This is a genomic window from Herminiimonas glaciei (genome assembly GCF_042664955.1).
Lineage (GTDB): Bacteria > Pseudomonadota > Gammaproteobacteria > Burkholderiales > Burkholderiaceae_D > Oxalicibacterium > Oxalicibacterium glaciei.
Map to the genome: position 1 here is coordinate 887,528 of NZ_JBHTBU010000001.1, position 57,671 is coordinate 945,198.

Genomic DNA, 57,671 nt, shown 5'->3' on the forward strand with positions numbered 1-57,671 from the left:
GTGATAAACATGGCCGCTGAAGAATTTTTTGCGCGTTGGGCAAAGAAAAACGCTGACGCCTCTAAGTCGCCAGAGCCTGTACCCAACGAAAGCACAGGCGCGGTGGTTGGTGATGCTGCGCCAACAACAGACGCGCTGCCGGAAGCGCAAGCTTTGCCGACCATGGACGATGTGGCCAGGCTCACACATGATTCGGATTACTCAGGCTTCATGGCACAAGGTGTGGATGAGTCGGTCAAGCGTTCTGCGATGAAGAAATTATTCACCGACCCGCATTTCAACATCATGGATGGCCTTGATGTTTATATCGAGGACTTCAATAAATTTGAACCGATGACGCCTGCTTTCATTGCGGGTCTCAGCCATGCCAAGGGTTTGATGGATCCATTGTCGCAATTGAAATCGCCGCTCATGAAGTTGCTGGATATGCAGCCGCAGACTACAAAAGAGTTGCCGGAGGCTTCCGCGACAGAAACTGCGGAAGATATTGCAGCCCCGGTCGCTGCAGCAACCGACGCAGCTAATACAGAAACGCCGCCGGAGGACGCGGCAGGAAAAACAGAGCACGATACAAATTCATCAGAGGAGCCCAACGCAGCATCCCGCGTTGCAGATAATTAAAACATTTTGTCCTAGCCAGCATAGAAGCCAGCCAATGAGCACAGAATTCAAAGTATGTAATTGCAACCGCACCATGCCGCTCGATGCACAGGCCGGTGTACAAATCGGCTCCGCACTGGGTGGCGGCGCACTACCTATCCATAGCGAACTTTGTCGCCGTGAAGTGACCTCGTATATGAAGGCGCTTGATGGTGTTGATGATGTCGTCGTCGCCTGCACTCAGGAGCGCAGCCTGTTCGCAGAAATCGCGCAACAAAAGAATTCGGTGGCACCACTGCGTTTCGTCAACATCCGCGAAACCGGCGGCTGGGGACGCGAGGCAAAAAACTCCATTCCGAAGATGGCTGCATTGCTGGCTGCCGCCGCCTTGCCCGAGCCCGAACCGGTACCTACCGTTGCTTATCAATCCAGCGGTCATGCACTGATCATCGGCCCGGCGGAGCGTGCATTAGCCTGGGCGCAGCGTCTCGGTACGCAACTGGATATCAGTGTATTGCTGACGAAGGGGGCAGCCGGTGAAATGCTGCAAGAGCGTAGCTTCCCGGTTTTTTCCGGCGAGCGCATTGCGGTATCGGGCTGGCTTGGCGCTTTTGCCGTGCAGTGGCAACAAGCCAATCCCATCGACCTGGAAGCCTGCACACGCTGCAATGCCTGTGTCGATGTCTGCCCGGAAAATGCGATCGACCTTACTTACCAGATCGACCTGAGCAAATGCAAATCGCATCGCGATTGTGTCAAGGCTTGCGGCACCATAGGTGCGATTGATTTTGCGCGCAGCATGACGCAACGCAGTGGCGATTTTGATTTGATTTTTGATTTGTCGGATGCACCGATACTGACACTGCACCAGCCGCCGCAAGGTTATTTTGCACCGGGTAGCAATGTGCAACAGCAGATGGATGATGCCTTGCGCCTGACGCAAATGGTCGGTGAGTTCAGCAAACCGAAATTCTTCCTCTACAAGGAAAAGCTGTGTGCGCACGGTCGCAACGGCAAGGTCGGCTGTACCTCTTGTATCGATGTATGTTCGGCCGAAGCCGTCAGCCATCACGGTGATCAGATCAAGGTCAATCCCAACCTGTGTGTAGGCTGCGGCGCGTGTACCACGGTGTGTCCGTCCGGTGCGCTGGCCTACGCTTATCCGCGCGTCAGCGATACCGGCAGCCGGATAAAAACCATATTATCCACCTATGCGAAGGCCGGCGGTACACAAGCCGCCTTGCTGCTGCACAACCAGGAACGTGGTGCAGAACTGGTGAATCAACTGGGACGCCTGGCGCGGGCCGAAGGCAGGCTCAAGGGTTTCCCTGCACATGTGATGCCACTGGAGTTGCATCACATCGCCTCCACCGGCATCGATTTATGGCTGACCGCCATCGCCTACGGTGCCACGCATATTTCCATCCTGGTGACGTCGCAGGATGCGCCGCAATACGTAGCCGCCTTGCATGCGCAGATGGAAGTCGCACAAACCATATTGAGTGGCCTCGGCTATACCGGTGTGCACCTGTCGCTGATACAGGCGCAAACTGCGGCGCAGCTGGATACCGGTTTATCCACCATCCAGCCGGCGCAAGTTCCGCAACAGCGCGCGCTGTTCAATATCGCGGCAGACAAGCGCAGCGCGCTGGAGCTGGCGATCGATCATCTCAGGACGCATGCACCACAGCCGGTGGATGAAATCGCTTTGCCGGCCGGCGCGCCTTACGGCATGGTCATGGTCAACAAGGATAGCTGTACTTTGTGCATGTCCTGCGTCGGTGCCTGTCCGGAGTCGGCGCTGACCGATAACGCCAATATGCCGCAATTGCGCTTCATAGAAAAAAATTGCGTGCAGTGCGGGCTATGCGAAAAGACTTGTCCGGAAAACGCAATTTCGCTGGTGCCACGCCTTTTGCTGACCGATGCTGCGAAACAGGCGGTGGTGTTGAACGAAGCGCAGCCTTTCCACTGCATCAGTTGCCAGAAGCCATTCGGTACCGCGCAGATGATAGAAAACATGGTGAGCAAGCTGTCCTTGCACGGTGCGTTTGCCGGCAATATAGACCGCCTCAAGATGTGCCCGGATTGCCGCGTGGTCGACATGATGGCGAACAAGCAGGAAGCCGTCATCACGGATTTGAAAAGACACTGATGGCTTTGCTGCCGCTTCTTGAACCAAACATTTAACCAGGATCACCATGACGACTGCCCAAGCAATCAAGTTTGAAACCCCGGACCACGGTGAGGAAACCGGTCGTGCCGACGTGTATGGTTTGTTGGCGACGCTCTTGTATGCGCCACCGACGCAGACTTTGCTGGATACGATAGCAGCCGCACCGGCACAGGGTGACAGTGCGCTGGAGCTGGCGTGGGCGGAATTGGTCGATACATGTAAAACAGCGCAGCAGGAAGCGGTGCGGGAAGAGTACGAGCAACTCTTCGTTGGTGTCGGCAAGCCGGAAGTGATGTTGTACGGCTCTTATTATTTGTCAGGTTTTTTGATGGAAAAACCTTTGGCCGAATTACGTACCGACCTGATGCAACTCGGTTTGCAGCGATCAGACGATGTGGTTGAAAGCGAAGACCATCTGGCGACTTTGTGTGAAGTCATGCGTTACCTGATTGCATCCGATGATGTCATCAATGCAAACCTGCTAACGCAAAAGAAATTCTTCAGCGACCACATGCAAGCCTGGGTGGTCAATTGTTGCAACGCAATAGAAAACAGTGCCAACTCGCGTTTTTATAAACCGGTGGCGCGCCTGGCGCGGCAATTCTTTGAGGTGGAAATGCAGGCTTTTGATATGAGCCTGGATTGACATCCGCTTATTCGCCGGATTTCCGGTTTTAACGGAAATTTAATTTCCATTTCAGCGTCTTTAAGTGTGCAAGTTGCCAAAAGGTATGCTAACTTCTAGTCAAAGTTAATATAAGATTTAAAAAGCATATTACGTCCTGACCCAATTTACAGGAGACGATCATGTCTGAGCAGTCCAAAACCCCTCGTCGTAATTTCCTCGCAGGTTTAGGTGCAGTCGCCGCTGGCGGCGTCGCTGCCAAACTGGCTCCCGAGTCGGTCACCTCTGCAGTTTCCAATGCTCTTAGCACGCAAGAACCTGACGGCGATAGCTATCGCCTGACCGAGCACATCAAAAAATACTACCGCAGCACCACAATTTAACTACGAGGTGACAACATGCTGTTAACTCGCAAAAGCAACGCTGCTGAGCGTTCGCCTGCACGATTCTCTTCCAGCCTGGCCGATAGCCTGTCGCGTGCGCTACCCACCATGGACAGGCGCGGTTTCCTCAAGCGTTCCGGTATTGGTATCGGCGCGGGGATCGCTGCGGCACAACTAGGACTGATCCAGAAAGCCAAGGCGGCCGACGGTGCCAAAGGTGCGGACGGCAAGAAGATCGAAGTCAAACGCACGGTGTGTACCCATTGCTCGGTTGGCTGTGCTTCCGATGCAATCGTGGAAAACGGTGTGTGGGTACGGCAGGAACCGGTATTTGATTCGCCGATCAACCTTGGCGCGCATTGCGCCAAAGGTGCGGCGCTGCGTGAACACGGTCACGGTGAATACCGCCTGAAGTATCCGATGAAGCTGGTCAACGGCAAATACCAGCGCATGAGCTGGGACCAGGCGCTCAACGAAATCTCGGCCAAGATGCTGGAGATCCGTAAAGCGAGCGGCCCGGATTCGGTTTACTTCGTCGGTTCGTCCAAGCACAACAACGAACAGGCTGCGCTGCTGCGCAAATTCGTTTCCTTCTTCGGCACGAACAATACCGATCACCAGGCGCGTATCTGTCACTCAACCACGGTTGCCGGCGTTGCCAACACCTGGGGTTATGGCGCGATGACGAACAGCTATAACGATATGCAGAACTCTAAGGCAGCGTTATATATAGGTTCGAATGCCGCCGAGGCGCATCCGGTCTCCATGCTGCACATGCTGCATGCGAAGGAAACCGGGACCAAAATGATCGTGGTTGATCCGCGTTACACGCGTACCGCGGCCAAGGCCGATCAATACATACGCATCCGTTCCGGTTCCGATATTCCATTCCTGTGGGGTGTGCTGTACCACATCTTTAAAAACGGCTGGGAAGACAAGAAGTACATCAATGACCGCGTCTACGGGATGGATAAGGCGCGGGAAGAAGTCATGAAATGGACGCCGGAAAAAGTCGAAGAGGCTTGCGGCGTACCCGAAGCGGAAGTGTATAAAGCCGCTGAAACCATGGCGATGAACCGTCCTTCGACCATCGTCTGGTGTATGGGCCAGACCCAGCACAGCATCGGCAATGCGATGGTGCGTGCATCCTGCATCCTGCAACTGGCCTTGGGTAACGTCGGCAAATCCGGTGGCGGCACCAATATTTTCCGTGGCCACGATAACGTACAGGGTGCGACCGACGTTGGCCCTAATCCTGATTCCTTGCCTGGCTACTATGGCCTGGCCACCGGCTCATGGAAGCACTGGTGTGCGGTATGGGGCGTCGATTACGAATGGGTCAAGAAACAATACGTCTCGCAAGAGATGATGGAAAAATCCGGGACTACCGTATCGCGCTGGGTCGATGCAGTACTCGAAAAGAGCGAGAACCTCGACCAGGACAATAGCGTTAAAGCGATGCTGTTCTGGGGCCATGCTCCTAACTCGCAAACGCGCGGCCTGGACATGAAAAAGGCGTTCGACAAACTCGACCTGCTGGTCGTGATCGACCCTTATCCGTCTGCGACAGCAGCAATGGCTGCGATGAAAGTAGATGGCCAGGAACTGAATCCGAATCGTGCCGTGTACCTGTTGCCAGCGGCGACGCAGTTTGAAACATCGGGTTCGGTGACTGCATCCAACCGTTCTATCCAGTGGCGTGAAAAAGTGATCGAACCGCTGTTTGAATCGCGCACCGATCACATGATCATGTATCAGCTGGCGGAAAAACTCGGCTTCGGTAAAGAGCTGGTCGCCAAGATCAAGCTGGTACCGGGCAAGGGCGGCATGATGGAACCGGAACCGGAAGCGATGCTGGAAGAAATCAATCGTGGTACCTGGACTATTGGTTACACCGGTCAATCGCCGACGCGCCTGAAAGCGCATATGCGCAATATGCATCTGTTTGATGTGAAGACGCTGCGCTGCAAGGCCGGCAAGGATGCCGAAAGCGGTTACGACATGGCCGGCGATTATTTTGGTTTGCCATGGCCATGCTACGGCACACCGGAACTCAAACATCCGGGTTCGCCTAATCTGTACGACACCTCCAAGACCATGATGGATGGCGGCGGTAACTTCCGTGCCAACTTCGGCGTCGAGCGCGACGGTGTCAGCCTGCTGGCAGAAGACGGTTCGCATTCATTGGGTGCCGACATTACGACCGGCTATCCCGAGTTCGATCACATCCTGCTGAAGAAACTCGGCTGGTGGGATGACCTGACCGAAGCGGAGAAGAAAGCCGCGGAAGGCAAGAACTGGAAAACCGATCTCTCCGGTGGTATCCAGCGCGTCACGATGAAAGTGCACGGCGTGCATCCGTGGGGCAATGCCAAGGCACGGGCCGTGGTCTGGAACTTCCCTGATCCGGTACCGCTGCATCGCGAACCTATCTATGGCACACGTCCTGACCTGACGGCGAAATACCCGACCCATGACGACAAGAAAGCGTTCTGGCGCATGCCGACTTTGTACAAGTCGCTGCAGGATAAAAACATCGAGGCCAAGCTGTATGAAAAATTCCCGATCATCCTGACTTCGGGACGCCTGGTCGAATACGAGGGCGGCGGCGAGGAAACACGTTCCAATCCATGGCTGGCTGAATTGCAGCAAGAGAACTTCGTCGAAATCAATCCAAAAGCGGCAGAGGCGAGGGGCATACGCAATAACGAGTATGTGATCGTCTCCACTCCGACTGGCGCACGCATCAAGGTCAAGGCGCTGGTGACGGTACGCGTGGCGGAAGACACGGCCTTTATCCCGTTCCACTTCTCCGGTTGGTGGCAGGGCAAGGACATGCTGGATTCCTATCCTGAAGGCGCACATCCTATCGTGCGCGGCGAGGCGGTGAATACGGCGACCACTTACGGTTATGACTCGGTCACGATGATGCAGGAAACCAAGACCACCATTTGCAATATTGAAAAAGCGACTGCATAGCGAGGTATCTGGCAATAACGGTGAAGTAAAAACTGACAGATAACCAGGCTAAGGAGAAATCAAAATGGCACGAATGAAATTCATCTGTGATGCAGAGCGCTGTATCGAATGCAATGGCTGCGTGACAGCCTGCAAAAATGAAAACGAAGTCCCGTGGGGCGTCAATCGCCGCCGCGTGGTCACCATCAACGATGGCGTGATTGGGCAGGAAAAATCGATATCGGTCGCGTGTATGCATTGCTCGGACGCGCCGTGTATGGCGGTTTGTCCGGTAGATTGCTTTTACCGTACCGAAGAAGGCGTGGTCTTGCATGACAAGGATATTTGCATAGGTTGCGGTTACTGTTCCTACGCCTGCCCGTTTGGTGCGCCACAGTTCCCATCCAACGGCACCTTCGGCCTGCGCGGGAAAATGGATAAGTGCACTTTCTGCGCCGGCGGACCGGAAGAAAACGGTTCCAAAGCCGAGTTTGAAAAATATGGTCGTAATCGCCTCGCCGAAGGCAAGTTGCCGGCCTGCGCTGAAATGTGTTCGACCAAGGCCTTGCTGGGCGGTGATGGTGATGTGATTGCCGATATCCTGCGCACACGGGTACTGCGGCGCGGCAAGGGCAGCGAAGTCTGGGGCTGGGGTACCGCCTACGGCAAATCGCATAATCCGGACGCCAAAGCACCGAGCGGAGGCAAATCATGATGCGCACCTTATTGCTTTCCCTGATGGCGCTGGCCTTGTTCGGTTGCGGTGAAAAAGTCCAGTCGCAAGCCAATGCGCGCGACGCCGGTGACGCAGCGCCATGGACCGGCGCGAAGAACGATCCCTACGTCGTAAAAGGCTGGACTGCCGGGAATAAAACCGAGTGGGAAACGCAAATGCGCACACGTGCCCAAACGCAAAACGAGTACGTGAAAACCAATTAATGCATCCGCGAGGGGATTTATCATGAATACATGGTTTGCCAAACTCGCCGCCGGACTGACGCTGCTGGTAGCGACTTCCGGCCTGGCGCTGGCACAGGCGAATGATCCCGCCGCCGCCAAGGCTGCGGCGCCACCTGCTGCGCAGAGTATGTCGAATATTGAATCCGACGATGTCCTGTACATGAAACAAAACCAGGCTGAGCGTACCGAGGTGCAGCGGGGCAACCTGGCACCGGTGTACCGGCAGGTGAAGGAAGGCGGTGAACACTATTCCAGCTTGCCGGCGCTGGAAGCCGGTGTGCTGATACAGCCGAAGGCGCAATTCCCGGGGCAGGCACGTGCCACTACCGCGGGTGAAGCATGGCGCCTGTATCGCAATGGCCCGCTGACTACCTATGGCGGCTGGCTGATTATCGTTGCGGTGCTTGGCATTGCTGCTTTCTATTTTGCGGTAGGCACTATCAAACTGAAAAATGGCCGTACCGGTCGCCTGATCGAGCGCTTCACGTCGCTGGAACGCATGGCGCACTGGACAGTGGCGATCAGTTTCCTGACGCTGGCCTTGACCGGACTCATCATGCTGTTTGGCAAATACGTCGTGCTGCCGGTGTTCGGGCATACGGTATTCGGCTGGCTGGCGTACGCCTGCAAAAACGTGCACAACTTTGTCGGTCCGGTTTTCACGGTCTCGCTGATCGTGATGTTTGCGATCTTCGTCAAGGATAATTTCCCCGGCAAAGGTGACCTGGAGTGGCTGAAAAAACTCGGCGGCGCGCGTGGCCACGCCAGTGCAGGTCGTTTCAATGCGGGTGAAAAACTGTGGTTCTGGGGCGGTATGGTATTCCTCGGTCTGATTGTCAGCGCCTCGGGTTTCGTGCTCGATATGCTGGTACCGGGCATCCTGTACACCCGCGGCAATATGCAGGTCGCCCACATCATCCATCTGGTGGCGGCGGTGCTGGTATTCAGCGCATCGCTGGCGCATATCTACATTGGTACGCTGGGCATGGAAGGTGCGTACAAAGCGATGAAAACCGGTTACGTTGATGATGCCTGGGCCAAGGAGCATCACGATCTTTGGTATGCCGATATAGAAAGCGGCAAGATTCCGCGCGTACGCACTCCCGAAGCGACGGAAAAAGCAGGTACACCGATCAAGGCTGTTTAAGGAGATAGGCAGATGAAAAAAATACTGATCGCATTGCTCGGCACCATGGTCATGGCCAGTGCTACAGCCAAATTGCCGCCACCGAGCGATGAAGCCAAGGCAAAAGCGGCGGAAACCAAGAACAAGGCTGGCTGGTCGGATAAAGTTGCCGCTTATCAGTTGTGTGAATCGCAAAACAAGGTGGCCGCGCAATACCTGAAGCGTACCGGCAAGCCCAAGCCGGATATTGCAGTGCCGCCATGTACCAATCCCGGTCCTTACGTCGCACTGCAAGTAGCCACATCCACTGTCGGTGTGGCCGATGCCAAGCCGGTACCTGCGGCCGGCGCCAAGAAGTAAAGTAAGTCAGAGTCTTCCCGCCGCATACGCCTGTCCAGGCGTATGCCTGTTATCTGCTGAAAACAGCCCGATAGCGCGCATACCGTTATAATCCCACCTGCAGCACCGAATACCGGATAGTCGGGATGACTATTTGCCATTCCATACCTTAGCGCATCGTGTTTTGCATGATGCCGATAATGGAACAGCGGCGTTTTGCCCTGTCCAAGATGAGTTACCGCCATGTCGTATCGCCCTGAATTTTCCTCTACACCGGTTGCATTGACGTATGAAGTCAATGCGATAGACGAGACCGCGCAGACTTCGCCGCTGGCGATTCCCGCCGAACGTCCGTTGACGGTGTATGTGGACCAGCGCGAACTGGTGACGCTGATGACGCTGGGGGCGGCACCGGAAGCACTGACGCTGGGCTATTTGCGCAATCAAAGGCTGGTGCAGGCGATAGAGGAAATCGTAGCTATCCATGTCGACTGGACTCAACATGCGGTCTATGTGACTACCCGTGACGGCATTGCAAATATCGAAGAGCGTACGGCCAAGCGCGTCGTCACCACCGGTTGTGGCCAGGGCACCATGTTCGGTGGCCTGATGGATGAGGTCGACAGCATCGTGTTGCCCAGCGATGCGCGACTCAAGCAATCTACCTTATACAAAATCGTCAACACCATACGGACGCAGGACTCGGTCTATGCCAAAGCTGGTTCGGTACACGGCTGCGGTTTGTTTACGGCTGAAGGCGATCTGGAATACTTCATCGAAGATGTGGGTCGTCATAATGCGGTCGACTCGATCGCAGGTATCATGTGGCTGGAAAATATCAGCGGTGCCGACAAGGTGTTCTATACGACCGGCCGCCTGACGTCGGAGATGGTCATCAAGGGTGCACAGATGGGCATGCCGTTTTTGATTTCGCGTTCCGGTACGACACAGATGGGTCATCTGGTCGCAGAGAAAGTGAATATGACTTTGCTGGCGCGCTGCACCGGCAAACACTTCCTGCTGGTCACCGGCAAGGAACGCATGATCTACGAACCACAGCTGCTGGATAGCTCGCTGCGCGTGGCCTGAGTCAATTTGCCCGGGCTGCGGGTCGCATTATTTCGGTGCATACCTGTGGCTGGGTTAGAATTGCGGCTACAAAAATGAATTAGCGACGCTGCAGTCACATCTGCTCTTCTTATCTTCTTATGTCCCTTATAGACGCTACCCAGGCTGCCTTTGGCTTGCTCTTTTCGGGCGATGCTGTGCTGTGGCGCATCATCTGGATCTCGCTCAAGACTTCCATCATCGGCTTGCTGATTGCAACGCCGATCGCCGTGCTGATCGGTTACCTGATTGCGACCCGCGAATTCATCGGTCGTCGCATCGTGATCTGGATCGCACAGGCGGCCTTGTCCCTGCCTACCGTATTGATTGGTCTGTTGCTGTATTTGATGTTGTCGCGTCAGGGACCTATGGGTTCCTTGCAATGGTTGTTTACCCAGTCCAGCATTATCCTTGGCCAGGTTCTCATCGTCTTGCCGGTATTGATTGCTTTCACGTTGTCGGCGGTGCAGGCGGCTGATCCGCGCCTGGCAGAAACTGCGATCGTGCACGGTGCTTCCAAATGGCGTGTGATGCTGACGGTGCTGCATGAAGTCAGGTTCGGCGTGATGGCAGCTGTTATCAATGGTTTTGGTCGGGTAATTTCAGAAGTAGGTTGCGCGATGATGGTAGGCGGTAATATCGCCGGTGAGACGCGCACGATTACGACGGCGATTGCGCTGGAAACCAGCAAGGGCGAATTCGCGCAGGGGATTGCCCTGGGCATCGTGCTGATTGCATTTGCCTTGCTGATCAATGCCGCGATGATGTTATTGCAGGGCGATACCCGGCCGGCGAGGAATATGTGATGGATGCGCTTTTATCAATCCAGCGTTTGCAAAAAAGCTTTCACCAGCGTCGCCTGCTGGATATCGAGAATCTGTCGATCGCACAGGCACAAGCTTATGTACTGACCGGTTCCAATGGTTCCGGCAAAAGTACCTTGATGCGCATATTGGCCGGACTGGAATCGGCGGATACCGCTGATGTGAAATTCCAGGGCGAGACGGTACAGCTGTCACCTTATCCCCGCACCATGCGCGATGCCATTGTGTATGTACACCAGCATCCGGTGATGTTTTCGACCAGCGTGGAAGAGAATATCGCCTACGGTTTGTCAGTACGCGGCGTGCCGAAAAATATCATCGCTGAAAAAGTCGAAGAAGCTATCACCTGGGCCGGTATTGCGCACCTGCGTGCGAGCGTGCCGGGCTTCCTGTCGGGTGGGGAAAAGCAGCGCGTGGCATTGGCGCGTGCACGTGTGCTGTCGCCGAAACTGCTATTGCTGGACGAGCCGACTGCCAACCTCGATGGTGCGGCACGTGAACAGGTGATTGCGCTGATACCGACCCTGGTGAACGAGGGCGGCAGTGTCATCATGGCTTGCCATGACCGGGATTTGATTGCGATGCCGGGTGTGCAACGCCTGAAGATACGCGACGGCAAACTGGAAATGCGGGCAGTGAACCTGGCGCCACAAGCAGTGCCTGGCGCTTAAGGCAGGTAGAGGCAAAACAGCGCACCACCATTTGGCAGGCTGTGCAGCCTGACACGTCCTTCCCTGGATTCATTGTGATGGGCGGCCGCGATGGCGGCCGACAGGGCCATGCCCATGCCGGTCGATGGTTTCTCTTCCGGTGTACCCAATCCCGGTCCGTCATCCTGGATCGTAAACACGGTTTCATCGGCGATGGTTTTACATGCAAGCACGATAGACGACTTGGCAAAACGCAGTGCATTCTGCAATGCGGCATCCAGTGCCAGTCCCAACAGGTGTTCGTCGAAGAAGGCAATCGGCGGCATGTCGTCGGTATCCAGCGTGATGGTGATCCCGGCCTTGTTGTGCGCGCGTATCAGGCCTTTCAGGAAGTCTTCCGGATTGACCGCTTCCATGCGTGGCTGCAAGCCCTGTGTCGAAGCCTTATACAAGGTCAGGAAGCCGACCATCTTGTCACGTAATGCGAGGCAATGATGATGCGCTTCCGAGGCTTTGCCGTGGTCCAGGTCTTCCGTGAGTGCGGCCAGTTCACCTTCGAGTTCACCCAATGCATTTTTCAGGTCATGCACGATGATGGCGGCGAGTTGCGGATCCATGCTTATGCCTCCACGCTGGCTTTGACCAGGGTCTCGCGCAGGAAACGATACATCTTGGCGACGCGTTCGCTATTCGGCATCAAGACATCCAGTTGCGCCAGGTAAGCGTTGACGCGTTCGACGTAATTGCGATCCAGGCCTTTCTGGCTCATCCACAATAAATGCAATTGCGCTGCGGCGAGCAGCACGCCGGTGTTTTCAGGTGTCGCGGTCAATGCTTCCTCCAGCTTGGCCAGCGATTCATCGAACTGGCCGGCGCGCATCAATTGTGTGGCTTGCTCGACGATCAACGCGCCTTCGCTAATCGATTCATCGACGACTTTTTCTATCAGTGCTTCATTGCCGGTATCTTGCAAGACGCGCCGGGCAAAGGCGACCAGGCGGGTATTTTCATGGTCGGCCTTGATCGCCTTGGCAACGATGCGTGCACCTTCTTCATCCAGTCCTACGCAAAATGCCGCTTTCGCCAATGTCAGTGTATGGATATCAGCGCGCACACCGTCCGCCAATTCCTTCGCCGAAGCGAAGGCGGCCTGGGCCGAGTTCATATCGCCGAGACGGGCAAATGCTTGCGCCGCAATGGTGGCCTGGCGTGCTGCGAAGCAGGGATCATCCTGATGGTCCTGGGCGGCGGCGCTCAAGACGGACAGCGCATCCGCCGCATCGCCGATATCGACCTGTACCTGCGCCAGAGACAGCGCATCGGAAGCCTGTGCGGTGAGTGAGCCGCGGGTATGCGTGAGGGCCTTGTTGAAAGCCTGGCGTGCCTGTTCCAGGTTACCGACGCGGTAGGCTGCATCGCCCATCAGGCGACTGCGACGGGCCGAAGGAATGACGTTATAGGATTTATTGAAGGCATCGAGTACGGCTTCTTCATTACCTTGTGCTTCGGCGATCTGCGCCAGCAAGTCGTAGGCATCGATGAATTGCGTATTCGCTTCCAATACCTCGGTTACCGCTTTTTTCGCTTCATCGAGCTGGCCGGCTGCCTGGTCGCAACGCGCGAGGCCGAGCCGGGCCCATACCAGGTCGCTGCGCAGGCTGAGTGCTTTCTTGTAGGTCACGCGCGCATCATTGAGATTGCCCAGTTCCAGCGCCGAACTTCCCTTGATCTTGAGGATATCGACTATCCATTTCGGCTCGGCCGCCAGTACGGTATCGCATTCGGCGATGGCACCGCTCAGGTCCTTCATTTGCAGGCGGTCGGTAATCGGTTTGAGCGCTTGTTGCCGATCCAGCAAACGCTCGAGGCGATCAGCGATCTTGCCACCGGTCAGTGGCTTCACCATATATGCGTCAGGCTGGAATTCGGCGGCGCTGGCCACGCTGTCATAGCTGCTTTCAGCTGTCACCATGAAGAACATTGCGGTAGGCGACAGCAGTTTTTGCGAGCGCAGGTATTCCAGCACTTGCTGGCCGTTGGTTTCCTTGTTGAGGTTGTAATCGCAGACGATTACATCGTAGTTGGTGTTGCGGATACGTTTGATCGCATCATTCGGCGTGGCGGATTGATCGACTTGCTCGATTCCCAGTTGACCCAACTGGGTCCGTATGTTTTGTCGCATCGTCGGCATGTCGTCGACGACCAGTGCGCGCAGCTTGGCAAGACGGCTATTGAGGATAGTGGCCATTATGATGCAAGGGGTTGGGATGCCCCATCATACGGCTATGTGCCTGTGCTTGCCATTAAAAAATGCTTTTTAAGAAAGTACCGGCAGCCTCCAAGCTCAAACTGGCAGCGCGGCACGATGGCGGGCGGCGGTCGCGGCCAGTGCGGAATGGGCTACGGTATAGGCCGCTGATGGCATCTCGAATACCGGCGAACTCAGCGAGCGGCAAACACGCGGCGCGCGGATGATGGCCGGAATTGCCAGTGGCAGCACGACAGGTTTGCAATGTACCGGTCCACGTCGTTTGATAATTTCGACCGACATACGACCCTCCGTAGCCGCTTGGCACAGCATGCGCAATGGTGCCGGCGAAGACTGGTTTTGTGCCGCCAGCGGGCGGAATACGAAAGTCAGGCCATCGTTTGCAGCCGCCATCAATTGCAGGCGGCGCAAGTGATCAGGACGGGCTTCCGGCAACCAGCACAGCAAGGCACCGAAATGCACATTCTTGACTGCTTGCTCTACTGCCCAGATCCGGTCCATGGGTTTGTCGGCTTCGATCAGGATGAGGTGATCGCGATCCAGGCCGAGGTCGCTCAAGGCTGCCGAGATATGCGCCGGTGCCAGCAAAATCACGGTTTTACCTTCTTGCGTCAGGCGCGTCAGGGTAGGGGCCAGCAAGCGCAGTTCACCGATATCCGGTTGCGCCAACAGCAATTCGATCAGTACCGAAGCAGGCCAGCCGCCATTCGGCAATTCCAGGTCCAGCGCGCGATAAGCGGAAGGCTGCGGGTGGGGGCGAACAGCGTGTGCCGATTCGCCAGGCCATATGGATTCTGGAAAGGAAGCTGCGGAAAAGTTGAAATTGCTTGCGACTGCGGCCATAAAACCTCCAAATGCTGTTTTGGGATAACGCGCCTGATGAACAGGTGAGTTAGCAATATACTGTATATGCATACAGTATAAAAGGTTTTTTTTAAATTTTATTGTGGCTGATGCAATTGTGCCGTGGGCAGTACTCTAGATGTGGTCACTTGCAAAATAAACAATTCAAGCCTTGCAGTTTAAGTCTCTCTTGAACTTGTTGACGCCATTTTCAAAACTTGAGTATTCCTTAGGGACAGAAATCTTTGTTTGGGGATTTTGCGCAGCCATTATCTTATGCGCTGCAAGGCTCTTATCAAAAGCACGGCAAGCATCGTCAGTTTTCTTCAGGTTTTGGTAACTAAAACCCATGAGCAGATAGAGATTCGCAGGCATGTCGATATTTTGATTTTTTACGGCTAAAGAAAGCGATTTTTCCAAATACTCCAGAGCTTTCTGGTAACGCGTTTCGTAGGACGCCGACTTGTCCATAAAACCATTTTCTTGATAATACTTTTGCCAATTTTTGATAGCTTGAGCATTAAAAAATATGCCGTAAATACGATATGCCTGAGCTAATCCGATTTCATTTCTCTGTTCGGCGTAGATATCTATTGCTTCCCTGATTAGGCGCTCTGCAGGAATGGGTCGGTCTTGCTGCTCCACTAAATTCTGCGCTGACGCGAGCTTCCGGGCTGGATCGTCGGTAGAGGGTACCAACATCGCTGCGCACCCTGTAATCAATTGAAGAGAAAGAAGAGTTGCGCAGATCAGGAGGATTTTTTTCATCTAACTATTATGGAAGTATTTGTCGGTTAAGTAGCGTAACGCACCGCTACTTTCGTGGTTGATCAAAATGGTTTTTCTACCAGTGTCATTTTTCGGCGTAAACGCTGGGCTTCAGCCATATCCCCCGCTTGTTCTGCACGCATTGCCTGCACCCCCAGCCAGGCAAGTAAAGGCCGTCGCCAGCCTTGTGCTGAAGCTGTTTCTACCGCAGCACCGATGACTGCGGGAGAGGCGCGTTTGCCCTGTAGTAGTACACCAGCGGCAACCAGACGGGATAGTGGATCTTCGATGCTAAGCATGGCGCTGGCAGCGGCGCTGTCGGAGCTGGCACCGGCTATGGCGCGCTGCTGTGCTGGTAGTTGCGCGATTTCCGAAGACTGGATTTTGCCTGCCAGGTAATTGGCATAGGCGACTTCGGCGGCCGGTGCATCCAGGCGCAATTTTTCAAATTCGGTGCAGCCATCCAGTACCAAGCTCGCAACCTGGGCCGCGCAGCGTGTGAGTTCTACGCGAGCCAGCAAATCGATACGGCCGGTGCGCGCCACTTCGTTACGGGCAAACTGGAACTCCTGGTCCGCTACGCGGGTATTGCCTGCCAGATAGGCATTGCCGGCGCGCTCGGTCGCGTCCTTGGCATTGATTTGCCAGTCCGGGGCCGGTTTGCCGGCACAGGCGGTGAGTAGCAGGCTGAATGTTAACAGCGCGGGCAAGAGGCGGGTCGGGGTCATGGCAGGTTTAGCTCCGTGTCGCGTGCAAACGGCCATTTGCGGTTGATTTCATTGACCAGTTGTTCCACTTTGCGCAGACTGCGGTCTACATCGGCACGCAGGCTGCCGAGGTCGCCGCTGGCGGCTTTCGCATTGCCGCTGATGACCTGGGCATCGGCCAGCACTGCATCCATTTTCTTCAGGCTGCTACGGGCTTCGCCCAGCATTGCATTCAGTTGCACGATGGTGGCCTGGCTATTGCCATCCTTGCCGAATACCTGGTTGTCGGTTTTCACCAGCAAACCATCGACTTTGGCTAATACCTCATTGGCGCGGTCCAGCGTCTGGATGATTTTTTGTGCATCCTTGTCATTGCCGACCAATGCTCCCAAAGCACCGTGTCTGCCATTGAGCTTGTCAGTCAGGCTTTGCAGGTTCGTCAGGCTGGCATTAAGCGCTGATTCTGCGGAGGTCAGGTTATTGACGTTATCGATCAATTGTTTCGCAGCAGCAACCAGCAAGGGGATTTCTGCCGCGACGTCGCCGACCAGCAAGGTGCGCTCGGCCCCGGCTTCCAGCGGCGGGTCAGTGGGTACGCCGGTAAAGGCGCGGATACGCGGGCTGCCGACTATGCCGCGCTCCATCGTGAAGATGCTGGAGCTACGCAGCCAATGTGCGTCTTTCTCTGCAACGGCAACCAGGATGCGTGCCTTGCCATCCTTGCCGAGTTCGATACGATTGATACGGCCGACCGGGAAGCCGGAAAAGGTCAGGTCCATGCCGACACTGACGCCATCCGAATCGTCGGCCAGCAAGACTAATTCCTGTGTAGCTTCAAAGGCGCCGCGCGCATACATCAGGTAGGCGACAGAGCCGGCAATCAGCACGACCAGGAAGGCCAGCAGGATGACGGCCTTGAATTCAAGGTTGTGCGGCACCACCGCGCGCAATTGCGCATTCGGTGAGGCCGGTGGAGTAGTGTGGTCTGGTGGTACTTGCATGGCGATCAGGCGCAGCCTTTAGTCAGGGTTAGAAATAATTGCCCATCAGGGAAGCAATCTGAATCAACAGGATCACGAAGAATAACCTTACCATTGCCGCCAGTTCGCTGGCAGCCTTGAGGCGACTGGCTTGCGGTTCCCGCGGATTATCGTAAAGCGCGGATGCCATCGGAATCAACGATACAGCAAGACTGAAGAATAGCGTCTTGAGCAGGAAAATCATCGATACCGAAGGATTGAAGATCTGGCCGACGACCCGCGTATAGTCGGCCAGCGCCCATTGCGTAAAGCCGTAAATCGACAGATAGGTAAGGATGAGCGCCAGGACACAGCTGACGGCGGCCAGCATCCAGACCGAGAAGATGCCGGCGATTGCACGCGGGAAAAATTCCGTGCGTATCGGGTCCACTCCTTGCTGTCGCATCGCCAGCAAGTCGCCGCGTCGGCGCATTTCCGCCAGTTCCACGCCATCCGGCAGGGTACGGCGCAGCGCCACGAAGAGGGCGGCGGAGAGCGGGATCAACTCGAGCACCAGCATGCGCACCACCATATCCAGTGCGTACTTGGAGAGGCCGTAACTGAGGGCGGTGACCATCACGATACGGATCAGGATCACGCTGACCAACGATGACAGGAGTGAAAACCAGATCAGGTTGGTGCTGGTGCCAAGTACCAGTTGATGCGCAATCGCATAGCGATGTTCACGCTTGTAGGTGGTGGGCGAAAAAGTCAGCGACAGTACGATTACACCGAACAGCAGGATGCGCCAGCCGCCCAGCAACCAGCTAAAGGCGGCACCGCCGGTACGTACGATAGTCTGTGGAACAGGTACTTTTACGCTCATGCGAATATGGTAGCAGTGAATTGCCTGCTTATTTCACCTGATGGTGGAAAGTCGCGCTGCCTGTGCGCTTGTACTTTGCGCACAATACCGTAAGCTGGTGTCTTCCACGCATATGGATCAGCAAGGCTCATTAATGGATTTCTTTACACCGGAACGTATCGCGCAACTCAAAGCCTTGTCACGCGACGGCAAGCCCTTTGTCTTTGATGACGGTGATATCCGTACGCTGCATTTCGATGAGCGCATAGTGCAAAGCGCGATGCGCCTGTCGGCACCGGATGAGTTGCTGGTCCACTATACACAGGCGATGACGGGTTTCCTGTTGCTCAATCCGGCACCAGAGCACATCTTGTTGATCGGCCTGGGTGGTGGTTCACTGGTCAAATATTGTTATAAGCATTTGCCTGCGACCCGGCTCACAGTACTGGAAATCGATGCGGATGTGATTGCCTTACGCCAGCAATTCATGATTCCGGCGGACGATGCGCGTTTGCAAGTGTTGCACGCGGATGCGCAAACCTATCTGCATGAGATGGCCGCAGAAACTGTAGATGTCATTTTGCTGGATGGTTTCGATGCGAATGGCGCCGTGGAAGAGTTGAATTCTTATGCGTTCTTTGAAGATTGTCGCCGCGTGTTGCGCGACGGTGGCGTCTTGCTGATGAATATGGCTGACGATGGCGATACCGCAACCGCCGCTTTGACGCAGGGACAAGCCTTGTTTGGCCTTGGACGCTTATGGTGGCTAAAGACGGTGGGAGAGAATAGTCATCTTGCCGTGATGCTGAAAGTGACCGACAGCGTGACGGATACCGATTTACGCGCGACGCTGACGAAAATGTGTCGACAGTTTTCGCTGGAATTGATTTATCCGCGGCACTTGGCTTAGCCGGGCAAAAGCCGGCATTGAAAAAAATGCCGGTAATTTTTACAAAGTTACATGGATCAGCGCTCGAGATCAATCAGGCACAGTCCGCTTTCCGGGTCGAACGAACGCTTCAGATAGCTCGGTGCTTCCGTCAATATGATTTCCAGGGTGGGGCGCACATACGCTTCCAGCAGGTGGCCGCCATGTGCGCTGCCGTCACGTTTGCCGACGACCACATGCGCATGTATTTTGGCTGCACCATCTTGTAGCGCGATATCACCGATCAGTGAAAGTACTTCGACTTGTTCACTCACCGGGATTTTTTCATAGTCTTTTTGATTCCAGTCGAAGTAGCCCAGAGTCGCGCTGCTAAAGGCGCCTATCGCAGTGAAGCGACTTGCGGTCAGATTGTTTTCCCTGGCGAAGCGCTGGATCTGCGAGACGACTTCTTCACCGCTCTCGAGTATCAACACATATGTTTTTTCCGGTGTATCGTTAATCACTTTGCTATGCATGTTAAGCTGCCTCTCATAAATTCGATTTCGTTCTTCATCGAGCATATTGCCTCGTCCCGTTTATCGGGACACACTGCACTCAGGCGTGCTTGAGTTTGCCCCTTCATCTTGCTGCAAGTCTAAAAAGTTGGGAACTCTTGTCTGTTCTGCATCTCCAACTGAGCAAAATACGGACCACCATGTCAATCTAAAAACCGCTTTAGCGGGGAGGAAGAAATATGGTCAGTACTACCTGCACGCATGCCTGTTCCTTATGCGGGACACGCCTTCTTCGCCAGCAGCGCATTATCACTAGCAAGCGCAATCGCCATGTCGTGTCATGTCAGGCACGGCGGCTGAATATTCGTTTGAATTTTTCCTGCAAGCAAAGTGAGGCTTGCTTTGTTTAAAAAATTATTCAATCGAAATTCGGATTTTTCCTTTGCAGAAGATACGTCTTCTCCATCCGAGGAACCGGTACGCGTAGAAATTTTCAGCGCGGAAAGGCTGGAGTCACACGCAGCGCATCTTGCTGCCATTCAAAAAATAGGTAGCGCTGCCGGTGGTGCCAGCCTGGTTACTGCCGCACGCGAAAACGGCAAGATAATAACCGCAGCTCATGCCGCGATCGAACATGCGACCGGTGAGCGACGCGCGATTACTTCCGCTGCCGAATGGCTGCTCGATAACCTGCATGTGATCGACGAGAACGTTGCGAGTGTGGTCGAAGGCTTGCCGCGTCGCCTGTACAAGGCACTGCCTAAATTAATCGGTGGCAATCATGCCGGACAGGTACGTATTTACGCCTTGTGCTGGGAATTTGCCGCACACACCGATAACCACTTTGATGCTGATGTATTCCTGCGTTTTGTCCGTTCCTATCAAACGGTGCAGCGCCTGACGATGGCCGAGTTGTGGGCCTTGCCGGTGGTGATGCGGGTGGTCCTGCTCGAACATTTGCGGCGCGTCGCAGTCCGCGTCGTCAAGGCGCAGGCGGCACGCCAGGCCGCCGATGACTTTGCGAATGACCTGATCGTCATCGCGCAAAAGATGCCGGAGAATGAACAGCCCGGCATCGTCCTGCCGCCGGGGCGTTTGTTGCAGCCGTTTGTCGTGCAACTGGTACAGCGTCTGCGTTACCAGCAACCGGGCTTTACGCCTCTGCTCGATGCCTTGGGTGCACGCCTGCTGGACCAGGGGCCGACCATAGACGATATCGTCTTGCGTGAACATACGACACAAGTCGCGTCGAACCAGACCATACGCAATATCATCACCAGCATGCGTACCATCGCTGCTTATGACTGGCGTGACTTCTTTGAATCGGTCAGCCTAGTCGAGCAGAAGCTACAGACCTTGTCGAATTATGCGGAGCTGGATTTCCTGACACGCGATCGCTATCGCAAGATCATCCAGCAGATCGCCTTGAATGCACGGTATTCGGAACAGCAGATTGCCGATGCATTGGTACGGAAAATTGAATCACATCGCAGCCAGATGTCGGCCGATGATGTTGTCGCCGATGAGCGCGCACTCGATCCCGGTTATTACCTGCTGGGACGCGGTCGCAGCGACCTCGAAGCGGAACTGGGTTACAAACCACACCTGACACAAAAGCTGCGCCGTCATTACATTGCACATGCCAGCCTGTATTACCCGTTGACCATCCTGTCGGTTGCCGTACTGATCCTCGCGTTTCCTTTGTGGACGACGCATGACAAGGGAATACCGGTGGCACTGTTGGCGGTATTGATCATTGCCGGCTTGTTCCCGGCGGTTGATATCGCGGTGGCCTTTGTTAACAAGGTCTTGATGCGCCTGTTCTGGCCGCGTCATTTGCCGCGCGTGGAGCTGGCGGATATTTCAGAAAATATGCGCACCTTTGTTGCGGTACCCATCATGCTGACCAGCGAAGAGGGTATAGAAGAAGAGATACAGCAACTGGAAACGCATTACTTGTCGAATCCGGACGGTGAAGTGTATTTCACCCTGTTGTCTGATTGGGCCGATGCAAAGCAAGAGCACATGCCGCAGGATTTGCCGCTGCTGGAAAAAGCGCGTCGCTGTGTAGCAATGCTCAATACTCGTTATGGCCCGAGCAAAAGCGGGCAGACGCGTTTCTATATCCTGCATCGCCGCCGTTTGTGGAATGAAGCGGAAGGCAAGTGGATGGGATGGGAACGCAAGCGCGGTAAATTGCATGAGTTCAACCGCCTGCTGCGTGATGCGCAAGACACCTCCTTCCTGCTCGACGATATCCCGGTGCCGCGCAATGTGCGCTATGTGATCACGCTGGATGCCGATACACGTTTACCGATAGGTGCATTGCGTGCGCTGGTCGGCGTTGCGGTCCATCCATTGAACCAGCCACGGCATGACCCGGACACCATGCAGGTCATCGAAGGGTACGGCATCCTGCAACCGCGCATCACGCCGACGCTGCCGATGCAGCAGGAACGTACCTTGTATCGTCGCTTTTTCTCTGCGCGTGGCGGGGTCGATCCGTACGGCGGTGCGGTATCCGATGTGTACCAGGATGTATTCGGCTGGGGCAGTTATTCGGGTAAGGGCTTGTACGATGTTGATGCCTTCGAGCGCGCCTTGTCCGGCAAGGTACCGGAAAACACCATGCTCAGCCATGATCTTTTTGAAGGTGCGCTGGCGCGTTGTGCACTGGTGAATGACGTCGAATTGTTTGAAGATTTTCCGTCGCACGTCGAAGAAGCGGCGGCACGCCAGCATCGCTGGACGCGTGGTGATTGGCAGTTGCTGCCATGGCTGCTGAATGCCGGACGCGTTTCGATGTCGATGATAGACCGCCTCAAGATCGCCGATAACATGCGACGCTCGTTGACGGCACCGGCGATCCTGCTGACGCTGGCTGCGACTTTCTTCCTGGGCAATGCACCGGCCTGGCCGTGGCTGATACTGGCTATCGTCGGCCTGGCACCACCGGCCGTATTTCGCTTTTTCTCCGACTTGTTGCCGCATCGTGATGACCTCAGCTTCAAAGCGCACTGGCGGCGCGGCATGGCGGTCTTGCCGGATACGATCGCCGTCGTCTTTATTTCACTGGCAGTGCTGGCGCAGTATTCGTGGCTGATGCTGGATGCGATAGGGCGGACTTTGGTGCGCCTGATTTTTACGCGCAGAAAGTTGTTGGAGTGGGTCACTTCCGCCCAGGTAAGAAGGGCGAAGAAATATTCGGTCGGCAGCTTCTTGTGGCGTGGTCGTATGGGCATGCTGATCGCCGTTGTGATCGCCGCCGCGGTTGCTTTCCTGCATCCTGCCGCCTTGTGGCTGGCTTTGCCATTCTGCCTGTTGTGGCTGGCCAGTCCATTGATTGCGCGTGCCATCAGCCTGCCGCCGGTGGATACCAATGTCGAAGAGCTGGATGTCGGTGAAGAAACCGAGTTACGCCTGGTTGCTCGCCGTACCTGGCGTTTTTTTACGACCTTTGTGGTGGCGCAGGATAACTACCTGCCGCCGGATAATTTCCAGGAAGACCCGCAGCCGGTGATTGCGCATCGCACTTCGCCGACCAATTTCGGTTTGTATTTATTGTCGGTGGTGAGTGCGCGCGACTTTGGCTGGATCGGCCTGAGCGAAATGATGCGTCGGCTGGAAGCGACGATGGATACCTTGCACAAGTTGCCACGCTATCACGGTCATTTTTACAACTGGTATGAAACCGAACGGCTGGAAGTTTTGTCGCCACGTTATATCTCAACCGTGGATAGCGGCAATCTCGCCGGACATTTGTTTGCACTGGCGCAGGCTTGCAAGGATGCGCAGGAACAAAGCATCCTGCGACCGACTATCGTCGCCGGTATGCGGGATACGGTTTTACTGTTGCGCCTGGCAATAGATGGCATCGGGCCGGAGTTACGTACGCAGGCAGTCAGCATCAATGAATTGCGTAAAGGGACTGAGCAATTCAGTGATTTCCTGCTGACGACGAATGCCGTTTCGCCGGCATACACGTTTTGGGAAAAGATGGTCGAACGTTCGGAGAATCTGTTCGACCTGGCGCAAGCTTTTTCGGTAGAGATCAAGAGCCCGGACAATGAAGTGCTGACCTGGGCCAATGAATTGCGTGTGACAGTACGCATGCATTGCAATGATTTCGTCGTGATGATGCCATGGGTACACCTGGAAGCGCAGGATGGCGGCAAGAATGTCGAGTTGTGGCAGATCGTCAATTCACACATCAATATACATGTGGCACTGGAAGATTTGCCGACTGCCTACCTGGCGGCACGGCGCGATATAGCACGCTTGTTTGCGTCACAGAACCGGCTGGATCCCGACGTCATTCCACAGCAGCTGTTCGATGCGCTGGATGGCTCGCTGATGCAGGCTGCGGTACTGGGCGTCGAATGGCTGGAACGATTGGAAAACATGGAGCGCGCGACGCGTGCCATGGCAGTCGAAATGGATTTCAGTTTCCTGATGTCGCCGGAACGACAATTGTTTTCCATCGGTTACAACGTCGACGAAGGCAAGCTGGACGATAGTTATTATGATTTGCTGGCGTCGGAAGCGCGGCTGGCCAGCCTGGTGGCGATTGCCGAACGGCAGGCGCCGCCATCACACTGGTTCCGCCTCGGTCGACGCATGCTGCCCGGGATTAATGGTCCGGTGTTGGCATCATGGTCAGGGTCGATGTTTGAATACCTGATGCCGTCACTGGTGATTTCCTCGCCGCGCGGCAGCATGCTGGACCAGACTTGCCGCGATATCGTCGCGCGCCAGATCGAGTACGGCAAGGAGCGCCACGTACCGTGGGGGGTATCCGAATCTGCGTTGAATGTACGCGATCGCGCATTCACTTATCAATACTCTGCATTCGGCGTGCCGGGCCTGGGCCTGAAGCGCGGGCTGGAAAAAGATATAGTGATCGCACCGTATGCGACCGGCCTGGCGGCAATGTATATGCCAAAAAGCGCGGTCGCTAATTTCCGCAGCCTGACTGAAATCGGTGCATTGGGTCGTTACGGTTTCTATGAGGCACTGGACTTTACGCCGGGCCGTCGCGCCGAGAACCAGACCATGGCGATCGTGCGTGCCTATATGGCGCATCACCAGGGTATGTTGCTGGTGGCGTTGGGCAATGTGATCAATCGCAATGTGATGCGCCATCGTTTCCATCACGAACCGATTATTCGTTCCGCAGAATTGTTGTTGCATGAATCGCAGCCGCGCTGGGTGCAACCGACTTCGCTGGCATTGCGTGAAGAACGCGAGCGGCCGACCGTGGTGATGCCGGAATCCGGTGTGGCACGGGAGTTCAACAGCGCGATGACGGCGACGCCGGAGACGCAGTTACTGTCGAACGGACATTATGCAGTCATGATGACGGCTGCCGGTTCCGGTTACAGCCTGTGGAATAAATTGGGCATTACGCGCTGGCGTGAAGATGCAACGCGTGACCATTGGGGTAGCCACATCTATCTGCGTGATTCGGAAAGTGGCGCGTACTGGTCGGCCGGCTTCCAGCCGACTGCGGTTGAGCCCGACTCATACCAGGTCAAGTTCGCCGAAGATCGTGTACGTATCTCACGTGCCGACGGTTCCATTTCCAGCATGCTGGAAGTGATCGTGTCACCGGAAGACGATACCGAGCTGCGTCGCCTGACCTTGACCAATAACGGTTCGCGCACCCGCTATATCGAAGTGACTTCGTATATGGAAGTGCTGTTGGCACCGGTGGCGGCTGATATCGCGCATCCGGCGTTTTCAAACCTGTTTGTCGAAACCGAGTACTTGCATGAAATACGCGGCTTGCTGGCTTCGCGTAGGCCGCGCAAGGATGGCGAAACCCGACCATGGGCGGCGCATGTGGTGGCGCGTGGTGAGGGGAGTGACAGTGCAGTAGGAATTGAATATGAAACTGATCGTGCCCGCTTCATCGGGCGCGGCCAGGGTGTCAGCAATCCCTTGTCGATCATTGATGGTCGTCCTTTGTCGAATACAGTCGGCGCGGTACTGGATCCTATTTTCAGCCTGCGCGTCAGGGTAAGGCTGGAACCGGATGAAATCGTGCATCTGGTATTTTCGACGATGGCCGCGAACTCGCGTGAAGAGATACTCAGCCTGGCGGATAAATACCATGACGGTTCGGCATTTTCGCGGATCTCGGCCCTGGTGTGGACGCATGCACAGGTGCAATTGCATTATTTGCGGGTTGAGCATTACGAAGCCGAACTGTTCCAGCATCTGGCCAGCCGTATCCTGTTTTCGGACCGCACTGCGCGTGCCAGTGGTCGCGTCATACGTTCGATGCGCCTGAGCCATGCTGGCCTGTGGGGACAGGGCATTTCCGGCGACCGGCCTATCGTCTTGCTGCGCATGGCCAAGCAGGAAGATTTGCGCCTGGTATCGCAGTTACTGCGTGCACATGAATACTGGCGCATGAAGCAATTGCCGGTGGACCTGGTGATCCTGAATGAAAAAGGCGCATCGTACGCGCAGGAACTGCAGGCAGCGATGGAAGGCATGGTCCGGGCGGCGCAAGCTTTCTCGGCACAGCAGGAGCAGGCCGAGCGTGGCGGTGCATTTATCGTGCGGGCGGATGTCATTACCGACGATGAACGTACTTTGTTGCTGGCGTCGGCACGCGTGGTGCTGGAAGGCGGGCAGGGCAGCCTGGCCGAACAATTGCAGGCGCGTCCGGAAGTCGAAGAGAATGCGCCATTTTCGTGGCTCAAGCGTGAAATACAGGGGCCGCGTGCCGGTCCGCCTAGCGTGCCGCCACAACTGGCGCTGTTCAACGGACTCGGTGGTTTCGACAAGGATGGGCGCGAGTATGTGATCGTGCTGGGGCAGGACCAGGTCACACCGGCACCGTGGATCAACGTGATCGCTAATCCGACTTTCGGTTTTACCGTGTCCGAACGTGGTGCCGGTTATACCTGGAGCCAGAACAGCCGTGAAAACAAACTGACTCCTTGGTCCAACGATCCGGTCTCGGATCCGTCGGGTGAAGCCTTCTATATCCGTGATGAAGAGAGTGGTGCGCTCTGGAGCCCGACTATCTCGCCGATCCGCGTGCCGGATGCGATTTACACGACACGCCATGGACAGGGGTATAGCCGCTTCGAACTTAATTGCAGTGGCATCGCCAGTGAATTGCTGCAATTCGTCAGTTGGGATGATCCGGTCAAGATTTGTCGCCTGCGCCTGAAGAATGTATCGCGCGGTGTGCGTCGCCTGTCGCTCAGTTCTTATGTGGAATGGGCGTTGGGGGCAACGCGTGCCGATAACATGCCATTCATCGCGACTGAACGCGATGCGGAAAGTGGTGCGATGTTTGCGCGCAACCCGTGGAATATCGAATTCGGCCAACGCGTCGCCTTCATAGACCTGTGCGGCAAGCAAACGGCATGGACCGGTGACCGCAAGGAATTCATCGGTCGTAACGGCAACTTCCAGAAGCCGGAAGCGCTGACGCACGGTAGCGTGCTGTCGAATCGGGTTGGTGCCGGTTTCGATCCCTGCGGTGTGCTGCAGGCTTTGGTCGAAATCGCGCCGGATAGCGAAGTCGAAATCGTCTTCCTGATGGGACAGGCCGATGATGCGGACGCCGCACGCGGGTTGGTGCAGCGCTACCGCGCAGCTGATATCGACGAAGTTTTTGAAACCAGCCAGCGTAACTGGCACAATATTTTGCACAAGGTGCAGGTGGAAACGCCGGATCGTTCGATGGATTACCTGCTCAATGGCTGGTTGCTCTACCAGACCCTGAGTTGCCGCTTCTGGGCCCGTACCGCCTTCTATCAGGCAGGTGGCGCTTACGGTTTCCGCGATCAGTTGCAGGATACCCAGGCATTGGCACTGGTGGCACCGACATTGGCGCGTGAGCAAATCCTGCGCGCTTCGTCACGCCAATTCCCGGAAGGTGATGTCCAGCATTGGTGGCATCCGCCGAGCGGGCGCGGTGTGCGTACACATATCTCCGATGATTTGATCTGGCTGCCTTATTGCGCAGCACACTATGTCGATGTCACCGGTGATGCGCAAATCTACGATGAGATGCTGCCTTTCCTCGAAGGCGATCCCTTGCCGCTGGAAAAAGAAGATGCCTACTTCGAAGCGCATATCTCGGAACAGATGGCCAGCGTGTATGAGCATTGCGCACGCGCACTCGACCATAGCCTGCATACCGGCCCGCATGGCTTGCCGCTGATGGGTGGCGGTGACTGGAACGATGGCATGAATCGCGTCGGCCATGGCGGCAAGGGCGAAAGCGTGTGGCTCGCGTGGTTCCTGTATGCGACCTTGCTGCGCTTTGCGCCGGTGGCGGAAGCGCGCAAGGACAAGGCGCGTGCGACACGCTGGCGCAAACATGCAGAGAAACTGAAGAAGGCAACCGAGCAGCATGCCTGGGACGGTGCATGGTATCGCCGCGCCTACTTTGACGACGGTACGCCACTGGGTTCCGCCAGCAATGCCGAATGTCGCATCGATTCGATTGCACAAAGCTGGTCGGTGATTTCCGGCGCGGGTGAGCCGGAACGCAGCCAGCGTGCGATGGAATCGGTCGATCAATACCTGATCCGTCCGGGCGATGACTTGATCCTCTTGTTCACGCCACCATTCGACAAGACGCCGCTGGACCCGGGTTATATCAAGGGTTATTTGCCGGGCGTACGCGAAAACGGCGGACAGTACACGCATGCCGCAGTGTGGTGCCTGATTGCATACTCGAAGATGGGCAAGGGTGGCCAGGCGCATGATTTGTTCAAGATGATCAATCCGGCCAATCGCAGCAGTTCGCGCACCGGGATGGCAGCCTACAAGGTAGAGCCGTACGCGGTGGCGGCTGACATCTATGCCGAGTCACCGCATGTCCGGCGCGGCGGCTGGACCTGGTACACCGGTGCCGCCGGCTGGCTGTACCGGGCCGGGGTCGAATCGATACTGGGCTTGTGCATACAAGCGGACAAATTGAGCCTCGATCCCTGCCTGCCGAATGAGTGGCGTAGTGCGAAACTGCATTATCGCTATGGTGCCGCCGTCTATAACATCACGATCCAGAATCCGACCGGTATCAGCAAGGGTGTGCTGCGCGTTGAACTGGATGGCGTGGTGATGCCGGATCACTTTGTAACAATGCGGGATGATGGCACCGCACATACGGTCACCGTACTGATGGGTACACCGGTGTTGCCGGCAGTTTAATTTCCTGTTGCCGGTCCCTGGTCCGGGGGCCGGCGTCCTTCCTTTTCATTCATCAAGCGCATTTTTTCAAGCAGGGAACAGCTGCTTAAAACTGGTGCATCTCGTCCCTTTGTTTCGTCATCCGTTCACGATAATGGTGTTCCATGCCGTCATTCCCAGCCGGGGATGGCAGCTCACCGACTATCCATAAGGATGAACACATGCTGACCGAACGCGAACTTGAAAGCTGTTACCTGGGCCAATTCATCCCTGTGCACTACCACCACAATATGCTGATGGACAATCGCCGCATGTCCGGCTTCAAGGCGGCGATTACGCACCTGGTGGCGCCCGGCGCCAAGGTGCTGGAGTTGGGTGGTGGTACCGGTGTGCTGTCATGGTTTGCGGCGGCCCAGGCGGAAAAGGTTTGGTGTGTCGAATACAATCCGGACCTGGTGGCGGAAGCGAAACGCTTCCTCGCACAGAATGTGAATGGCGAGCGGGTCGAAGTGATACAGGGTGATGCCTTTGAATACCTGCCGCCGGAACCGGTTGATGTCGTGATTTGCGAAATGATCCACGTCGCCATGCTGCGCGAAAAGCAGGTGCAAGTTATCGAATCATTCAAACAGCGCTACCTTGAAAAATTCGGCGGCCCGTTGCCACTCTTTATTCCGGAAGCAATGATCATGGCGGTCCAGCCCTTGCAGCAGGATTACTGCTTCGAAGGCTATAACGCGCCTATCGTGCAATTCCAGGAACCGACTTTCATCCAGACCGGTAGCGTAGAACTGGCGCAGCCATCGGTTTATTCGATGCTGGATTTCACGCAGGCGGTGAATCCGCAGATTGCCTGGGAAGGCGTGTTTGCGATTGAACATGCCGGCACGGTGAATGCCTTGCGTTTCGTGACCAAGAATATCCTGGCCGTCAATATGCAGCAATCGACCACGATAGACTGGTTGAATCACTACCTGGTCCTGCCGCTGGCGGAGCCGGTCAGCGTGCAAGCCGGTGATCAATTGCATGTCAGCCTGGCGTACAAGGCGGGCGGCTCCATCCCATCGTTGCAAGCGACGATGCGGGCGCAACATTTACATGTGGTGGAAGCGGAGTGGGCCTTGCAGAGCAAGCATCTGGCTGTGTATGCCTGATTGTTGAAACGAAACTGGTTTGATTGCAATAGCGAGCGTGCCGTTCCGGCTAGCTCGCTATTTTTATTTAAGCACCAGTGATACCACGGTCAGCAGGATGCCGATGAAGATGGCGACGCCCAGCAGGGCGGCGACCAGAACGTAGAAAGGATTCAGTCCGGTCACATCCTTTTCGTAATCGGAGCGGCGGCGCAAGCCGATGAAAGACCAGAAAATAGCACCCATCGTCGCAAAAAACGACATTTTCTCGGGTTCCTGCTTGATCGGTTCCGACATCATTTTCTCCTTCAGGATCAGCAAAAGCATACACCCTGTACCGCACGCTTTACAGCATCAGATGTGGCGATATTTCCCATAGCAGATTGCAGCCATGGGAAACCCGGCGTTTTAATGTTCCGACGTCAACAGGCGCAGCGTCTGGATCAGTGCCTTGCACTCATCCGGATTGCCGATGCTGATACGCAAGTATTGGTTGATGCGCGGATGATTGAAGTGACGCACGATAATCGCCCGTTCGCGCAAACCGGCCGCCAACTGGCTGGCCGGCAAGGAAGCATGGCGCGCGAAGATAAAGTTGGCAGTTGACGGCAATACCGAGAAACCGAGTTTTTCCAGTTCCTGCGTCATGTGGTCACGGCTGTCGATAATCGCCTGGCGGGTTTGCTGGAAGTAAGCTTCATCGCCATAGCTGGCGACCGCGCCGGTCAGGGCCATGCGGTCCAGCGGGTAGGAGTTGAAGCTGTTCTTCACGCGTTCCAGCGCTTCTATCAGTTTCGGATGACCCATCGCAAAGCCGACGCGCAAGCCGGCCAGCGAGCGTGACTTCGAGAAAGTCCGGATCACCAGCAGGTTCGGATACTTACGGATCAGCGGAATCGCGGTTTCACCACCAAAATCGACATAGGCTTCATCGATAGCCACCACGACATTCGGCTGTTTGACCAGCAATTCTTCGATCGCCGCGAGTGGCAGCGCGATGCCGGTAGGCGCATTCGGATTCGGGAAGATAATGCCGCCGCAGGACTGTGCATGATAATCGGCCGGCCGGATGCCCATCTGTTCATCCAGCGGGATTTCCTGGTAATCGATGCCAAACAGTTTGCAATAGACCGGATAGAAGCTGTAAGTGATGTCCGGGAACAGCAAGGGTGCCTGGTGCTTGAGCAGGGCCATGAAGACAAAGGCCAGCACTTCATCGGAGCCATTGCCGATGAAAATCTCATTGGTCGCCAGTTGGTGGTAATCGGCCAGCGTCTGCTTCAGCGCGCTGGAATCCGGGTCCGGGTAGAGGCGCAGGGTGTCGGCGCTGACCGCATGCATCGCCGACATGACGGCAGGCGACGGCGGGTAAGGGTTTTCATTGGTGTTCAGCTTGATCAAGCCCGGCAATTTCGGTTGCTCACCCGGTACATATGGCGTGAGTGTTTGCACAATAGGGCTCCAGAACTGGCTCATGACTGCTTTCCTTTTTCGATAGATACCCGCATTTTATCGTGTGCAGTGGCTAAATAGAAAATCGCCGGCAGACCAAGCCCTTGCGCTTGTGACAAGTCAATGCCTGAAGTGGTGGATTTTAAGCGCCGCGGCTGATAAATCCGGCTCATTCTGGTACAGTGCCGCCATGAGTAAATTGACCCTAGACCGCATCCTGCAATCGCAGGGATACGGCACCAGAAAATACTGCCGCAACCTGATTGAAGACGGCGAAGTCAGCATCAACGGCGTAAGCGTGACTGATTACCGCGCCGCTTTCGATACCAGCGACCTTGAATTCACGATTTTTGATGAAGTGTGGCGCTATCGCGAGCACGTCTACATCGTGTTGAATAAACCTGCCAACTTTGAATGTTCGCGCAAGCCCAGCCACCATCCGGGCGTGCTGACCTTATTGCCCGAGCAATTCACCTGGCGCGAACTGCAGCCGGTCGGGCGGCTGGACCACGATACGACCGGCATGCTGCTGATGTCGGACGACGGTCCTTTCATCCATGCGCAATCGTCGCCGAAACGCCATATTCCTAAAGTTTATGTTGCCACAACGCATGATCCGGTCACGCCGGAACTGATCGCGCAGTTGCTGGACGGTGTGCAATTGCACGACGAGCCGGCACCGCTGGCGGCGCAAACCTGCCGCATGCTGGGCGCCAATGAGCTGGAGATCGTGCTGGAGCAGGGCAAATACCATCAGGTCAAACGCATGCTGGCGGCAGCCGGCAACCATTGCTCGGCCTTGCGCCGTGTTGCCATCGGCAGCCTGACGCTGGAATCACTGGCACTGGAAGAGGGTGAATGGACCTACCTGACTGAAGCGCAACTGGCTTTGCTGGCACCGGCTTAAAGCGCGCACCAACCGTAATGACCCGGACGGGCTTGCCACTGGCAGGCCCGTTTGTTTTCGAGTGTTTCCGCGATTTGTTAATTTGCGTTAAATGTGTGCAATGCGCGACAAATGTCAGGTTAAATCTAGGCTGCCGTGCAGCCCGGCCTCGTCACACAACTTGCATTACGCTATGATCAAAAAAATATTCGCCCACACTCGTCGGAGACGGTCACTGTAATGCACGCGATCAAACCTGTCATTCAACTGGCCAAAGAGCGTGCTTTATTTCGATTCTCCACCCTTGCAGAACGCATGCTGCAAGACGCGAATATCAGCCTGGCGCAACAAATTCCCATGGCCGGTTCGGCCAATGAACAAAAATGGATTTCCGCGTCCCGTGATTTCCTCGGCACGCATGGAACCGAATTCCTCAAGCGTTTAAACCTCAGCTACATCGGCTATATCGAGCGCGGCATGCAAACCATGTATCGCGACCTGCGCCTGAGCCTGCAGGATGTGTCGGCCGATACCCTGACGCTGATGGACGACGATACGGTGACCCGCCAGATCGAGGTGGAGCGCCGCGTCCTGCGTTTGCGTGAAGCCGACCAGCAAAGCCTGGGACGGCTCAACCTGATGATCGCGCAACTGCATGATGAGCATGATGTGCGCGAACGTGAAAATCCTTTCCGTCCTTACCTGATGGCACGCGCACTGCATGATGTCCTGTGCGAAATGAATAGCAATAGCAGTGTCTGCGCGATGCTGTTCGATCATCTGTCCGGAGCACTGGCCGAACAACTGCCTGAATACTTTTCCGCGATCCGCGATGTATTTGAATCGAATGGCGTGCATGCGCGCCTGCTGGCGCGTCCGAGCGCCTTGAGCAAACGTGAGCGCGAAATGCTGGCACTGGTGAACCAGGGCGCGTATCGTGCGACTGCGGTCGACGCCGGTTTGTCGACAGGCGTGGACGGTGGCTTTCCGCAATTGCATGAAAACGTACCGGCTGCACCTGCGCTGGAACGGGTCCTGGCGCAATTGCAAAAGCCGACCAATAGTGCGGTCAATGGCCTGGGCAGCATGCCAGTCCTGCCTACTGACGGACAAATCGAATTGCAAGACTTTGTCTGGAAGATATTCAATCAGTCGGCCCCGGGCCGGATTCCGCCTAACCTGCGCTATCCGGACGGCGTGCCGCATGCGAGTGCCGCGCCGACCGCTAACAGCCAGGCCCATGCCCATCCGCTGTTCCAGCAGTTACAAGAAATGCAGCAGGCGGGTGTCACCGCGCCTGAAGGCGGCGCTGCGAACGTCGTGGCACCAGAGGATTTGCGTGAGGTGCTGGACCTGGACCAGGTCAGTGAAATCGACAAGGTGGGACTGGATGTGGTCACCATGCTGTTCGATTACATTGCCGAAGATGAGGCGCTGACTCTGGCGTTTCGGGCGCTGATTGCGCAACTGCGCATTCCTTTTGTCAAAGCTGCGATGCTGGATCCCGATGTCTTGCAACAAGCTGCGCATCCGGCACGGCAATTCCTGAATCGCACAGCTTCCATCGCCAGTGGCTTGAACGCAACTACCTCGCCGGGACAGGAAATCCATGCCGGTATGGCCGAGGCGATCGCTTGCGTCGGCAAGGATTTCAAGCAAGACATGCAAGTCTTTGCAACCGCCAGCCGGCATTTGAACCATATGGTCGAGAACGCCTTGCACGCGGCTGATGCCGAAGCCTTGCGTGCCATCGAAGCGCTGGAGCATGCGCAAAAGAATCCGCAACAGCACGATGTACTGGTGGTGCAAACCGTGAATGCCTTGCGCGAGCGCCTGGCTTCCATAGATACCGACCAGCGCGCCGTTGATTTCCTGATCAAGGTCTGGAGCAGGGTGCTGGTCTATGTCAGCGAACATGACAGCATGGATATCCAGCCTTATCGCGAGGTGGTGGCCGACCTGCTGTGGAGTGTGCAGGAAGAGCTGGATGCGAGTGAGCGCAGCACCCTGATGCGCGTATTGCCGAAGCTGGTGCAAAGGATTAAAACGGGTTTGCAGCTGCTGTTGATGTCGGACATCGAAAGCAGGCAGGTCTTGGATCAACTGGTTGCCATGCATGCTGAAGTACTACGCACGATACAAGGTAACCAGCAAACAGGTGCGCGCTCGCTGCTCAGCTTGCAGCAGCACTTTTCGACTTTGCATATAGGTAGTGCGCCGGCACCACAAGCGACGGAAATCCATGCGCCTACCGTGCCGCATGAACGCCTGCAAACCGCCTTGCAACAATTCGATGTGCGTGCAGAGCTGCATCTGGACAGTGATCTTGGCACCTTGATGAGTTCGGATGCCAAATGGCTGGGCGGCATGCATGTCGGTACCCAGGTCGAGTGGTGGCATGAGGGCGCTTATTTGCCTGCGACTTTGCTGTGGGTGGATGCGGCGCAATCGTTTTACCTGTTCCGCCTGAATGCGGTGGATGCGGCGCCACGCCTGTTGATCTATTCGTCGATTGCGCTGATCAAGGGCTTGCGGGAAGGATCGGTCGGGATGATGGAGTCGGCACCGATTTTTGACCGGGCGATGGAGGCACTGCTGAACGCCAGCGGCGCCCAGCAGTTTGCTGCGTAGTTTTACTTGATGACGCGATAGCAGGGCGTATAGGCCTTGCCCGGCAATTTCATACGGCCTTGTGCAACGAAGGCCGCCAGCAATTTATCCATCGGATCCATGATGCTGAGGTCGCCGCTGATTTCAAAGTGGCCATGTTCTTCGATCGCACGTATCCCGCTTTCCTTGACGTTACCTGCCACCACACCGGAAAACGCCCGGCGCAGGTTGGCGGCCAATTCATGCCGCTCCTGATTCTGGTGCAGCGATAAATTACGCATGTTTTCATGGGTCGGGAAAAACGGCATCTGGAACGCGTGGTCTATCTTCAGGCCCCAGTTGAAGTAATAGGCGTCGCCTTTGCTCTTGCGGAATTCTCGCACTTCCTTGATGCCATCCTGCATCGCCTGCGCCACCTGCACCGGATCATCAACGATGATCTTGTACAGTTTCTGCGCCTGCGGGCCCAGCGTGATACCGATGAAGTGGTCAATCTGCTTGAAGTAATCAGCTGAATTGGCCGGGCCGGTAAACACCAGCGGGAACGGCTGGCCGGCATTGTCCGGGTGCAGCAGGATACCGAGGATGTAGAGGATCTCTTCTGCGGTACCCGCACCGCCCGGGAATACGACGATGCCGTGGCCGATGCGCACGAATGCTTCCAGGCGCTTCTCGATATCCGGCAGGATCACCAGGTCATTGACGATAGGGTTAGGCGCTTCCGCCGCGATGATGCCCGGCTCCGATACGCCGAGGTAACGGCCGGTCGGGATGCGTTGCTTGGCATGGCCAATGGTCGCGCCTTTCATCGGCCCCTTCATCGCACCCGGGCCACAGCCGGTGCAGATATCCATTTCGCGCAAGCCGATTTCGTAACCGACTTTTTTGGTGTAATCGTATTCTTCGCGCGAGATCGAATGACCGCCCCAGCACACTACCAGTTTCGGATTGAGGTGCGGATGCAGCACATTCGCATTGCGCAGAATGTGGAAGACGGAGTCGGTAATGCCGGCCGATGATTCGAGATCAAAGGTCGGGTTGGCAATCACTTCATCGTGGGTGAACAGGATGTCGCGCAGGACGGAAAAGAGGTGTTCGTGTATGCCCTTGATCATCTTGCCATCGACGAAGGCGCTGGCCGGTGCATTCTTGATGTCGAGCTTGATACCGCGTTCGCGCTGGATGATGCTGATTTCAAAAGTGCTGTAACGATTCAGCAGTTCCTTGGCGTCGTCAGTGTCATTGCCGCAATTGAGTACCGCCAGCGCGCAATTACGGAAGAGTTTGTATAAACCGCCGTTGCGGGTGTCCAGGAGTCTGTGTACTTCGGCCTTCGACAAGATATCAAGGCGGCCGTCAGGGGAGAGCTGTGTATCGACTACTTCATATGTCATAGAGTGCTTAAATCCGAATGATAAGAGTGGGCAGGCGTGTTTATATTTTATAGGCTATGTTTTACAGGCAAGTATAGCGTCTGTGTCGCGCCGCAGGTAGTGCCATGCAGAAATGCATACAGGTGCAGGTCGGCTTGCATGTATGTTCAGACCATGAAAACGGTGCTTGGTTGCAAGGGTAGGCAGGCTGAAGATGCCAGCGCGGATGATTAGCGTTCGGTATCGGTACGCGGCGCAAAATCGAAGGCGGCCTTCAATGCGCGGTAGGCTTTTTGTGCAACCGCAGTATGGATAGGCTGGCTGACCTTGGTAATGACCGCATACATATCACCGGCCGGATCGCCGGGTATGCCTTTGCCTTTCAGGCGCAGCTTGCGGCCGATGCTGGAGCCGGCCGGGATCGCCAGTTGGACCGAGCCTTCCGGGGTTGGCACATGGACTACCGTGCCTTGTTCCGCACTGACGCTGGTCAACGGGACATCGACGTAGATGTCGCGGCCATCGACCCGATAGCGGCGGTGTGGACGGATCACGATTTCCAGGTACAGGTCGCCGGCCTTGCCCTCGCCGGTGCCGGGGAAGCCCTGGCCGGCCAGGCGCAGCGTCTGGCCTGAGCGCATGCCTTTCGGGATGCTGACTTTCAGCGTGCGCTTGGAAACGATCGGCATACCGTAGTCATCGGTCATATAGGTCGGCATCGACACATTGCAGGAAGTACCGTGAAAGGTATCCTCAAGGTCTATCTGTACCTTGGTGTGCTGGTCGCTGCCGTGGATGTGGACGCCGCGTTTCGGCGGTGTGGCCGGGCCCGGGCGGCCCATCATTTCATCCAGGATATTGCTGAAGTGTTCTTCCGTACGCGGCTTGGCGGCTGGTGGTGGTTCTTTCGGCGCGGCATGGCGTGGTGGTGCGCTTGTTTGTGGCTGTGCCTGCGCGCGTTTCGCCGATGCTTCGCGATAATTGAAGGCAGGCCGGTATTCGAGGTCGTAGGCCATGCGCTTGGCCGTATCTTTCAGGATCGCATAGGCTTCACCGACTTCCTTGAAGCGGAGTTCTGCATACATCTCCCGGCTCACGTCCGGGTGATATTTGCGCGCGAGTTTGCGGTACGCATTCTTGATTGCGTCTTGCGTCGCATCGCGCGGGATGCCTAGTGTTGCGTAATGATCCTTGAATTTCATCTGCTGGTTTTCGTGACTCGCCTGCGTCGATTTTGCCGGAATTGGTCCGCTTTCATGTAGACGGCGGTTTATGGCAGGGTCATTTTGACATGATCATGTCACGGCTTAATGGATGAATAAGGCGATTATTGTTTGTCAATTTCCAATCAAGGTACCCGCCCCTGATACTTTCAATATAGTAAATAATAGCCGTTTATGTTGTTTAAATATAAAGTGATTGCATCGATACAGCTAGGTCGATAACAGTTTGAAGGGCATACTCTCAACTTCGTTCAATAAACCGCATTTTTAAGATGAAAAGCATGACCTACGAAGAGTATCTGGACGAAGTGACGACGCTCATGACCGAAAGATTCGACCTCAGCGACGCCGCTGCCATCAAGTACGTGATGCGCGCCCAGGCCTCTGATTTCTTTACCTTGCACGATGATGATCCGGCCATGCGGACGCAAGACAGGGCGGAAAAAGACGCCAAGACGATTTTTGAGCAGCGCAATAAGTCCAAGCCGGAAATCTACAAGAAGAAATAAAGGCAGGCTGCTGGCCTCTCTTTTCACCATCCCCGGGCAGCCTAAGTGCTGTCTTTGCAAAATCGGAATCACTATGTATTTTAACCTTCTTGCCATCCTGGCTGCTGTACGCCTGTCACGGACCTCGTTTTGAGCGCGCATCCGGTGATTACATGGAATGAAGCAGGGGCCGACCGTTCGGCGCGCTGGCAATCCGAAAGCGGCCACGCCGCTCCCAAACGTGTGGTCATTGCCGACGACAAACTGACGGCTGATAGCGCTTTCCGCCTGGCGAGTGAAGGCACCGCCTTGTTATGGCGCGGTGATTACCAGAATGCACGGCAGTTGCTGCAGGCGCTGGCACGTCGCATAGAACGCAAACCACGCAAGGCGGCGACCACGCCTATCGATGCCTTCAATTTCCACCGCCAGGCGCAATCGCAACGTGCGCGCACGCTGGGCATGCTGCTGGTGGAAGTGGATGCCGAGTACGCTATCCCTTTGCGCCGTGCGCCGGATATCAAGCTGGCATGCAATGAAGCATATGGCGCGAGCACCGGTCCCTTCGTCGTTTCGTTGCGCGAAATACTGGGTTTGATCGGTGCGCATGAGTGGCGCAAGAACGGTGTTGAAATCGCCGCACTCGGTGCGCGCATCCATCCTTACTATGGCGTGTTTTCACCTGTACGCGGCGAGTACCTGAACCTGATCGCCGAAGCGCCATTGCCGTCGAAAAAACTGGCCTTCGATATCGGCACCGGGACCGGCGTGATTGCGGCCTTGCTGGCACAACGTGGTGTAGAGAAAGTGATTGCGACAGAGCAGGATGCACGTGCACTGGCATGTGCGAAAGAGAATTTGCTGCGGCTCGATTTGCGTGATCGCGTGCAAGTGCTGGAAGCCGATTTATTCCCGGCCGGCAAAGCGCCCTTGATCGTGTGTAATCCGCCATGGATCCCGGCGCGCCCGAGTTCGGCGATTGAATATGCTATTTACGATCCGGACAGCCGCATGTTGCGCGGTTTCCTCAACGGCCTGGCGGCGCACCTGGAAGCCAGGGGCGAGGGCTGGCTGATCCTGTCGGATTTGGCGGAGCACCTGGGTTTGCGCGCGCGGGACGAATTGCTGCAGATGATAGAAGCGGCCGGCTTGAAGGTGATTGCACGCGTGGATACCAAACCGGTGCATCCGCGTGCGACCGATGTCAGCGATCCGCTGCACCAGGCGCGCTCGGCCGAAACCACCTCACTGTGGCGTCTTGCCGCACGCTGATCTTTTATAATAACGACGCAACGCAGTATTCAATATATTCAGGAATCAACGATGGCCAACAAACCAGCCCGCATACTGACTTTCAAGTGCAAGAAATGCACGAAATCAGTACAGGTATTTTTGCAGAAAGTATCCGCCTGCTCGCATATCCAGCCGTATCAGGGTATTTGCACCTGCGGTGAAATCACGCGTTACGCGACCGGCCAAAAAGATGCGGTCGAGTCTTTCATGAATTCGGAAGACGGCAACTGGTCACACCACCATCACTGATGCGCCAGTTGTATTGATGGATGGCGCTGCTTAGCTATCGGTATCGATAAAACGCATTTTGAAGTTGCGCCCCTTGATATTGCCATTGCTTAAACGCGCATAAGCCTTGTCGGCAACCTTGCGATCCAGTGCGACGTAGGTCATGAATTCAAATACATTGATCTTGCCGACCTGATCCTTGCTGAGGCCGACATCACCGGTCAGCGCGCCCAGCAAATCACCCGGGCGCAGCTTGTCTTTCTTGCCGCCCATGATGCACAGCGTCACCATGGGTGCGTGCAAATCGCCGCCTTCGGCCACTTCCAGCTCTTTCAAATCAAACCATTGCACCGGCTTGTTTTGGTATTCCTCGATCAGCTTGACCCATTTCTTTTCATTCGGTGCGCACAGGCTGAGCGCCAGGCCCTTGTCCTGGCCGCGACCGGTACGGCCGATGCGATGGATATGCACTTCGGTATCTTTCGACACATCGACATTGATCACCGCGCCCAGCGACTGGATATCGAGTCCGCGTGCCGCTACGTCGGTCGCGACCAATACCGAGCAGCTTTGGTTGGCAAACAGCACCAGGATTTCATCGCGTTCGCGTTGTTCCAGTTCGCCGTATAAGGCGAGGGCGCTGAAGCCTTGTGCGCGCAATTCCGCCGCCAGTTCGCGGCAATGGATTTTGGTATTGCAAAAAGCCAGCGTGGACACCGGGCGGTAGTGCTTCAGCAGTGTCGCGACTGCTGCGTTGCGGTCATCATAGTCGACCGCATAGAAGCGTTGTTCGATCTGGCTGTCGTCATGTTGTGCTTCGACTTTGATCTCGACCGGATCGCGCAGGAACTCGGCACTGGCACGGCGGATGTCGTCGGGATAGGTCGCAGAAAACAGCAAGGTCTGGCGGCGTGTCGGGCAGGCGCTGACGATGCCGGCGATTTCTTCATAAAAGCCCATATCGACCATGCGATCGGCTTCATCCAGTACCAGTGTCTGTACTTTGGACAGATTGATGGTTGCACGCGAAATGTGGTCACGGATACGACCAGGTGTGCCAACTACGATGTGGGCGCCATGTTCGAGCGAGGCAATTTGCGGGCGCATGGGCGCACCACCGCACAGGGTCAGCACTTTGATATTTTCAGTCGCGCGTGCGAGGCGACGCAATTCATTCGACACCTGGTCCGCGAGTTCACGCGTAGGACAAATCACCAGTGCCTGTACGGCAAACCAGGTCGGGTTCAGCTTTTGCAGCAAACCTATGCCAAACGCGGCAGTCTTGCCGCTACCGGTCTTGGCCTGTGCAATCAAATCGCGCAACTCCAGTATCACCGGCAGGCTTTGTGCCTGTATCGGTGTCATCTCGCGATAGCCGAGCGAATCCAGGTTGCTCAGCATGGCAGGTGAGAGGGCAAGGCTGGAGAAGGAAGTAGCGTTCATAGGTTCTGAATTGATGCGTCTGAGGTAGTGCGGCAAAGGATACGCAGTCTAACAGGCATGGGCGGCGGATGAGGAATTCAGTTGCATAAACCTGCAATAAATTCCCCCAGGTGCAGTGGCTAGGGTATGCGCATCAAATCAAGCTCTCAGACACATGTCAGAATAGCCAGTAATTTGTTAGTCGGATTCGCAGCCATGCGCATGTTGCAAAAAAAAACGACCATCAGGTCGTTTTTTTCAATGGCATGGGGTAAATCAGAACGTCCACTTGGCCCGGGCTGAAGCCGTGTGATTCAGGTAGTCAGAACGACCTTCGGCATCGTAACGGAAGCTGATTTCCGTACCGTTCGAGGCCAGCACGCTATACCCGATACCGCCACGCGCCAGCCAAGGCGAATGCTCAATACCGGTTGTTACGAACGCTTGGCCCGGTGCACCTGCATAAGTAGCGACGATGTTGCCTTGCTGATTGATGGCATCGTAGCCAATGCCAAAGTTGGCATCCAGGCGTGAGGTAGGGCTAAAGCGATGCTGCAGGTACGCATCTGCACCAATGACCAGGGCATCCGTTTTGTTCGAGCCGACATTCAGGTTCAGTGCATCCGCGCCGCCCTCGCTATACGCCTGTGACTTGAGCCATGTGTAATCAGCACGCAAGGCAGGCGTCACGCTTGTCGTTTCGCTTAGTTCAAACACTTGTGCAATGGCTGTACCAATATGTGCGCTATAGGTGCGATAGTCGGCTTGCGCGGTACGGCTCAAGCCACCAAAATCGATTTGTCGTGTGGACTTGTTGTCATTTATGCCGACATCACCCTGGAGCGAGAAGATGCGATTGCCGTCGAGGTCTTTGCTGCCATAAGAAGAAATGACGTGAGTATCGATGTTGGCGCGTTGTGCCGAACCGCTGAAATCCATGTTGCCATTGACCGAGGTTTTGGCGTAGCCATAGGCCAGACCGAAGCGTGTGCCCGGTGCGACTTCTGTATCCGCACCCAGCGCCAGACCCCATGTATCAGCCTTGAAGCCTGCAGCGCCGCTGCGGTCGTCCTGTTCGGCACGGGAGCCAAAGACTTTGCCCCATGCATTTTTGCCGGACAGTGCATCACCGGAGGACAAGCCGCTTGTACCGGGGTTGCCGCCAGTACGGTTTTGAACCAATTTCTGGAAAGTCGACAGGGAGCCCTGAACAGCCTGATTGCCAGAGACAACAGGAAGCGTTTGCGCAATAGCACGCGCGACATCGCGGTTGTTCGACAACTGGCCCAAGGCATTAATCACATTGCTCATATCGCCAGTTGCGCCGTTGTTAAGTTGCGCATTCAAGACAGAGGCTGCACCCAGGGCTGAGCGTGGACCATATTCCTGGACAGCATCACGCACTCCGCTGTTGCTGCTTGAGACTATATGCAAGTCTATAGAATTGCTGTGCTCCAGGACTTGAAAGTCGAAAAGTGCCGAGTTGTCCCTGACATTGAATCCTGATGAAGTCAGGCCGTTGGCCGCAAAAACGACGCCGCTCAAAACATTCCCTGCACCCAAGGTATTGAGCGTACTGACATTGATGTCCATCATGGCGCCAGGTGTGAAGGATGCTGTACCTGTTACATTCAGTTTGCCGTAACCGCTGGCGCTGGCATTTGTTGCATCGATACGCAAGGTCGCGCCGGCTTCCTGGGTGTAATTGCCATTGATAGTCAAGGTGCCGGTTTCTGCATGCACGGTACCGCCGGTATGTACCAAGGTACTGCCAACCGAGCCCGAACCGGCGAGTGTGGCTCCGTTGTTGACAGTCGTTTCGCTTGTAATACTGCCAGAGCCGGCAATGCGCAGGGTGCCGGAATCAACGCGTGTCAAACCGGAGTAGATATTAGAGCCTGTGAGGGTAAGCGTACCGCTGCCCAGCTTCAAAACTCCACCGTTTCCACTTATGACGTCTCCATAAGCCACATCGTCAGATCGATTGAAGGCAAGGATGGCGCCGCTGGCGATGGAGGTATTGCCAGCAATACTCCCGGTATTGCCGCCATTGCCAATTTGCAGTGTACCGGCCGATATAGTGGTACCACCAGTATGGCTGCTGGCACCAGTCAGAGTGGTGGTGCCGCTACCTAGTTTCAGCAGTGCGCCAGCTCCGCTGATGTCACCACCGTATGTGTTGGCATCACTGCGATTGAATGCAAGTAGTGCGCCGCTGGCGATGGAGGTATTGCCAGCGATACTGCCGGTGTTGCCGCCGTTGCCAATTTGCAGTGTGCCGGCGGATATAGTGGTACCACCGGTATGGCTGTTGGCGCCAGTCAGGGTGGTGGTGCCGCTACCTAGTTTCTGCAGTGCGCCAGCTCCGCTGATGTCACCACCGTACGTATTGGCATCACTGCGATTGAATGCAAGTAATGCGCCGCTGGCGATGTTAGTGTTGCCGGCAAGAGTACCGCTTGTTCCTCCGTTACCAATTTGGAGTGTACCCGCCGTAAGTGTGGTGTTTCCGGTGCGCGTATCGCTACCGGTCAGTACGGTTGTGCCAGTCCCGCTTTGCTTGAAGTCTCCCGCACCGCTGATATCTGTATCAAGCAGGACCGTGCCCGTACTGTGAGTGATTTCAAGGAGCCCATTGGCGCGCACCAGCATACCGCCACTAGAAATAACAGCGGAGGCGCCAGAGATGGCTAAGGTCCCTGTACCACCTGCGCCCGCTTTGTTGCTGTCACCACTACCATTTGCGCCGCCGATCGTAATATTGGTCGCTTCGAGTACACCGCGCTCCAGCCGCAGCGTGCCGTTACCACCGGCACCAGCCTGGCCGGAAAGATAAGAGGCAGCACTGCCGCCATCGCCGCCTATGGCAAGACTAGCCACCGCAAGCCGATTGAGACCTATTTGAAAAATTAACGAGGCATTGGTACCCGCGCCACCGTTGCCGCCAACATGCCCGGCAGCTCCCGCTCCTGCGCCGCCACCTCCGCCGCCAATCACGACGGTGTCACGATCCTCCGGCGAGTTGAAAACACCATTGATATGCTGGACTGCAGGCGTTGCGCCGTGAAGACCATCCTGAGAGGCGGTAGCGGCACCACCACCCCCGCCGCTCGTTCCTATGACGATGACTGTAGCCTGGCTTTCCGATGCGTTAGTCTGCGTCGCATTGCCTCCGGCACTATTACCTTGACCACCGACGCCTGCAAACGTGCCGCCGCCGGCTCCTCCATTTCCGTATGCGCTACCAGCTCCACCTCCGCCGCCGAGTCCACCTGTTGCGCCAGCGCTTCCGCCGGATTGCGCCGCACCGCCTGCGCCGTTGAAGTTATCGAAGATTTGATAATAGGTTTGTGCCAATACGCACGTTGGCGCGCCAAGCGCCGTCACGAAACCTAAAGCTGCCGCCAGATGAGATTGACGCATCGTGCCAGCTGTTTTGTCAGCTTGCTTTGTTGGCCCGGAGGTGGGCTGTGATTGGCCGGTTTGACGATTGAAAATGGACTTGAAACTGCGATTCATGACGGCCGCTCCCTGCGTGCATGGTGTTATGAGAGACAAAGCGGTCGAATATAACGAAGAAAATACTATTTGTCTGTACTAAAAAATCGTACTAAGCAGATGGGCTGTGGGGATACGTCCTTTTGCAAGGTGCAAATTACTTATGTCGCATGCGCATTTGTCCAAGATTTGAAATATGAGATGCGCTTGAAACGAAAGCGGATATCAGCGAGCGACCGGAAGCGGGCTGCCGAGCATCTGGGCTCTGGCATGAACCGTATGGCGTGGCATGCAGAGAACGCAGGTAGACGATTTAGGCACTGAGTCGTACCGGACTGGCCAAGGTACAGCCACGTCCTTGCGATTTGGCGTCGTACAGGGCGACATCGGCACGCTGCAGCATGGTGTCTATGCTGTCGCTGTCGTGTTCGCGCATGGCGATGCCGGCGCTATACGAAAGCTCGAATCCCAATTCCTGGATGGAGTGCTGCGCCAGCCACTGGCGCATGCGTTGATCGTAGGCCATCACCGCGTCGGGGGTGGCGCATTTGAGCAAGACACAAAATTCCTCACCGCCATAACGGCAGAACACATCACCGGCGCGGCTGACAGCCTGCAATCCGCTCACGAACAGCTGGAGTGCACGGTCGCCGACAGCATGGCCATGCGTGTCGTTGATTTGCTTGAAATAGTCGAGATCAAGTAACAGCAAGCCTATAGGTTGTCGGTAGCGCACACTGCTGGCGAGTTCGATGCCGGACTGTAGCAGCCAGGCGCGACGATTCAGGGCGCCGGTCAGGCTGTCCTGCATAGCCAGGCGCTCCAGTTCGCGCGCTGCTTCGTCACGGTGTGCCAGCAGGATGGCCACGACTGACAGCACCATCATCGAATTTGATGACAATGCAAATATCTGGTTGACCAGGTAGGGGCCAAAGAAATTTGGAAACTCGGCGGTGTAGAACGCACCAAGCACGGCACGGCAGGCCAGCACTATCATTTGTATGCTGAGGCAAATGGCCAATAGCCAGCGCCAGCGTCCGACTGCCACTTTGGGTGGTCGACACAGCTCAACCACCACGGTGGCTATCTGCAAGGCCAGCAGGGCATTGGCCCAGCCCACCCGGAACGGATAATTTGAAAAGCCGATGCTGTAGCCGACAGTCATCAATACGGCAATGGCAATGGGCGTGCGCACGCTTACCTTGCGGCCGCACCATATTTGAAAAGCCATCGCGTTGAATACCATGCCGCTCGAAACACATCCCATCGCGAGGGTCGACAGCAGATGGTCGGCCCAGCCACCTCGTTCGACAGCGCTCGACGAAAACAGGAAAATCCAGCCCGCTGTTTGCAGCACGATCCCGGTTTGCGCGTACCGTGCGGCACGGTTCACCCGACCCATGAAGTAAGGCAGCGCCACCGCCATGATGGATAAGTTGAGTGTCATGGCGACAAACAGGGAAAAGACGTCGATTTTTTGCACTGGCTGTACTCTCAAAAAATAAGCGTTTGCAACGCAGTACCCTGGACTGCCTGCTTAAATAGTCGGGAAACCTGCCATCCGGGGCCTGGTCCGGGGACAGAGAGGGGGGGGCGCAAAAATTTGCTCGCTGTTGCGTGCATTCCGCAGCAACATGGGCGTCATCTTACCGCCTCACAACTCAAGTTGGAAGTTTGCTAACGGCTGTGCATCTTGTCGCACGTGTCCGGTGACTTGCATATTGTCCGCATGCGGATCGCAACTTCCTCGTTTCTTCACATCGCTTATTTACCCATTTGAAATCATGTAAACGCCTGAAAAGCGCGGATTTTTCACGACCAAATATATCGTTTCATAATACGGGATATTAATATCGCGCTGCATCATTAAAAAATTCCAAAGGGTAGAATATCGTTTCATATACAGAAAAATGAATTATAAGTATTTGATACATAAGGAAAATAAAAAATTAAAATATCTTATATAAGACATTGTTGCTATGCGCAATATCGCCTATGATGAAGTCAATGTTTTTTCTTGTCTTTGTTATTTCACGCACTTAACTGAGGAGAATCATCATGGCAAACCGCGAGCAACAGATAGCAGCACTCAACAGGGATTGGCAGGAAAATCCGCGCTGGAAAGGCATCACGCGTAACTACACGGCGGAAGATGTAGTACGCCTGCGTGGTTCGCTGCAGGTCGAGCACACGCTGGCACAGCGCGGCGCCGACAAGCTGTGGGAGATGTGCAATAACGAGCCCTTCGTCAATTCGCTCGGCGCACTTACCGGCAACCAGGCGATGCAACAGGTGAAAGCAGGTTTGAAAGCGATTTACCTGTCCGGCTGGCAAGTCGCAGGTGATGCCAATGTAGCGGGCGAGATGTATCCGGATCAATCGCTGTATCCGGCCAATTCGGTGCCGCTGGTCGTCAAGCGCATCAACAACACCTTCCAGCGCGCTGACCAGATCCAGTGGTCGGAAGGCAAGGGTGATCTGGATTTCTTCGCACCTATCGTGGCGGATGCCGAGGCCGGTTTCGGCGGCGTGCTGAATGCCTATGAATTGATGAAGGCAATGATAGAAGCCGGTGCTGCCGGCGTGCACTTCGAAGACCAGCTGGCATCGGTCAAGAAATGCGGACACATGGGCGGCAAGGTGTTGGTGCCTACCCGTGAAGCAGTGGAGAAGCTGAATGCTGCACGCCTCGCAGCCGACGTTTGCGGCACCCGCACTTTGGTGATTGCACGTACCGATGCGGAAGCTGCTGACCTGCTGACCTCCGATGTCGATGCCAATGACCAGCCTTTCCTGACAGGTGAGCGCACGGTCGAAGGTTTTTACAAAACCCGTTCCGGTTTTGACCAGGCAGTTTCGCGCGGCCTCGCATATGCACCTTACGTCGATATGTTGTGGTGCGAAACCGGCAAGCCGGATCTCGAATTCGCGCGTCAATTCGCCGATGCGATCCATGCCAAATTCCCCGGCAAGATGCTGGCCTATAACTGTTCGCCTTCGTTCAACTGGAGGAAGAACCTGGATGACGCGACTATCGCCAAGTTCCAGAAAGAACTCGGTGCGATGGGCTACAAATTCCAGTTCATCACACTGGCCGGCTTCCATTCGCTGAACTACTCGATGTTCAACCTCGCGCATGGTTACGCCCGTAATCAAATGTCGGCCTTCGTCGAATTGCAGGAAGCCGAATTCGCTGCAGCCGACAAAGGCTTCACTGCGGTCAAGCACCAGCGTGAAGTGGGTACCGGTTATTTCGATGCCATTACCCAGGTCATCCAGCAAGGCCAGTCGTCCACCACCGCCTTGCATGGTTCGACCGAGGATGAGCAATTTTTTGAAAGCAAGGTTGCAAAGGTTTGTATTGCAGGGCGTGCCGCGTAAGGCGTCTTGTCAAAGGGGGATCGCATCCTTGCGGGGATGCGATCTAAAGCAGAAGTGGAAACAGAGTAGTAGCAATCACAGAGTTGTACATCACTGATTCAATATATATGGAGACAAGCATGACTGAGAGCACGATAGACATCCCGGCAGGAATAGAAATTGAAGGCGAATTCAAAGCAGACTACGAACAGGTATTGACGCCTGAAGCGCTGGCGCTGGTCGTCAAACTGAGCCGCAGCTTTGAAGCCCGCCGTCAGGAATTGCTGGCGATACGAGTCCAACGTGCCAAACGTATCGATGCCGGTGAACGTCCTGACTTCCTGCCGGAGACAGCCGCCATCCGCGCCGCTGACTGGCGGATTGCACCGATCCCGGAAGCGCTGGCCTGCCGCCGCGTGGAAATCACCGGCCCGGTCGATCGCAAGATGGTGATCAATGCCTTCAACTCGGGAGCCGATGTGTATATGGCCGATTTTGAAGATGCGAATACGCCGAACTGGGAAAACCAGATCGAGGGCCAGCTCAACCTGATCGACGCCGTGCGCGGCAACATCACCACTGAGCGCAACGGCAAGCAATACAAGCTCAACGATAAGATCGCGACCCTGATGGTGCGTCCACGCGGCTGGCATCTGGATGAAAAGCATGTGCTGGTCGATGGTAAGCGCGTGTCCGGCGGTATCTTCGACTTTGCGTTGTTCATGTTCCATAACGCACATGAATTACAAAAGCGCGGTGAAGGACCGTTCTTCTATTTGCCTAAATTGGAATCACATCTCGAAGCACGGCTGTGGAATGACATTTTCGTCATGACGCAGCGCGAACTGGGCCTGCCGCAAGGTACGATCAAGGCGACCGTCCTGATCGAAACCATCCTCGCTGCATTCGAGATGGATGAAATCCTGTATGAGCTGAAAGACCATAGCGCCGGTTTGAATGCCGGACGTTGGGATTACATTTTTTCATGCATCAAGAAATTCAGGCTGGACAAGGATTTTTGCCTGGCGGACCGTGCCAAGGTCACGATGACCGTACCTTTCATGCGTTCCTACGCCTTGCTCTTGCTGAAGACTTGCCATCGTCGCGGTGCGCATGCGATGGGTGGTATGGCTGCGCTGATCCCGATCAAGAACGATCCGGTCAAGAATGAACTGGCTATGAATGCGGTGCGTATCGATAAGGAACGCGATGCGATCGACGGCTACGACGGCGGCTGGGTGGCCCATCCCGGGCTGGTCGAACTGGCGATGACGGAGTTCAAAAAAGTCCTCGGCGATAAACCGAACCAGATCGGCAAGCTGCGTGACGATGTACATGCGACGGCGGATGACTTGCTGGCCTTCCAGCCGGAAACGCCTATCACTGAAGCAGGCCTGCGTTACAACATCAACGTCGGTATCCACTACCTCGGTAGCTGGCTGGACGGTAATGGCTGCGTGCCTATCCACAACCTGATGGAAGATGCGGCAACCGCCGAGATCAGCCGTTCGCAAGTCTGGCAATGGATACGTTCAAGCAAGGGCGTGCTGGATGACGGCCGCAAGATTACGGCCGGGATGGTGCGTCCGATGATCCAGGAAGAATTGTTGAAGGTGAAACAGGAAGCACCTAACGGTAGCAGCCCAAGCTATGCCCGTGCTGCGCAAATCTTCGAAGAAATGTCGACCGCGACTGCATTTGCAGAATTCCTTACTCTGCCTTTGTACGAAGAAATTTGATTTGATGTGTCTGGGATAGCGCAAGACAGCGCTTTCTCTTTGTACGGAGTTGCCATGCAAAACCTGCGTGGCAACTCCGTTTTTTACAGCACGACGGTTTTCAGCAGGAGGCCGAGCAGGGCGCTTCCAACAATCACGTGTATCACTTTACGCTTGTAAATCAGCAAGGCGATAGCAGCAGCGATTGCCAGCAAGGCCGCGATCCAGTCGAAGCCTCCGCTAAAGCCTGTCGGCCATAGCACGTGATACGCGAAGAACATACCCAGATTGAGGATCACGCCAACCACGGCAGCAGTAATGCCGCTCAATGGCGCTGTGAACTTCAGATTGCCATGGGTGGACTCCACTAACGGCCCGCCCGCCAGGATGAAAATGAAGGATGGGAGGAAGGTGAACCAGGTCACCAGTATCGCTGCCGTGGCACCGGCAATGAATTGCAGATCGGGACCAAAGAGGGCTTGTACATAAGCACCGACAAATCCAACGAAGGCCACCACCATGATCAACGGCCCCGGATTGGCTTCACCGAGGGCCAGGCCATCTATCATTTGTGTCGGCGTGAGCCAGTTGTAATGCGTGATCGCCCCCTGGTAGATATACGGCAAGACGGCATATGCGCCACCGAAGGTCAGTAAAGCAGCCTTGGTAAAGAACCAGCCCATTTGCGTCAGCGTATGATGCCAGCCCAGCGTAAGGGTCAGCAGCGCCATCGGCGCACACCACAGCAAACCGCCTATCACTAATATTTTGCACAAGCCTGCCCAGCGGAATTGAGCATGCGCAGGCGGTGGCGTGTCGTCATCGATAAGCGCAGCACCATATGATTTATCCGGCTGGCCATGGCCGCCATTGACGGAAAACTTCTGTGGCATATAACGACTGCCGAGGTAGGCCAGCAATGCAGCACATGCAATGATAAGCGGGAAGGGAATGTTGAAAGCGAAGATGGCGATGAAAGAGGCAGCCGCTATCGCCCACATCGCGCTGTTTTTCAAGGCACGTGAACCGATGCGGTGGACCGCATGTATGACAACAGCCGTAATCGCCGGCTTGATACCGTAAAACAAGCCTGCGATCAGGGGCAAATGACCATAAGCAATATATAGCCAGGACACGGTAATCAGGAAAAACAGCGAGGGCAGGACGAATAACAGGCCGGCCACTATGCCGCCTTTGCTACGGTGCATCAGCCAGCCCATATATGTCGCCAGCTGTTGCGCTTCCGGACCGGGCAGCAGCATGCAGTAGTTCAGCGCATGCAGGAAGCGTTTCTCACTGATCCAGCGCCGTTGTTCGACCAGTTCCCTGTGCATCAGTGATATCTGCGCCGCCGGCCCACCGAAACCGAGGAAGCCCAGTTTGAACCATAGGCCCAGTGCCTGGGTGAAACTGACGGTTTCCGGTGCAGTGCTGCTGGCCGGCAAATCAAGCGGGGAAGGCTGGCTCATGGTGGCTGTTCTTTTGGGATAGGCGAGACTATTACATATTGCCAAGAAACGGATGTAAAAATATTTCAAATATTTAGTTGCATAGCGAATTACTTTGATCTATGCTGCAGTCATGTTTGATCACTGCCTCTATTTCAATACGACAGCTTTGGCCCGCGTCCTCGAGCGCGAATGGACCAAGGCTTTCAAGCCATTCGGCCTGACGCCGGCGCAAGCCTTCATGTTGCGCGCGGTACTGGCGAATCCGGGCATGTTGCAGAGTGAGCTGGCCGCGACCCTGGCGATTTCTCGCTCGACCGCGACCCGTACACTGGATGGTTTGCAGCAGATGCACCTGCTGCAGCGGGTCGCGACCGAACGCGATGGGCGGGAAGCAGCGATCGAACCGAGTACCGCGGGTTTGGCCTTGCGTGAACAGCTGGATGCCGCCAGTGGGGAAGTAACGAAACGCCTGAAGAAAGAGTTGGGCGCGGCACAGTTTGATGAAACGGTCACCAAAGTTAAAAAAGTTCGCTCAGTCATTGCCTGAGTTTTTTTAAATAAGTAGTTGTATGGCAAACTAAAAAGGAGCCTCAAATGCCTATCCTGAACGTGAAAGTAAGTGCTGAAAAAACACCTGAATTGACCGGCCAGATCGCCGAGTTATTGCTGGACCTGACGACCCGCATCCTGAAAAAGAAACGCGAAGTCACCGCAATTGCCATCGATTATGTGAGCCACGATAGCTGGGTGGTTGGCGGCCATCTCTTGAGCGAGCAAAAGAAAAACAGCTTTTACTTCGATATCAAGATTACGGATGAAACCAATACCAAGGATGAAAAGGCGCAGTACATCCGGGAAGCATTTGCCGGTTTCGAGCGCATCCTCGGCAACCTGCATGAAGAGAGTTATATCTATGTGCAGGATGTCAGGGCGGCTTCCTACGGTTATGGCGGTTATACCCAGGAATATCGTTACCAGCATTCAAGCTGATCGCCAAAAATTATTCTTGAAACTTCAAATTGAAGAAGATATCAATACTTATGAATGTCATAATTTAAAGATAATTGGACGTCCGCTGCAAATCAAGGCGAAGTAAGGGTTCCTTCTGGCTGTTTTGCAACGAAGTATGGTGTCTTTAAAGAATAATGAATAGGAACAGCGCCTTGAATACAGAAGAGTACCAATCCAGTTTCAGGCTTGCGGAGGCTTTTTATGAAAAAAATGAGCTGGATTCAGCGAAGAAATTATTAGCTGAAATATCCGAGGCAAGGCCGGATGACCACCAGGCTTTTCGTTTGTTGGGTTTTATCGCCGGGCGTCAAAACGATTTCGTTAAAGCGGCGGAGTATTTGAGTCGTGCAACGGCAGTACAGCCTGATTTTATCGAGGGATGGTATTACCTTGGAAAAGCATTCCATGAGATAGAAAAATTTGATGAAGCGGTTAAGTGTTTCGATGCTGCGGTTCGTTTATATTCTGACTTTTTTGAAGCACTGCATGATAAGGCGCGCGCGCTTTGTGCTTTACGTCGCTTAAATGAAGCTATCCAGGCATTCGAGCTTGCTTACAAGTTAAATCCAAATTCCGCCGAACTCTGGACAAATCTTGGCTGGGTCTTTGTGCAGCAGAGGCAATTCGACAAAGTAATCATTTGTTGCAACCAGGTATTGAGATTGCAAGCTAACGATGCCATGGCTTTGCGCACCAAAGGCGATGCTTTTTTTCATCTACAGCAGTATGCGCAGGCAGTGAGTGAATACGAAAAAGTATTGCTCGTTGATCCCGATTTTGAGGAGGCGCGTGGTTCTTTGTTATATGCAAAGCTCATGGCTGGCGATTGGTCCGACCTTGAATACCATTATGCATTGTTGAAAACATCAATTCATCAGGGCAAGAAATGCGTGACGCCTTTTGTGATGGCTATTCTGTCGAATTCGCCGCAGGAGCAATCGCTTGTAACCACCAGGTACACAACAGATTTGTATCCGCCGGCAAAAATGGCAGTACATAAGCCCAATCCGAAGCAGCATGAACGTATTCGGCTGGCCTACTTGTCTGCCGATTACCACCAGCACGCTACCGCATTTCTAATGCTGGAGCTGTTCAAAAAACATGACCGCAAACGGTTTGATGTGATTGCAATATCGTATGGCCCGAACGACGCTAGTCGAACAAGACAAGAGTTGAATGCCAGTTTTGATGAGTTTATAGATGTACAGGGTAAGAGCGATCGTCAAATCGCAGAACTGCTATCCGAATTGAAAATTGATATCGCAATTGATTTAAAAGGTTATACAGATGATGGAAGACCGGGGATTTTTACTTATTGTGCTGCCCCCATTCAAGTGAGTTATTTGGGTTATCCAGGGACTTTGGGGGCTGAGTACGTCGATTATTTGATCGCTGATAAGTTTTTGATTCCTGACGAAGAGGAAGCGCTGTATTCTGAATCTATTGTTTTCTTGCCCGATAGTTATCAGGTAAATGGAAGAAACCGTGAGGTAAGCCAGCCATTGCCTACGCGCGCAGATTGCGGATTGCCGGAACGAGGGTTCGTATTCTGTTCATTCAATAACACCTATAAAAACAATCCGGCAGTGTTTTCTATCTGGATGAATTTGTTAAAGCGGGTCGATGACAGCGTTTTATGGTTGCTGACGAAAGCCGGTGGCTTTGAGGAAAATATCCGGAATGAAGCCCTAAAGCGCGGCATTGATCCGAAGAGAATTATTTTCGCAAAAAATATGCCGTTGCCTGAGCACCTGGCACGAGTGGCGCGGGCAGATTTATTCCTGGATTCTTTGCCATGCAATGCACATACAACGGCAAGCGATGCATTGTGGGTGAATGTGCCCGTTGTCACTTGTGTTGGTTCTACATTCGCGGGTAGGGTAGGGCAAAGCGTGTTGAATGCGATAGGGATGCCTGAGTTGGTTACGCATTCATTGTCGGAATATGAAGAGTTGGCCTTCGATCTGGCTACGAATCCGGATGCCTTATCGGCCGTACGAGGAAAATTACAGCATAAAATTAAAACATCTCCTTTATTCGATGCGGAACGTTTTGCATACCATCTGGAATGGGCTTATGAGGAAATGTGGCAACGCTTTGAGTGCGGTGAGGCGCCAGGGCGGATGCTAGTGCCGGAAATGAGGTGACTTTTTTGTGTTGAATAACTGCATTCAATATAAAGGGATCAAATATGAAACTGGATCAACTGGATCACCTCGTCCTGACGGTTAAGGATATAGAACTGACGATCGCTTTCTACCAGCGTGTGCTGGGTATGGAAGTCGTGATTTTCGGTGCCGGGCGCAAGGCGCTGACTTTCGGGAATCAGAAGATCAATTTGCATCAGCACGGCAGGGAATTCGAGCCCAAGGCCGAGCATCCGACGCCGGGCTCGGCCGACTTGTGCTTCATCACTTCGGTGCCGCTGGACCGGGTGCTGCAGCATTTCAATCAATGCGGCGTTACCGTGCTGGAAGGGCCGATCCGACGTACCGGTGCGACCGGTCCTATCCTGTCGCTATACCTGCGCGATCCTGATTTCAATCTGATTGAAGTGTCGAATCGCATAGTGGAAGACGCAAGCCCGTAACACGGCTGTCGTGACAGATGTTTACGGTGTCAGACACAAGTCAGGCTTATCAAGTATCCTCTCCGATTGTTTGATTTATTCGCCTTTGCATGGCTATGACCTGCAAAGGCTTTATCTTTTTCCTCCATGACTCACAAGATAACGCCATCGACTGTATTGCTGCTCACGCTTGCGCCCATGATGTGGGCCGGGAATGCGATTGTGGGTCGGTCCGTGAATGCGATGGTGCCGCCGGTGACATTGAATTTGCTGCGCTGGGCGATCGCAATGTTGATCCTGTTGCCACTGGCGAGCTGGATTTTTCGGCGTAATAGCCCGTTCTGGCGTAACTGGCGGCGCTTTTCCGTGCTGGGCCTGCTCGGCGTCGGCTTGTATAACACCTTGCAATACCTGGCATTGCAAACTTCGTCACCGATCAATGTGACCCTGGTGGCGGCCAGCATGCCGGTGTGGATGCTGCTGATTGGTTCCCTGTTCTTTGGCGTGAAGGTCTCACACAAGCAGACCGTAGGTGCGGTCTTATCCATCGTCGGTGTCCTGATCGTGTTGAGCCGCGGTGAGTTGCGGCAGTTATTGGCGCTGCGGCTGGTCGCCGGCGATATCTTCATGATCATCGCAGCCATCGTCTGGTCTTTTTATAGCTGGCTGCTGACGCTGCCGAAGGACCCGGAAGAGATACGCCGTGACTGGGCTGCCTTCCTGTTGGCGCAAGTTGCATTTGGCGTTGCGTGGTCTTGCTTGTTTACGGCCGGTGAATGGGCGCTGGGTGACTTGTATATAGATTGGAGCTGGCCTTTGGTGGCGGCGTTGATGTTCGTGGCGATAGGGCCTGCCATCATCGCCTTGCGCTGCTGGGGCCTGGGCGTGCAAAGGGTGGGGCCGACCATTGCCGGTTTCTTCAGCAACCTCACGCCATTGTTTGCCGCGCTGATGTCATCCGCTTTCCTCGGCGAGATGCCGCACCTCTATCACGGCGTCGCTTTCATATTGATTGTTGGTGGCATCGTCGTTTCTTCACGACGCTAAATGTTCGCGTGGCCAATGCGACACTTGCTTTGCATCGTCAAAACGGGAGGGCTGCTATCGCCTCCCGTCTCAGGCCGGAACTATCCTGTCCTTACCCATGCTTTTGGCTTCGTACAACGCGCGATCTGCCCGTTTGAGGGTATCCTCGTATGAGCGATCTTCCGGCATCATGGTTGTCACGCCTATGCTGGCTGTGACGACAGTATCTTCTACTGAAAACCGGTTTAGCTCTTGCCTGAAGCGATCATGTAAACGTTCAGCGAGTTGCATGGCTTGCTCAAGCCCGGTGTTGGGCATGGCGATCACAAATTCATCACCACCGAAGCGGCACGCAGTATCCGCTTTCCGGATCGCTGAACGACAAATGTTGGCCACCGCCTGGATAATTTCATCCCCTGCGAGATGTCCTTTGGTGTCGTTGATTTTCTTCAGGTTGTCCAGGTCAAATATAAAGATGGAAGTCGGTAGGGAATACCGAACGAATGACTCGTAGTGCAATGTCAGATCATGCTCGAGTTTTCTTCGGTTGAACAGGCCGGTCAGCTGGTCGGTATCGCTTAACTCCCTCAGCTTGCCTTCCAGAAGATGGCGCTCTGAAATATTGCTCGCGACCCAGAGCACTACCTCTTCGCCGTCTACCAAAAAGCTCAGGGCTTGGATGCGTCCTTCAAACCAGATCGGGTCCTTGGGGCCGTCATCGTCGAGGCCTTTTACATCCCGGTTACTCAGTTCGTATTCTTCGACCAGTAATTTTCGGGATTCCAGTGCCTTGTCTATCTGTTCGAGAAACCAGTTTGCTTTCTCAGGCTTGATCACGTCTGAGATATACAGGCCGATAAGACCGGTACCATCGTGGTAATAGCGCGTATCGCGGCCGCCGAACACCGCAACGTATTTTCCACTACGAGACAGGATGAACGCTGGATCCGGCAAAGCCTCAAGAATTAGGTCCATCTGTTCAAGATTGATCATGAAGCGCTTCTTCCGAGCTGTTTATGGGGAGGCAGATAATGAGCTTGAAAAGTACAGATGCTCTCTGTGCCAAGGTTTATCGGGTAAATGTGCTTAGTCTGGCCCATCGCTGTGATGGTGACTGAAGCTGCCATTATGCCATCGCCAGTTGATGGAGTGTCCTGGATGCAGCGACCAACTTGGCGCATGGCAGCCATGCGATGGCATAAAAAAGCGACCATCAGGTCGCTTTTTATTTTGGATCTATATTTGAAAAATACGAAAAGCGATAAAGCAGGGCCGTTAATTGGTGGTCTGGTCTTCCGCTTTTTTCGGTGGTGGGATGTATTCAATATTCCCCAAGACCAGCGCACGACCGGCAAACAGGCCACCGGTCGTTTCCAGCGCGAAGCGCTCGGCATCGCGGCTGCGTACTTCAGCAATCAAATCTTCGGCTTCCTGTACTTCGGAACCCAGCAGGATGACGGCTTGCTTTGCCATTTGCAACGATGCTTCAAACGTTTCGCGAACGACGAAATCGGCATTGTGTTTGATTAGCTCAAGGGCATGTTCACGGTCAAAGGCGCGTACCACGAGTTTTGTATTCGGACATTCTTGTTTTGCCGTCTCTACAATTCTGGTGACAGCGTTTTTATCGTTGATACATACCAGGATGACTGATGCCTGTAGTGCACCCGCAGCGTGCAGGATATCCGGGCGCCCGCCGTCACCATAAAAGACCTTGAAACCATAAGGTTCAACGGCACGTATGACATCCGGATCACTATCGATAATCGATAGCTTGGCTCCCTTTGCGAGCGGACCCTGGCTCGCAATCTGGCCAACCCGGCCAAAACCTATGATGAGGACGCTGGCCTGGATATCCCTTGGTTCTTCCATGCCATCGAGTGACGCGACTATTTTGCCGCCAAAGCGTTTGTGCAGTACCACCACCATCGGGGTCAAGGCCATCGAGAGTACGACGATGGCGGTGATGTTGGCATTGATTTCAGTTGAAATCACATTCAGCTTGAGCGCTTCCGTGAAAAGTACGAAGGCGAACTCGCCACCTTGTGCCATGAGTATGGCGCGGTCGATTGCTTCCGCGTGATTGCTTTTTGCCAGCCGTGCTACGCAGTAGATGCAGAACGCTTTAGCCATCATGAGCGCCAATACGCCGGCAACGACGATGCGCCAGTTGCTGGCGACGACATCAAGGTTCAAAGCCATGCCGACGCCGAGGAAGAACAAGCC

Annotated in this window: 46 protein-coding genes (2 of these 46 running past the window's edge); 28 read left to right on the top strand and 18 right to left on the bottom strand. The window is 55.0% G+C overall.

Going from position 1 to position 57,671, the window contains the following annotated elements:
* The 13 genes from ACFQPC_RS03890 to ACFQPC_RS03950 form a co-directional block, all read left to right on the top strand.
* On the top strand, positions 1-20 hold the 3' portion of the coding sequence (locus ACFQPC_RS03890) for a DUF3305 domain-containing protein (protein ID WP_382270282.1). The gene continues 499 nt to the left of window position 1, outside the view; 20 of the gene's 519 nt are visible here — the last part of the coding sequence; its start codon lies beyond the left edge, outside the window; its stop codon occupies positions 18-20.
* Positions 10-621, top strand: coding sequence for a DUF3306 domain-containing protein (locus ACFQPC_RS03895; protein WP_382270283.1), 612 nt, complete (start codon positions 10-12; stop codon positions 619-621). Before ACFQPC_RS03890 ends, ACFQPC_RS03895 begins: the two co-directional genes overlap by 11 nt.
* Positions 622-655: 34 nt before the next feature.
* A complete protein-coding gene (locus tag ACFQPC_RS03900) occupies positions 656-2,755 on the top strand; it encodes a 4Fe-4S binding protein (protein ID WP_382270284.1) in 2,100 nt (699 codons plus the stop codon).
* Positions 2,756-2,801: 46 nt separating this feature from the next.
* The gene (locus ACFQPC_RS03905) at positions 2,802-3,422 is read left to right on the top strand and encodes a TorD/DmsD family molecular chaperone (protein ID WP_382270285.1); all 621 of its coding nucleotides are present in this window, start codon (positions 2,802-2,804) and stop codon (positions 3,420-3,422) included.
* Positions 3,423-3,583: 161 nt separating this feature from the next.
* Positions 3,584-3,784 carry a hypothetical protein gene (locus ACFQPC_RS03910; RefSeq protein WP_382270286.1) on the top strand — a complete coding sequence of 67 codons (201 nt, stop codon included), beginning with the start codon at positions 3,584-3,586 and terminating at the stop codon, positions 3,782-3,784.
* A 15-nt stretch (positions 3,785-3,799) separates the two neighbouring features.
* Complete coding sequence (locus ACFQPC_RS03915) at positions 3,800-6,763, top strand: formate dehydrogenase subunit alpha (RefSeq protein WP_382270287.1); 2,964 nt, start codon at positions 3,800-3,802, stop codon at positions 6,761-6,763.
* Between the two features lie 64 nt (positions 6,764-6,827).
* A complete protein-coding gene (fdh3B, locus tag ACFQPC_RS03920) occupies positions 6,828-7,457 on the top strand; it encodes a formate dehydrogenase FDH3 subunit beta (protein WP_012079822.1) in 630 nt (209 codons plus the stop codon).
* Entirely contained in the window at positions 7,454-7,681 is a 228-nt protein-coding gene (locus ACFQPC_RS03925) for a hypothetical protein (RefSeq protein WP_382270288.1), read from the top strand. Before fdh3B ends, ACFQPC_RS03925 begins: the two co-directional genes overlap by 4 nt.
* Before the next feature lie 22 nt (positions 7,682-7,703).
* Positions 7,704-8,849, top strand: a complete 1,146-nt coding sequence (locus ACFQPC_RS03930; RefSeq protein WP_382270289.1) for a formate dehydrogenase subunit gamma — start codon at positions 7,704-7,706, stop codon at positions 8,847-8,849.
* Between the two features lie 12 nt (positions 8,850-8,861).
* Entirely contained in the window at positions 8,862-9,188 is a 327-nt protein-coding gene (locus ACFQPC_RS03935; RefSeq protein ID WP_382270290.1) for a hypothetical protein, read from the top strand.
* 222 nt (positions 9,189-9,410) lie between these two features.
* Positions 9,411-10,256: a formate dehydrogenase accessory sulfurtransferase FdhD gene (locus ACFQPC_RS03940; protein WP_382270291.1), complete on the top strand. Its 846-nt coding sequence runs from the start codon at positions 9,411-9,413 to the stop codon at positions 10,254-10,256.
* A gap of 119 nt (positions 10,257-10,375) precedes the next feature.
* Positions 10,376-11,080, top strand: a complete 705-nt coding sequence (locus ACFQPC_RS03945) for an ABC transporter permease (protein WP_124572453.1) — start codon at positions 10,376-10,378, stop codon at positions 11,078-11,080.
* Entirely contained in the window at positions 11,080-11,769 is a 690-nt protein-coding gene (locus tag ACFQPC_RS03950) for an energy-coupling factor ABC transporter ATP-binding protein (RefSeq protein WP_382270292.1), read from the top strand. The genes ACFQPC_RS03945 and ACFQPC_RS03950 overlap by 1 nt, the downstream gene beginning before the upstream one ends.
* Here ACFQPC_RS03950 and ACFQPC_RS03955 read toward each other — a convergent pair.
* The 7 genes from ACFQPC_RS03955 to ACFQPC_RS03985 form a co-directional block, all read right to left on the bottom strand.
* Complete coding sequence (locus tag ACFQPC_RS03955) at positions 11,766-12,365, bottom strand: ATP-binding protein (protein WP_382270293.1); 600 nt, start codon at positions 12,363-12,365, stop codon at positions 11,766-11,768. The genes ACFQPC_RS03950 and ACFQPC_RS03955 overlap by 4 nt on opposite strands.
* Before the next feature lie 2 nt (positions 12,366-12,367).
* Entirely contained in the window at positions 12,368-13,996 is a 1,629-nt protein-coding gene (locus ACFQPC_RS03960; RefSeq protein ID WP_382270294.1) for a tetratricopeptide repeat protein, read from the bottom strand.
* Positions 13,997-14,092: 96 nt separating this feature from the next.
* Entirely contained in the window at positions 14,093-14,860 is a 768-nt protein-coding gene (gene imuA, locus ACFQPC_RS03965) for a translesion DNA synthesis-associated protein ImuA (RefSeq protein ID WP_382270295.1), read from the bottom strand.
* 165 nt (positions 14,861-15,025) lie between these two features.
* Positions 15,026-15,628 carry a hypothetical protein gene (locus tag ACFQPC_RS03970; RefSeq protein WP_382270296.1) on the bottom strand — a complete coding sequence of 201 codons (603 nt, stop codon included), beginning with the start codon at positions 15,626-15,628 and terminating at the stop codon, positions 15,026-15,028.
* 62 nt (positions 15,629-15,690) lie between these two features.
* Positions 15,691-16,356, bottom strand: coding sequence for a hypothetical protein (locus ACFQPC_RS03975; RefSeq protein ID WP_382270297.1), 666 nt, complete (start codon positions 16,354-16,356; stop codon positions 15,691-15,693).
* Positions 16,353-17,336 carry an MlaD family protein gene (locus ACFQPC_RS03980; RefSeq protein ID WP_382270298.1) on the bottom strand — a complete coding sequence of 328 codons (984 nt, stop codon included), beginning with the start codon at positions 17,334-17,336 and terminating at the stop codon, positions 16,353-16,355. The genes ACFQPC_RS03975 and ACFQPC_RS03980 overlap by 4 nt, the downstream gene beginning before the upstream one ends.
* 28 nt (positions 17,337-17,364) lie before the next feature.
* Complete coding sequence (locus ACFQPC_RS03985) at positions 17,365-18,180, bottom strand: MlaE family ABC transporter permease (RefSeq protein ID WP_382270299.1); 816 nt, start codon at positions 18,178-18,180, stop codon at positions 17,365-17,367.
* 133 nt (positions 18,181-18,313) lie between these two features.
* On the opposite strand from ACFQPC_RS03985, the gene ACFQPC_RS03990 reads away from it, so the two are divergent.
* Positions 18,314-19,069 (top strand): fused MFS/spermidine synthase, encoded by a 756-nt coding sequence (locus ACFQPC_RS03990; RefSeq protein ID WP_382270300.1) that lies wholly within the window; start codon positions 18,314-18,316, stop codon positions 19,067-19,069.
* A gap of 56 nt (positions 19,070-19,125) precedes the next feature.
* Here ACFQPC_RS03990 and ACFQPC_RS03995 read toward each other — a convergent pair whose 3' ends face one another.
* A complete protein-coding gene (locus tag ACFQPC_RS03995) occupies positions 19,126-19,563 on the bottom strand; it encodes a PPC domain-containing DNA-binding protein (protein WP_382270301.1) in 438 nt (145 codons plus the stop codon).
* A 381-nt stretch (positions 19,564-19,944) separates the two neighbouring features.
* Here ACFQPC_RS03995 and ACFQPC_RS04000 point away from each other — a divergent pair, with 381 nt between their 5' ends.
* Together ACFQPC_RS04000 and ACFQPC_RS04005 are read left to right on the top strand one after the other, a co-directional pair.
* Positions 19,945-28,725: a GH36-type glycosyl hydrolase domain-containing protein gene (locus ACFQPC_RS04000; RefSeq protein ID WP_382270302.1), complete on the top strand. Its 8,781-nt coding sequence runs from the start codon at positions 19,945-19,947 to the stop codon at positions 28,723-28,725.
* Positions 28,726-28,925: 200 nt separating this feature from the next.
* Positions 28,926-29,858, top strand: coding sequence for a methyltransferase domain-containing protein (locus tag ACFQPC_RS04005; protein WP_382271868.1), 933 nt, complete (start codon positions 28,926-28,928; stop codon positions 29,856-29,858).
* Positions 29,859-29,921: 63 nt separating this feature from the next.
* Here the strand turns inward: ACFQPC_RS04005 and ACFQPC_RS04010 are convergent, their stop codons facing one another.
* Entirely contained in the window at positions 29,922-30,137 is a 216-nt protein-coding gene (locus ACFQPC_RS04010; protein ID WP_382270303.1) for a DUF2970 domain-containing protein, read from the bottom strand.
* 108 nt (positions 30,138-30,245) lie between these two features.
* Positions 30,246-31,313 (bottom strand): histidinol-phosphate transaminase, encoded by a 1,068-nt coding sequence (gene hisC, locus ACFQPC_RS04015; RefSeq protein ID WP_382270304.1) that lies wholly within the window; start codon positions 31,311-31,313, stop codon positions 30,246-30,248.
* A 166-nt stretch (positions 31,314-31,479) separates the two neighbouring features.
* Between hisC and ACFQPC_RS04020 the strand changes: the two genes are divergently transcribed.
* Both ACFQPC_RS04020 and ACFQPC_RS04025 read left to right on the top strand, forming a co-directional pair.
* Positions 31,480-32,196, top strand: coding sequence for a pseudouridine synthase (locus tag ACFQPC_RS04020; protein WP_382270305.1), 717 nt, complete (start codon positions 31,480-31,482; stop codon positions 32,194-32,196).
* A 219-nt stretch (positions 32,197-32,415) separates the two neighbouring features.
* Positions 32,416-34,806, top strand: a complete 2,391-nt coding sequence (locus ACFQPC_RS04025; RefSeq protein ID WP_382270306.1) for a DUF1631 family protein — start codon at positions 32,416-32,418, stop codon at positions 34,804-34,806.
* 2 nt (positions 34,807-34,808) lie between these two features.
* On the opposite strand, the gene ppnN is transcribed toward ACFQPC_RS04025, so the two are convergent.
* Positions 34,809-36,179: a nucleotide 5'-monophosphate nucleosidase PpnN gene (ppnN, locus tag ACFQPC_RS04030; protein WP_382270307.1), complete on the bottom strand. Its 1,371-nt coding sequence runs from the start codon at positions 36,177-36,179 to the stop codon at positions 34,809-34,811.
* A 209-nt stretch (positions 36,180-36,388) separates the two neighbouring features.
* Entirely contained in the window at positions 36,389-37,360 is a 972-nt protein-coding gene (locus ACFQPC_RS04035) for a DnaJ C-terminal domain-containing protein (protein WP_382270308.1), read from the bottom strand.
* 302 nt (positions 37,361-37,662) lie between these two features.
* On the opposite strand from ACFQPC_RS04035, the gene ACFQPC_RS04040 reads away from it, so the two are divergent.
* From ACFQPC_RS04040 to ACFQPC_RS04050, 3 genes are all read left to right on the top strand, one after another.
* The gene (locus ACFQPC_RS04040) at positions 37,663-37,890 is read left to right on the top strand and encodes a hypothetical protein (RefSeq protein WP_382270309.1); all 228 of its coding nucleotides are present in this window, start codon (positions 37,663-37,665) and stop codon (positions 37,888-37,890) included.
* A 129-nt stretch (positions 37,891-38,019) separates the two neighbouring features.
* Positions 38,020-39,141, top strand: a complete 1,122-nt coding sequence (locus ACFQPC_RS04045) for a methyltransferase (protein ID WP_382270310.1) — start codon at positions 38,020-38,022, stop codon at positions 39,139-39,141.
* A 51-nt stretch (positions 39,142-39,192) separates the two neighbouring features.
* A complete protein-coding gene (locus ACFQPC_RS04050; protein ID WP_041296516.1) occupies positions 39,193-39,411 on the top strand; it encodes a hypothetical protein in 219 nt (72 codons plus the stop codon).
* A gap of 30 nt (positions 39,412-39,441) precedes the next feature.
* Here ACFQPC_RS04050 and dbpA read toward each other — a convergent pair whose 3' ends face one another.
* The 3 genes from dbpA to ACFQPC_RS04065 form a co-directional block, all read right to left on the bottom strand.
* Positions 39,442-40,833 carry an ATP-dependent RNA helicase DbpA gene (gene dbpA / locus ACFQPC_RS04055; protein ID WP_382270311.1) on the bottom strand — a complete coding sequence of 464 codons (1,392 nt, stop codon included), beginning with the start codon at positions 40,831-40,833 and terminating at the stop codon, positions 39,442-39,444.
* Between the two features lie 255 nt (positions 40,834-41,088).
* Positions 41,089-44,235: an autotransporter outer membrane beta-barrel domain-containing protein gene (locus ACFQPC_RS04060; RefSeq protein WP_382270312.1), complete on the bottom strand. Its 3,147-nt coding sequence runs from the start codon at positions 44,233-44,235 to the stop codon at positions 41,089-41,091.
* A gap of 388 nt (positions 44,236-44,623) precedes the next feature.
* Positions 44,624-45,793 carry a GGDEF domain-containing protein gene (locus ACFQPC_RS04065; RefSeq protein ID WP_382270313.1) on the bottom strand — a complete coding sequence of 390 codons (1,170 nt, stop codon included), beginning with the start codon at positions 45,791-45,793 and terminating at the stop codon, positions 44,624-44,626.
* Between the two features lie 575 nt (positions 45,794-46,368).
* Here ACFQPC_RS04065 and aceA point away from each other — a divergent pair.
* Positions 46,369-47,691, top strand: a complete 1,323-nt coding sequence (gene aceA, locus ACFQPC_RS04070; RefSeq protein ID WP_382270314.1) for an isocitrate lyase — start codon at positions 46,369-46,371, stop codon at positions 47,689-47,691.
* A gap of 119 nt (positions 47,692-47,810) precedes the next feature.
* Positions 47,811-49,409, top strand: coding sequence for a malate synthase A (gene aceB, locus ACFQPC_RS04075; protein ID WP_382270315.1), 1,599 nt, complete (start codon positions 47,811-47,813; stop codon positions 49,407-49,409).
* Positions 49,410-49,492: 83 nt separating this feature from the next.
* Here aceB and chrA read toward each other — a convergent pair whose 3' ends face one another.
* Positions 49,493-50,857 (bottom strand): chromate efflux transporter, encoded by a 1,365-nt coding sequence (gene chrA / locus ACFQPC_RS04080; protein WP_382270316.1) that lies wholly within the window; start codon positions 50,855-50,857, stop codon positions 49,493-49,495.
* A gap of 112 nt (positions 50,858-50,969) precedes the next feature.
* Between chrA and ACFQPC_RS04085 the strand changes: the two genes are divergently transcribed.
* The 5 genes from ACFQPC_RS04085 (at position 50,970) to ACFQPC_RS04105 (ending at position 55,466) form a co-directional block, all read left to right on the top strand.
* Complete coding sequence (locus tag ACFQPC_RS04085; protein WP_382270317.1) at positions 50,970-51,386, top strand: MarR family winged helix-turn-helix transcriptional regulator; 417 nt, start codon at positions 50,970-50,972, stop codon at positions 51,384-51,386.
* 47 nt (positions 51,387-51,433) lie between these two features.
* Positions 51,434-51,829 carry a tautomerase family protein gene (locus tag ACFQPC_RS04090; RefSeq protein ID WP_382270318.1) on the top strand — a complete coding sequence of 132 codons (396 nt, stop codon included), beginning with the start codon at positions 51,434-51,436 and terminating at the stop codon, positions 51,827-51,829.
* A 173-nt stretch (positions 51,830-52,002) separates the two neighbouring features.
* Entirely contained in the window at positions 52,003-53,997 is a 1,995-nt protein-coding gene (locus ACFQPC_RS04095) for an O-linked N-acetylglucosamine transferase, SPINDLY family protein (RefSeq protein WP_382270319.1), read from the top strand.
* Positions 53,998-54,041: 44 nt separating this feature from the next.
* Entirely contained in the window at positions 54,042-54,440 is a 399-nt protein-coding gene (locus ACFQPC_RS04100; RefSeq protein ID WP_382270320.1) for a VOC family protein, read from the top strand.
* A gap of 126 nt (positions 54,441-54,566) precedes the next feature.
* Positions 54,567-55,466 (top strand): DMT family transporter, encoded by a 900-nt coding sequence (locus ACFQPC_RS04105; protein WP_382270321.1) that lies wholly within the window; start codon positions 54,567-54,569, stop codon positions 55,464-55,466.
* A 69-nt stretch (positions 55,467-55,535) separates the two neighbouring features.
* Here ACFQPC_RS04105 and ACFQPC_RS04110 read toward each other — a convergent pair whose 3' ends face one another.
* Positions 55,536-56,438, bottom strand: coding sequence for a GGDEF domain-containing protein (locus ACFQPC_RS04110; protein ID WP_382270322.1), 903 nt, complete (start codon positions 56,436-56,438; stop codon positions 55,536-55,538).
* 282 nt (positions 56,439-56,720) lie between these two features.
* Positions 56,721-57,671: the 3' portion of a monovalent cation:proton antiporter-2 (CPA2) family protein gene (locus ACFQPC_RS04115; RefSeq protein WP_382270323.1), read on the bottom strand. Its footprint extends 834 nt past the window's final position; the window shows 951 of its 1,785 coding nt (coding positions 835-1,785); the start codon falls outside the window, past its right edge — the gene reads right to left on this strand; the stop codon is at positions 56,721-56,723.

What these genes read in the sequence shown, in the direction of transcription:
- ACFQPC_RS03895 (WP_382270283.1), top strand. Translation starts at nt 10, where the DNA reads ATGGCCGCTGAAGAATTTTTTGCGCGTTGGGCAAAGAAAAACGCTGAC.
- ACFQPC_RS03900 (WP_382270284.1), top strand. Translation starts at nt 656, where the DNA reads ATGAGCACAGAATTCAAAGTATGTAATTGCAACCGCACCATGCCGCTC.
- ACFQPC_RS03905 (WP_382270285.1), top strand. Translation starts at nt 2,802, where the DNA reads ATGACGACTGCCCAAGCAATCAAGTTTGAAACCCCGGACCACGGTGAG.
- ACFQPC_RS03910 (WP_382270286.1), top strand. Translation starts at nt 3,584, where the DNA reads ATGTCTGAGCAGTCCAAAACCCCTCGTCGTAATTTCCTCGCAGGTTTA.
- ACFQPC_RS03915 (WP_382270287.1), top strand. Translation starts at nt 3,800, where the DNA reads ATGCTGTTAACTCGCAAAAGCAACGCTGCTGAGCGTTCGCCTGCACGA.
- fdh3B (WP_012079822.1), top strand. Translation starts at nt 6,828, where the DNA reads ATGGCACGAATGAAATTCATCTGTGATGCAGAGCGCTGTATCGAATGC.
- ACFQPC_RS03925 (WP_382270288.1), top strand. Translation starts at nt 7,454, where the DNA reads ATGATGCGCACCTTATTGCTTTCCCTGATGGCGCTGGCCTTGTTCGGT.
- ACFQPC_RS03930 (WP_382270289.1), top strand. Translation starts at nt 7,704, where the DNA reads ATGAATACATGGTTTGCCAAACTCGCCGCCGGACTGACGCTGCTGGTA.
- ACFQPC_RS03935 (WP_382270290.1), top strand. Translation starts at nt 8,862, where the DNA reads ATGAAAAAAATACTGATCGCATTGCTCGGCACCATGGTCATGGCCAGT.
- ACFQPC_RS03940 (WP_382270291.1), top strand. Translation starts at nt 9,411, where the DNA reads ATGTCGTATCGCCCTGAATTTTCCTCTACACCGGTTGCATTGACGTAT.
- ACFQPC_RS03945 (WP_124572453.1), top strand. Translation starts at nt 10,376, where the DNA reads ATGTCCCTTATAGACGCTACCCAGGCTGCCTTTGGCTTGCTCTTTTCG.
- ACFQPC_RS03950 (WP_382270292.1), top strand. Translation starts at nt 11,080, where the DNA reads ATGGATGCGCTTTTATCAATCCAGCGTTTGCAAAAAAGCTTTCACCAG.
- ACFQPC_RS03955 (WP_382270293.1), bottom strand. Translation starts at nt 12,365, where the DNA reads ATGGATCCGCAACTCGCCGCCATCATCGTGCATGACCTGAAAAATGCA.
- ACFQPC_RS03960 (WP_382270294.1), bottom strand. Translation starts at nt 13,996, where the DNA reads ATGGCCACTATCCTCAATAGCCGTCTTGCCAAGCTGCGCGCACTGGTC.
- imuA (WP_382270295.1), bottom strand. Translation starts at nt 14,860, where the DNA reads ATGGCCGCAGTCGCAAGCAATTTCAACTTTTCCGCAGCTTCCTTTCCA.
- ACFQPC_RS03970 (WP_382270296.1), bottom strand. Translation starts at nt 15,628, where the DNA reads ATGAAAAAAATCCTCCTGATCTGCGCAACTCTTCTTTCTCTTCAATTG.
- ACFQPC_RS03975 (WP_382270297.1), bottom strand. Translation starts at nt 16,356, where the DNA reads ATGACCCCGACCCGCCTCTTGCCCGCGCTGTTAACATTCAGCCTGCTA.
- ACFQPC_RS03980 (WP_382270298.1), bottom strand. Translation starts at nt 17,336, where the DNA reads ATGCAAGTACCACCAGACCACACTACTCCACCGGCCTCACCGAATGCG.
- ACFQPC_RS03985 (WP_382270299.1), bottom strand. Translation starts at nt 18,180, where the DNA reads ATGAGCGTAAAAGTACCTGTTCCACAGACTATCGTACGTACCGGCGGT.
- ACFQPC_RS03990 (WP_382270300.1), top strand. Translation starts at nt 18,314, where the DNA reads ATGGATTTCTTTACACCGGAACGTATCGCGCAACTCAAAGCCTTGTCA.
- ACFQPC_RS03995 (WP_382270301.1), bottom strand. Translation starts at nt 19,563, where the DNA reads ATGCATAGCAAAGTGATTAACGATACACCGGAAAAAACATATGTGTTG.
- ACFQPC_RS04005 (WP_382271868.1), top strand. Translation starts at nt 28,926, where the DNA reads ATGCTGACCGAACGCGAACTTGAAAGCTGTTACCTGGGCCAATTCATC.
- ACFQPC_RS04010 (WP_382270303.1), bottom strand. Translation starts at nt 30,137, where the DNA reads ATGATGTCGGAACCGATCAAGCAGGAACCCGAGAAAATGTCGTTTTTT.
- hisC (WP_382270304.1), bottom strand. Translation starts at nt 31,313, where the DNA reads ATGAGCCAGTTCTGGAGCCCTATTGTGCAAACACTCACGCCATATGTA.
- ACFQPC_RS04020 (WP_382270305.1), top strand. Translation starts at nt 31,480, where the DNA reads ATGAGTAAATTGACCCTAGACCGCATCCTGCAATCGCAGGGATACGGC.
- ACFQPC_RS04025 (WP_382270306.1), top strand. Translation starts at nt 32,416, where the DNA reads ATGCACGCGATCAAACCTGTCATTCAACTGGCCAAAGAGCGTGCTTTA.
- ppnN (WP_382270307.1), bottom strand. Translation starts at nt 36,179, where the DNA reads ATGACATATGAAGTAGTCGATACACAGCTCTCCCCTGACGGCCGCCTT.
- ACFQPC_RS04035 (WP_382270308.1), bottom strand. Translation starts at nt 37,360, where the DNA reads ATGAAATTCAAGGATCATTACGCAACACTAGGCATCCCGCGCGATGCG.
- ACFQPC_RS04040 (WP_382270309.1), top strand. Translation starts at nt 37,663, where the DNA reads ATGACCTACGAAGAGTATCTGGACGAAGTGACGACGCTCATGACCGAA.
- ACFQPC_RS04050 (WP_041296516.1), top strand. Translation starts at nt 39,193, where the DNA reads ATGGCCAACAAACCAGCCCGCATACTGACTTTCAAGTGCAAGAAATGC.
- dbpA (WP_382270311.1), bottom strand. Translation starts at nt 40,833, where the DNA reads ATGAACGCTACTTCCTTCTCCAGCCTTGCCCTCTCACCTGCCATGCTG.
- ACFQPC_RS04060 (WP_382270312.1), bottom strand. Translation starts at nt 44,235, where the DNA reads ATGCGTCAATCTCATCTGGCGGCAGCTTTAGGTTTCGTGACGGCGCTT.
- aceA (WP_382270314.1), top strand. Translation starts at nt 46,369, where the DNA reads ATGGCAAACCGCGAGCAACAGATAGCAGCACTCAACAGGGATTGGCAG.
- aceB (WP_382270315.1), top strand. Translation starts at nt 47,811, where the DNA reads ATGACTGAGAGCACGATAGACATCCCGGCAGGAATAGAAATTGAAGGC.
- chrA (WP_382270316.1), bottom strand. Translation starts at nt 50,857, where the DNA reads ATGAGCCAGCCTTCCCCGCTTGATTTGCCGGCCAGCAGCACTGCACCG.
- ACFQPC_RS04085 (WP_382270317.1), top strand. Translation starts at nt 50,970, where the DNA reads ATGTTTGATCACTGCCTCTATTTCAATACGACAGCTTTGGCCCGCGTC.
- ACFQPC_RS04090 (WP_382270318.1), top strand. Translation starts at nt 51,434, where the DNA reads ATGCCTATCCTGAACGTGAAAGTAAGTGCTGAAAAAACACCTGAATTG.
- ACFQPC_RS04100 (WP_382270320.1), top strand. Translation starts at nt 54,042, where the DNA reads ATGAAACTGGATCAACTGGATCACCTCGTCCTGACGGTTAAGGATATA.
- ACFQPC_RS04105 (WP_382270321.1), top strand. Translation starts at nt 54,567, where the DNA reads ATGACTCACAAGATAACGCCATCGACTGTATTGCTGCTCACGCTTGCG.
- ACFQPC_RS04110 (WP_382270322.1), bottom strand. Translation starts at nt 56,438, where the DNA reads ATGATCAATCTTGAACAGATGGACCTAATTCTTGAGGCTTTGCCGGAT.